Consider the following 57,153-nt stretch of genomic DNA (forward strand, 5'->3'; position numbering starts at 1 on the left):
CAGTACCCCATAACCTTCCGCGGGGTGGAGCAGCCCGGTAGCTCGTCAGGCTCATAACCTGAAGGCCGCAGGTTCAAATCCTGCCCCCGCAACCAAAACACACCACAGATTAAAACAAACATACCAATACCCCCGCGCCGTAAAGGCCGGGGGTTTTGGCGTTTCTGGGATGCGTGACGCGGGGGAGGGGATCGCGTGCCATCTGGCTCAGTGCAGCACCGAATGCTCGGCCGGTAGTGGCGCGTCCGATGGTGCTGGGTGCTGGGGGCGCGTCCGATGGTGCTGGGTGCTGAGCGATCCGAATTGTGGAGGACGTGATCGGCATCGCCGGGATCGATAAGGCGGGGGCGACGGTGGTCAAACCATCGTCGCCGGGAGACCTCGATCCTGATCGAGGTCGCGGGGGGCATCGGAATTTGCCATGATGGCGCTTTCGTCTTCATCCAGATCGTCGCGCTCCCGATGCCCTTCATTCCGCTGCCCTTCGTCGTTGCCCTCCTGCTTCTCGTGCTTCTCGTCACCGTGCTTCGACGGGACGAGGGGGTGTCGCGGCGTCTTGCGCTGATCATCTTGATCGTCATCAGCATCTGGCAATCGGTCCTCTCCGGGCTGCGCTGGGGCTATGACGTGCAGGCGATGATGTTTCTGGCGCCTGTCGGGCCGGCGCTCGTTCCGCCGCTTGCCTATGCCGGTGTTGAAAATCTCGTGCGGGGGAAGAGGCCGTGGGGGTGGTGGCGATATGGAGTTCATGGGCTTCCCACCCTGACGATCGTGCTGCTCCTCGTTCTCGAGCGGGAGGCGATCGATGTGGCTCTGATCGCGATCTTCGTCGGCTATGCCCTTGCCATCCTCCGTCTCATGCGGCCCGGCACGGATGCCTTGCGATTGGCGCCGTTCGAGGGGGCGGCGCCGGCCTATCGCGCCAGTCTGTTCACGGCACTTTGCCTTCTTCTCTCGGCAGCCGTCGATCTGTTCGTCGTTCTGGATCTCGCCTGGGCGCAAGGCGCCAATATCCGACCGGTGATCGCAATCGCCAATCTCTGCCTGCTCGTGATCCTGGCGATCGCAGCCGCATCGACCGGTGCGCCGCCGGAACGGGTCCCGGTCATGCCGTCCGCTCTGGACGTTCCGGCTCCCGATGTGTCGTCTTCGAACAGGCCGGCCCCCGAGGCGGCAACGGCCGAAGAGGCCGGGACGATGGACGCCATCGAACGCCTCATGCAGACAAAGCGCGTCTATCGTGACGTCGATCTCAACCTCGACCGCCTGGCCCGCAAGGCCGGAATACCCGCCCGCCAGATCTCCGCCGCCATCAACCGCGCAACCGGAAAGAATGTCTCGCAATATGTCAACGAGCAGCGCATCGCGGACGCCTGCCGGCTGCTGACGGACACCGGGCGTTCGGTCACCGAGATCATGTTCGATGTCGGCTTTCAGACGAAATCGAATTTCAACCGCGAGTTCAAGCGCGTAACCGAGATGACGCCGCTGCAGTGGCGGGAGAGAGCGTCCTCGAACGCGATCGAGCACGACCTCGATCCTGTTTCGGGTCTCGACTGAGACCGGCGATCGTCAGTCTGGGGGCATGAAACACCAGATCGACCATCCCACACCTCACGCCCTCTCCCTCGTCGAGACGCTTCAATCCTTCTCGTCCGAGGCAAGGCCAGCTTCCATCCCGACGCGTGATCCTCCGCGTCGGCCCATCATCGCCATCGGCGTCCTTGTTCTCATGGCTGGCGCCGGTGTGGCCTTGCTGTTTTCGCACGGTGCAGACGTCTTTTCGGGACCGACGGCATCGCCATCGCGGGACCAGATGGCCGCGCCCCAGTCATTGCCATCGTCTGCACCCGATGCGCTTGCCCCGTCGCCGGCCGTGCCCTTGGCCGTCCGCGAAATCACCGGCTCGGGCTTCGTCGTTGCGGAGCAGGGAACCCGCATTTTTTCGCGATATGAAGGCCGGGTCATCACGGTTGCCGTCGATGTTGGCGATCTCGTGCGGCGCGGGCAGGTGCTCGTCGTGCTGGAAGATCGCGATGCCAGGTTCGCGCTCGAGCAGGCACAAGCCGCACAGGCCGCCGCGCAGCTGCAAGAGGCCGCACGGCGCATCGACCTTTCGCAAGCCGAGGCCGAACGCGACCGGACGGAGCGGCTCTTTGCGAGCGACGCCGTGTCCAGACAGGCGCTCGATCAGGCCCGTCTTCGGCGGGATCAGGCCGAGAATGCCGCGGCGCAGGCGCGCCAGGCGGTCGAAAGTGCGGGAATTTCGCTTCGCATCGCGCAGGAGCGTCTCGAGGAGCAGACGATTTCCGCACCCTTCTCGGGAAGGGTGACCGGCCTCTCCGTGCATGTCGGCGATACGGTTCTGTCGCGCGCCGACAGCGTGCGCGAAGACCAGAGCCTGATGATGCTGACCGATATGAACCGCCTCGCGATCGATGCGGATGTGGCGGAGACCACGGTCGCGGCGCTGACGCCGGGGCTTGCCGGCGAGGCCGTGCTCGATGCGTTTCCGGACAAGCCGTTCCGGGTTGCAATCCGGCGTCTTGCGCCGGTCGCCTCGGCCGAGAAGGGAACGGTGGCGCTCCGCCTCGACCTCGTCGATCCGCCGCAAGGGCTGCGGCCCAACATGGCGGCGCGCATTCGCATTCCCATCCACCCGACAGGAGATATCGCGCCATGACGGACACGCCGGACATCTACATTCAACTTCAGAGCGTCAGCAAAGCCTATCATATTGCCGGGCAGGCGATCCCGATCTTTTCCGGCCTCGATCTGGCGATCCCCCGCGGCGACTTCGTGGCCGTCATGGGGCCTTCCGGCTCCGGAAAATCGACGCTTCTCAACATGCTGGCCGGGATCGACCGACCGGATGCCGGGCGCGTGCGCATCGGCACGCATCAGCTCGACCAGATGGGCGAGGCGGCCCGTGGCGCCTGGCGGGCGCATCACATGGGCATCGTCTTTCAGTTCTACAATCTTCTGCCCATGCTGACTGCCGCGGAGAATGTCGAGCTTCCGCTTCTTCTGAAGCCTCTTTCGGCGCGGGAGCGGCGTCTGCGGGTCGAGCGCGTGCTCGATCTCGTCGGGCTCTCCGGACGCGAGCGGCAATATCCCGGCATGATGTCCGGCGGTCAGCAACAGCGCGTCGGCATCGCCCGGGCCATCGTCGCCGATCCGGGCCTTCTGCTTTGCGACGAGCCGACCGGCGATCTCGATCGCACGTCCGCCGATGACATTCTGGAGATGTTGCAGACGCTCAATCAGGTGCTCGGCAAGACGATCCTCATGGCGACGCACGATCCGCAGGCGGCCCGGCTTGCGAAGCGGACGCTGCATCTCGACAAGGGCGTCTTCGTCGAAGAAGCGAGGGCGCCTCGATGAGCTTTTATTCTCTCGCGAAACGCAACGCGCTGCGAAAACCCCTGCGCGCCGTTCTCCTCATCATCTGTATCGCCATCGCGTTCCTGATCTATGGCCTGACGACGAGTTTCCTTAGGGGTGCCCAGAGCGCTTCGGCGGCGAGCGAGGATATCCTCGGTATCACCAGTGCCGGCGGGCGGGCACAGGCGTTGCCGATCCATTTTCTGTCCAGACTTGCCGACATTCCCGACGTCGCCGCCGTTGGCTATGTCGCGCGCCTGCGGGGCTATGCGGGTGTCGAGAAGAACAGGATTGCCGTCAGCGCGGCGGATATGCCGCGGTTGATGCAGGTCAACGGCAAGGGCCTGGGTCTGACGCCGGCGCTGCTCTCGGCCATGGACGGCGCGCGTGACCGCGTGCTCGTCGGCCGGGCGCTGGCCGAGGCACAGGGCTGGGTGGTCGGTCAGCGCGTGACGATCACGGCGTTCGATGTGTTCCCGCAGGCAGGCGGTCGCGACTGGCGGTTCGAGATTGCCGGCATTTTTGACGGCGAGACGGCCTCGACCGATACCTATTTCATGATTGCCCGCTTCGACTATGTGAACGCGGTCCGGGCGCGCGGACGGGATATGGTCGATGCCTTCGTCGTCCTGCCATCGCCGGCCGTGTCTCCAGCCGTTCTCGCCGCCCGGATCGATGCGCGGTTTTCCAGCTCCGCCACGCCCACGCAGACCCAGTCGGAGAAGCAGTTCCTGGAGGCGTTCCTCCGGCAATATGCCGATGTCGGGCTGATCGTGAACCTCGTCGTCGGCGCTGCTTTCGTCACGCTTCTGATGATCGTGATCAACACGATGATCTTCGCGATCCGGGAGCGGACCTTCGAGATCGGCGTCTTGAAGACGCTCGGCTTCTCGCGGGGCCATATCGTCGCGCTCGTTCTGGTGGAGACCGCCTTCGTCGTCCTGCTTGGCGGGAGCGTCGGGTTGTCTCTGGCATGGCTTGCCGCGCAGCTTGCCGGAGCCGAGCTCGGGCTCGTCTTTTCGGCTGCGGTGCTCGCCAAGGGTGTGGCGATCATGGTCGCGCTCAGTCTTGCGACCGGCGCGCTTCCGGCCATCGCGGCGCTTCGCATTCCCGTCATCAACGCCTTCAGAACACGGTGATCTCCATGTCCATGCTTCTCAGACAGACCGGCATCCTCATCCGTGTCAATCTTCTCAGCCTGCCGCGTCGTCTCGCAATCTCCCTGTCGATGGCCTTGTCCATCGCCCTCGTCGTTTGCGTGCTTGCCGGTTTTCTGGCTTTGGCCAAGGGTTTCGAGCGCGCGCTTGCCGGAGCGGGGTCGCCCCGGGTGGCCGTGGTCCTCGGCGGCGGCACGCAGCAGGAAAGCGGCTCGGATATTCCGGCCGAGGCCGTCCGCACCCTGCAGGCGACGACGGACGATATCGGCGTCGTCCGGGATGCGGCAGGACAACTGGTCGCCTCGCGGGAGATCGTGGTCGCGGTGGACGTCGAGACGGCGGGCGACGAGACGGTGGGCGACGAGGCGGCCCGCACCATTGCGGTCCGTGGCATGGATCGCGCGGGAGCCGCCATGCGCGATCAGGTTGCGCTATCGGCTGGGCGGCTCTTCGTGCCGGGTGCGCGGGAGATCGTCGTCGGCGACCAGCTTGCCGCCACGCTCGGCATGACGGTCGGCCGCAGCGTCCGGCTTGGCGCGGTGGACTGGATGGTGGTCGGGCAGTTTTCGGCCCATGGCAGCGCGTTCGAGTCCGAGATCTGGGCCGATCTCGATGCGGTGCGTGCGGCCTTCGATCGGGAAAATGCGGTGCAGAGCCTGCGCCTGCGATTGATGGACCCGGCCGGGCTCGGGCGTCTGCAGGCCCGATTGGCGACGGTCGGAACGGTGCCTTTGTCTGCGCTGTCGGAGGCGGATCTCTATGCGGCGCAATCGGGCCACACGACGCGGCTCATCCGCCTTTTCGCCTGGCCGCTGGCCTTGCTGATGGCGATCGGCGCGACGGCGGGGGCGCTGAACACGATGATGAGTTCGGTGTCCGACAGGACGGTCGAGATCGCCACGGTCCGGGCGCTCGGTTTCCGACGATCTGCTGCCTTCGTCGGAACCTGGGTGGAGGCGTTGTGCCTGGCCGCTGTCGGCGTGGCCCTTGGCCTCGTCGTGTCCTGGCTCGCCTTCAATGGCTGGCAAGCCAGCACCATCGGGGCCAACAATGCGCGGCTCGCCTTCCAGCTGTCGGTGACGCCGGATGTCGCTGTCGTCGCCGGGCTACTCGGCCTGGCGATCGGCGCGCTCGGCGGTCTCGTCCCGGCGTTCGCCGCCACGCGCCTGCCGCTGACGGCGGCTCTCCGGGCGCGAGGGTAGGTGACGTCTTCTAACCCTTGCGGCGGAAGGTGATGACCGTGAGTTCCGAAGGGCGGCCGAGGCGGAGCGCGAAGCCGGGCCAGAGGCCCGTGCCGTTGTTGACGTAAAGCTGCAGGCCGCCGACCGTGTAGAGGCCGGAGACGAAACCGTTGTTCGGGCCGGAAACGAGGCGGTCGAGGCCCATCACCATGCCGCCATGGGTGTGGCCCGAAAGCTGCAACGCGACCCCGGCTGCCGCGGCCGTCTGCGCCTCGCGCGGCTGGTGGTCGAGAAGGATGATCGGCGCGTCGGACCGCGCGCCCTTCAGGGCTTGCGCCAGATCGGGGCCGGGCAGGCCGTTGGCGCGCGCGGAAAGATCGGTCACGCCCGCAATGGTGATCGAGCCACCGTCCCGGGCGACCGACACATGCGCGTTTTCGAGCACCGTCATGCCGAGCGAGGCGAAATGGGCCATCCATCCGGTATAGCCGAAGAAATATTCGTGGTTGCCGGGAATGGCGATCACGCCGTCGCGGGCGCTGAGACCGGCGAGCGGCGCCACATCGTCGCGGCGGTTTTCCAGACTTCCGTCGATCAGGTCGCCGGTGATGACGATCACGTCCGGCGCGAGCGCGTTGGCCTTCTCGACGACCGCTTCGGCCCAGGCTCGTGGAAAGAGCCGGCTGATATGCATGTCGGTCAGCTGCAGCATCCGATAGCCGTCGAAGGACGGCGGCAGGTCGGGAATGGCGATCTCGATCGATTTCAGCGGGGGAACGCGGATGGCATTGGCAACGCCGATGCCTGCCGTGACCAGCGCCGTAACGCCCATGGCGTATCGGACCACAGGCGGCACGGCGATCCAGTGACCTTTCACGAGGGCGAGCCCGATCGACACCAGATCGAGTGCGATCTGGAGAACGGCCAGAAGAATGATGGCACCGAACAGCAGGTTGAAGCCGATCACCAGCCAGCGCGGAAACTCCGGCGAGAAGACGGAGCCCGAGGAGATGCGGCTGAACAGGTGATACTGGGAGGCCAGCAGAAGCAGGATGGCCAGCACCGCCTTTGCCGACCAGAGCCAGGGAAGAGGCTGGATGAAGCGGACGAGGACGACCAGCCAGGGGAGGCCGAAGATGAGATGAAACATGCGCCGCCGGCTGTGAGGATGAGGACAGGGTCTGGTGTAGCATACGACGGCGATGCGGGACTGGACTTTCTTGCGGGCAAAAAGACCTTGGGGCAGAGAGCCCGGCCCGCACACCGCGTTCCGGGCGACCGTGTCGTCGCCCGGCGCCTTTCAGCCCGTTGGTCCTGGGGGGCGGGGCGACCATTCCCGGACGGCCCGCAGGGCTGTCGGTCTCAGTCGATCGCGGGGCCGGCCGCGTATTGCGCGTCGGTCACCTTGTCGAGCCAGGTGACGACGCTGCCGTCAAGGGCTTCGGCCACCGCGAAGTGGACCATGGGCGTATCGGCGGCGGCGCCGTGCCAGTGCTTGACCAGCGGCGGAATCCACACGACGTCTCCGGGGCCGAAGGCCTCGCGCGGGCCGCCCTCCTTCTGCACCCAGCCCCGGCCGGAGACGATGTAGAGCGTCTGCCCGAGCGGATGCGTGTGCCAGGCGGTGCGCGCCCCCGCCGGAAAGGACACGGTCGCGCCGCTGATGCGGGCGGGGTCCGTGCCCTTGTAGGGCGCGGAAATCTGCACATCTCCGGTGAAGTAAGCGTCCGGACCCGGCTTGGCGTCAGCGCCGGCACGGGTCAGGGTGATGTCGGGGTTTGCGGTCTCGGACGGTTCGGACATGGCTTCGGCTTTCTTTTCCTGACGGGCGGCCCCTTCATCACGGGCAGCAAGGACCTTCTCCAGGACGGGAACCGCCGACATGGCCCGCGGCCAGCCGGCATAGAAGCCGAGATGGGTCACGACCTCTGCAGCTTCCGTCGCCGTCAACCCGTTGTCCATGGCCCGGTTCAAATGAAATGGCAACTGTTCGGGCTGGCCGATGGCAACGAGCGCGGCCATGGTGACAAGGCTGCGGTCCCGCGCGCTGAGATCCGGGCGCTGCCAGAGATCGCCGAAGAGAACCTCGTTCGTCAGCTCTGCAAGGGCCGGCGCGGTCGGCGCGACCGACGCATCGACCGTGCGGCGGCGTGCGGCTTCCGCTCCGGGCTCCAGCACGATCCGTCCCGCGTCGCTTTCGCCGACGGCTGCGATCTTGCGAGCCTCGAACACGGTCTTCGTCTCGGTCACGGCGGACATGGCATTCGGCCAGCCGGTATAGAAGGCGAGATGGGTGATGAGTTCGCCGATTTCCTGCGGCTTCACGCCATTGTCGAGCGCCCGCCCGACATGACCGCCGATTTGCGCCGTTCGGCCGGTGGCGACAAGGGCCGCGACGGTCACGAGGCTGCGATCACGGGCGGCAAGCTGCGGGCGGCGCCAGACGTCGCCGAAGAGGACGTCGTCGGTAAAATGGCCGAGCCCCGGCGCGACATCGTAGACGGCTGCGGGCGCGATGCGGGTTCGCCGGTTTTCCCCGGCTTCGGTGCCGGTGGTTTCGGCGGCAGCGCCTGTGGCGGCGAGTGCCGAAAGGGCAATGGTGGTGGCTATGGTCTTCATGAGGACCTCCGGTCGTTGGTCCGCACCCGGTGAATGGGAGGTGGCGTGCGGCACCATGCAGATAGGTGCTTTAAGCGCCTGGATTAGCCCTCGAAAACCGCATGGACCTATCGATTTTCGCCATGAATGACCGTCTGCGGACATGCTTGCCCTGCCGGCCCGTCGTCTTCGCGCCGCAAAGCGCGCCGATACCGGACAGCCGCATCACCGAGGATCTTGCGCAAGGGAGGCGATTGATTCTATCGCCTTCGTCCGCGGAACCGAACCGACCGATGCGGGGTTCGGCACCGTTACGAAAGCCGGATGCCCGCCTGCAACGACAGGACCGAAACGCAAGGGCATCGGATCGGCGCAAAGAGGAAACGACAGGATGACGAGGTACGGGTTGTGAGCGAGGAAGCGGAACTTTTCGACAAGGTCTTTCTCGTCGTCGAAGACGAATATCTGGTGGCGGCGGATATTATGGATGTGCTGGGCCGCGCCGGAGCCGACGTGATCGGACCCGTGTCGTCGCTGGAAGGCGCCTTGAAGCTGGTGGACGAGGCGGAACAGATCGATGCCGCGGTTCTCGACATTCATCTGCGCGGCGCGGAGGTCTATCCGGTGGCGGATGCGCTGTCCCTGCGCAAGGTGCCTTTCGCCTTCCTGACGGCCTATGACCGGCGCGATCTGCCCGAGCGGTTTCGCCAGTCGCCCTTTCTCCAGAAACCGGCCGATCCCGACGAACTTCTACAGCTCCTGAGCCGGTTATAATTCGGCCGACAGACAGAGGATCCGGGCCATGACCTTTCATGATGCGCCTCACCCTCCACTTCTCGCTCCGAAAAGCGATGATCTCCTGCGGGTCGTCTTCGAGAGCGCGATCGATTTTGCCATCTTCTCCCTCGACGCCGAGGGGCGCGTGACGAGCTGGAACGCTGGCGCCGAGCGCGTGCTGGGCTATACGGAAACCGATATTCTCGGGCAGTCCGGCGACGTGATCTTCACGCCGGAAGACAGGACGGCCGGCTTGCCGGCGCTGGAGCGGGGGGATGCCCGAACGCACGGGCGGGCGGAGGACGAGCGCTGGCAGATGCGCAAGGACGGCACCCGCTTCTGGGCATCGGGGCTGACCATGCCGCTCAGCGACGGATCCGGTTTCGTGAAAATCCTGCGCGACCGGACGGAATCGCACCTTGCGGGCCAGAGGCTGAGCGAGAACGAGGAGCGTTTTCGCCTGCTGGCCACCAACATTCCCCAGCTCGTGTTCCGCTGCGTGGCGGATGGGTCCCGCACCTGGGGCAGTCCGCAATGGGTCGAATATTCCGGCCTCGACCAGCCGCAGAGCCTTGGGCTCGGCTGGCTGAACGCGGTCCACCCGGAGGATCGCGCGCTGACACTGGCGGCCTGGCAGGCGGCAGCCAGTACCGGCGAATGCTATGTCGAGCATCGCGTTTGCCGTGCGGCCGACGGCGCCTATCGCTGGCACCAGACGCGGGCGCTGCCGGTCATGAGCGCGTATGGCGAAGAGACCGGCGACTGGATCGGCACCATGACTGATATTCACGAGCTTCGGGAGTTGAAAGACCGCCAGGACGTGCTGGTCGCCGAACTTCAGCACCGGACGCGCAATCTCCTGGCCGTCGTCCAGTCGGTCGCCACCCAGACGCTGCGCAGCAGTTCGTCGCTGGAAAGTTTCGGGCCCGAATTTTCGAGCCGCCTGCGCGCGCTGAGCCGGGTTCAGGGGCTCGTGGCGCGGGCGGCGGAATCCATCGCGCTGCGTGACCTGATCGAGGGCGAACTCAGCGCGCACGGGGCCGCCTCGCGCATGGAGGCCGTGCAGGCCGAAGGGCCGCCGGTGACGGTTCCCACGCTCGGCGCGCAGGCGCTCGGCCTTGCGCTGCACGAGCTTGCGACGAATGCGATCAAATATGGTGCGCTGAGCCAGGAGAGCGGCGTGCTGCGCGTTTCCTGGACGGTCGAGGAGGCCGACGGAGAAAGAGCCGTGCGGCTCGAATGGCGGGAGACGGGCGTCCGCATGCCGCAAGGTGAGACGCCGCGCCGCAAGGGCTATGGCCGCGAGCTGATCGAGCGCGCGCTGCCTTACCAGCTGAATGCGAAGACCGAGTTGCAGTTTCTGGATAACGGCATCCGTTGCCTGATCCGGGTTCCGCTTCTCTGATCAAGACCTCACGGTCGTCAACGGCCGTGTGCCTCATGGCCGGGCCTCCGATCGCGCTGAGCGCCGCCGCCGGGCTTTGCGGGCCCAGGCACCGGCGTCTGTCCGAGCGTCGCCTGTCCACCGGCGGGGGCCATCGGCCTGGAAGCCGAGGGAAGGCATCGCTGACGTCGCGGTTTTTTTCCGTTCGTATGCAACCGGGCCATGGCCGTATGATCGCCGCATCGCGCAGGCGCCTGACGTTCTTGCGGACGTGGGAATGCGAGCTTTTCTGGAACCTTTCGGGAGAGGACCGGTTCCGAAAGTCCGGTCCGGTTGGCGAACACGTGTTCTGTCGGCCCTGTTTTGCGTCCAGCCGGAGTACCCTTTGAACAACGGAGGCCTTTATGCGCGCGCTCGTCTGGCATGGCAAAGAAGATATCCGGTGCGACACCGTCACCGATCCCGAAATCGAGGATCCCCGCGATGCGATCATCAAGGTGACCAGCTGCGCGATCTGCGGATCGGACCTGCATCTGTTTCACAATTTCATACCGGCGATGATGCCGGGCGACATCATGGGCCACGAGATGATGGGCGAGGTCGTGGAGACCGGGTCCGGAATGAACGGCAAACTGAAGAAGGGCGACCGGATCGTCGTGCCCTTCACCATTCAATGCGGCGAATGCGACCAGTGCCGGCGCGGCAATTTTTCGGTCTGTGAACGCTCCAACCGCAACAAGGCTCTGGCCGACAAGGCCTTCGGCCATGCGACGGCGGGCCTGTTCGGCTATACCCACCTGACCGGCGGGTATCCCGGCGGCCAGGCCGAATATCTGCGCGTTCCCTTTGCGGACTCGACCCATATCAAGGTGCCGGACAGCCTGACCGACGAGCAGGTTCTGTTCCTCGGCGATATCTTTCCGACCGGCTGGCAGGCCGCCGTGCATTGCGACATCGAGCCCACGGATACGGTGGTCGTTTGGGGTTGCGGGCCTGTCGGCCAGATGGCCATCCGCAGCGCGGTGCTGCTCGGCGCCAAGCTCGTCGTGGCGATCGACTGCATTCCCGAGCGCCTGGGCATGGCCCAAGCCGGCGGCGCCTTGACCATCGACTTCAGCGCGGAAAGCGTCGTGGAGCGGCTGAACGAGCTGACCGACGGCAAGGGGCCGGAGAAGTGTATCGACGCGGTGGGGCTGGAGAGCCACGTCTCCATGAACCAGCCGGATACGCTGCTCGATCGCGCCAAGCAGATGATGCTGCTGGAGAACGACCGGCCGCATGTGCTGCGGGAGATGATCTATGTCTGCCGTCCCGGCGGCATCATCTCCATTCCCGGCGTCTATTCGGGCCTTGTCGACAAGATTCCGTTGGGGCAGGCGATGAACAAGGGGCTGACGTTCCGCATGGGACAGACGCATGTCAACCGCTGGACGCCGGATCTGGTGCGCCGGATCGAGGAGGGGCAGATCGATCCCTCCTTCGTCATCACACACACCGCGACGCTCGAGGAAGGCCCCGAGATGTACAAGGTTTTCCGCAACAAGCAGGACAGCTGCATCAAGGTCGTCCTCAAACCCTGACAGGAGGCAATCATGTCCCTTCTCTCCAGACTGACGCGCAACGAGAGCGATCCGAAAATCCTGTCGTCCGGCCCGCGCCTGCACGATGCGACCGACGGGCTGACGCGCGGGCTCGGATGGTTCAGCCTCGGCCTCGGCTTGTTCCAGATGGTCGCGCCGCAGCGCATCACCCGGGCTTTTGGGCTGCGCGGCGGCGAGCATGTGGTGCGGGCCTATGGGGCCCGGGAAATCGCAAGCGGCATGCTCACGCTCTCGACCGACAAGCGGGCAGGGCTTGCGAGCCGCGTCGCGGGCGATGGCCTCGACATCGTGACGCTGCTGGCGCTGCTCTCGACCGGCAATCCGCGACGCCAGACGGTGAAGACGGCGCTTTTCATGGCCGTCGGGATCGCGGCGATCGATCTTCTGGCGGCAAGTGCGGTGACCGCGAAGCAAGCACGGCCGAAAACCGTCAAGGACTACAGTGATCGATCCGGTTTCCCGCGCGGCGTCGTGGGTGCCCGCGGCATTGCCCGGCAGGCGCGGCCCCACGAGCAGAAGGCCGGCTCGGAAACGACGCACTGACGGCCGATGTCCGGCATGACAGAGGGGGCAGGCGGCGGAGGCCAGGCGAGACCGATGAGGCCCGCACGGTTCCGCCGCCAGATCTTCGACGGCGGGCGCCCGTCAGACGATCAGGATGTCGCCATGATGAAGATCCGACACCTTCGTATCCGCGAGAACCACGCTGCCACCGACCCAGGACAGAACGGCATCCGCGCCGATCTGGACGAAATGCGAGAGTGCCGCATCCGCCGTTTTGAAGAGCGAGGCGCCGAAGAGGAGCATATCGTGGCCCTCCACGCCGTCGTTGAAGTCGGTTATGACATCGCGGCCGGAAGCGACCTTCGAGAAGTCGAAGACATCGTTGCCGATGCCGCCGGACAGTCGGTCGTTGCCGGGCCCCCCTGTCAGTACGTCATTGCCGATCCCGCCATGGAGATCGTCATCGCCCGTATCGCCAAAAAGTTGATCATTGCCGGTGCCGCCGTGCAGGAGGTCGTTGCCCGCACCGCCGCGAAGGACATCTTTGCCGGCGAGACCGAAGATGCGGTCGACGCCTGCCGTGCCGCCGAGACTGTTGTCCCCCGCCGTGCCTTCGACATGGGCGACATAGGTCTTGTCTGCGAACAGCAAGGTGTCGAGCTTGGTGGTCGTCACGGTGTAGCTCGTCGGAAGGAGCGTGCCGAACTCGATCCGCTCGACCGAGGTCATTTCCTTCAGCCCGTATTGTCCTGACAGATCACGCATCACGAGCGTTCCGTCCGAGAGGCGGATGGCCTCGTAGCTGCCGATCGCGCCAGGCATCTGGACCGTATCCGTGCCGTCGCCACCCGCGATCGTATCATTGCCTTTGGAAACGCTGAACCGATCGTTTCCGCCAAAACCTTCCAGGAAGTCGCTTGCCTTGCCGTCCCGCAGCCGGTCGGCCTGATCGGAGCCGAGGATGAAGGCGGGCTGGCCGAAATGGCTGGACGTACTGCGCGCGACATCCTCCACCCAGACGACCGGACGCAGGAGATCGCTCATTTGCGAGACGATGATCGCGCTGTCCTTCTCCATGATCGACGCGAAGCTCGAGCGGACGATCGTTGCGAAGGCGTCGTTGAACAGATTGCCGATATGCGAACTCCAGCCGCCCGGGATGTTGAAGACGGTTGTCGGCCCGAAGGGCGACAGCGGATTGGCGTAGAGGTCATTGAAGAGGACGATATTGTCGGCGGAGCTGCCGAAGTTGCGGTCCTTGTGCAGAAACGCTTCGGTCAATCCCTCTGGAATGCTGTCCGTCGATGTGCCGAGCGAGCGGTAGACGAGGTCGTTCTCGCCGCCGAGGTTCAAGATCTTCTCGCTGTTGTCGTAAATGTTGGGCGAGTCGAACCCGAAATAGTTCGCCGTGTCGTAGAAGCCGTCGGCGACGACGTCGGAGCGCTCCGCCAGGATATTGGCGGCGCCGCCGCCGAGGCTGTAGCCCGTGACGACGACATCCTCGCCCGTCAGACCGTTTGCCTTCGCGAAGCGCGCGGCGGCTTCGAGAACATAGACGAACTGATCGAGATATTCCCCCTTCGCCAGGGCGAAGTAAGCGGGGAGGTCGCCGATATCGCTGGTTCCGGCAAAGCTGACGCCGATCCGCTCGATCGCTCCGCCGGCGCCGGTATAGGCGAGGATCTTGACCTGCGCGCTGGCGGACGTCGCGCCGTGGAAGAAGCCGAAGCTGTCGACGGTGTTTGCGGGAAGACCGACGTCGCTGGCTGTCAGATCATGCCAGCCTGACGGAGGCGAAAAGTTGCCCGTGGTCCCCGTCAGCGTCGTTCCGAGCTCTCCCAGGGCTCCGAACGCACGTAGTTGTCCATAGCGTGCGAGGTTGAATGCCTCCGATACCTCTGCGCCTGCGTCTCTTCCCTTGTAATCAAAGAGTGCCATCGGTTCCTCCCGTTGACGTGTACGTTAACGGAATCTGATTTACGCCTAATTCACGCCTTGCGAAAGTAAAAATGACCGGAATGCCAGGAGACGTGCAGGTCGAGCGCGCGACGGTGCGCCCTCCGCTCGCGAAATGGAGGAGTGTCGTTCGGGCAACCTCAAGGCTGGCAATACCAAAAAAAACCAATTTGCCGGGCATGCGGAGAGCAGAACCAGGAAGGCATTGCATTATAATATCATTGACTACAGTGACTTATGCCGTTCGTTAAAATTCCCTTCCTAAAGGGCTGGACGATTGGCCTGTTTTTGGTATGGTCATTGACGAATGAAGGCGCTCGCCGTTCCGTGTGCTGTCCGCATAACCGGGGCGAAGAAAGCTCCGGGGCTCGGCGGATAGGGTCAGTGCGGTCGATAGGCGAGATCGGGACTCCGTGGATTTTCACTTTGTGAAAATGAATTTCATGGCTGTTCGTGGAAACGGTTTTTATGTTGACGAGATCGCTGATCTGACACAGGCTGCGAAAATTAATTACGAAAAGACGGGGAGCAGGCCGATATGAAGGTCGCCATGATCGGGCTTGGGTTTCGGCTGGGGTATCTCGGCCGTATTTTCAGGGACATGGATCCGACGTTCGAGATCGTCGGTCATGTCGATCCCGCGCCGGCAGGCCTGCCGGGCCTTGCCGAAGCCGGGATTTCCGCCGGAAAGGCCTATGCGACGCCGCAGGAGATGATCGCCTCGGAGACGTTCGATCTCCTGATGGTCGGTTCTCCCAACCACATGCATCTCGATCATATCCGCATCGGGCTCGAGGCCGGGCTGACCGTCTTCACCGAGAAGCCGATCGTCGTGACCATCGAGGAAAGCCTCGAACTGGCGCGTCTGCTCAACCGTCATGGCCATGACAGGCTGCTGGTCGGCCTCGTGCTGCGCTACTCGCCGCTCTATCGCGACCTGCGTCAGGCGCAGGCGGAGGGTCGGCTCGGCGAGATCGTCTCGATCGAGGCGTCCGAGCATATCGAGCCCTATCACGGCGCCTTCTTCATGCGCGACTGGCGCCGCTATGGCCGCTATGCCGGCGGCTTCATGCTGGAAAAGTGCTGCCACGACCTCGACCTTTACAATGGCGTGGTCGGCGCGCGTCCGCGCTACGTGTCGTCCTTCGGCGGCCGCAAGAGCTTCGTTCCCGCCAACGATCCGCGCACTGACGGCGCGAACGACATGGAACTCTATCACCGCAAACCGAGCGGCTGGGAGGGCTCCGACAAGGTGTTCGACAGCGATGGCGACCTGATCGACTACCAGACGGCGATTGTCGAATATGAGAACGGCGCCGCGATGACGTTCCATACCAATCTGAACGTTCCCGACCAGTTCCGCCGCTTCTGCGTGATCGGCTCCAAGGGCATGGCGGAAGGCGACTTCGTGCGCGGCTATCTCGACGTGCACAATGCGCGCAACAATGAAAAGGTCGTCGCCAAGACGTACCAGGCGCCGTCCGAGACCTCCCACCATTATGGTGCCGACGAGCAGATGGCCGAGGACGTCTTCAAGTTCATCACCGAGGGGCAGGCGCTGCCGGTGTCGGCGCTGAACGCCATCGAGGCCGGTATCCTGGCGCTGGCGATGGACGAGGCCCGGTTTGCCCGCAAGGTCGTCGATCTCGCGCCCGTCTGGGCCGAGTACGATGCCTGCCTGCACGGCACGACAGCCGCGTCATCCGCACCGCAGACCAAGTCTGCTTGAGAGGGCCCGTCATGGAAGCCAAACGAAGCACCGTCCTCTTCGCCTGGCTCCTCATGGCGCCGGCCATTCTCTACGTCACCGTCATCGTCGCCTATCCCCTTGTCGATACGTTCATCCTGTCGTTTACGGATGCCTCCCTGAAAAAGACGACGAACTGGGTCGGCTGGGCGAACTACAGCAAGATCTTCAACGCCACCTTCGCCGAAGTCATCATCCGGACCTTCATCTGGACGTTCTTCTCGGTGTCGCTGAAAATGATCATCGGCACGTTCGGCGCGTCCATGCTGAACGCGGCGGTGCCCGGCCGGGCGCTGTTCCGCGTGCTGACCATGCCGCCCTGGATCGTGCCCATGGCGATCGGCATCTTCATGTGGGGCTGGATGTATAACGGCCAGTTCGGCATGATTTCGGGCCTGCTCCAGCGCTTCGGCTTCGTCGACAGCCCGATCGCCTTCCTGGCACAGGGGTCGACCGCCTTCTGGGCGACGGTCATTACCGATGTGTGGATCGGCGTTCCCATGGTCACGCTCTACATGCTGGCCGCGATGCAATCGATCCCGCAGGACCTCTACGAGGCCGCCTGGACGGATGGCGCCGGCCGGCTCTACCGTTTCCGCCGCATCACGCTGCCGCTGCTCGTGCCGTCGATGATCACGATGTCGATGATCTCGCTGATCTCCACCTTCAACTCCTTCGACATCATCTGGATTCTGACGCGCGGCGGGCCGACCGGCGAGACGACGACCATGATCATCGACACCTACAAGACGGCGATCGGCTCCAACAAGTACGGGGAGGGCGCGGCGCGGGCGGTTCTGATCTGCATCTTCCTGTCGATCTTCTGCGTCTTCTATTTCCGCATGACCAGCCGCCTTTCTGCCGGAGACAAGCGATGAAAGAACCGTCCATCCTCATCAACCGCTATGCCTGGTACGAGATCGTCGGCATCTATGCGGGCATCTTCGTCTTTCTCACCTTCCTTCTGGCGCCTTTCGTGGAAGGTTTCCTGGTCTCGCTGAAGCCACTCAGCCAGCTGTTCTCGTCGCCCTATCGCTTCATTCCGAAGAACGGATCGTTCGAGGCCTACCGGACCATGTGGGTCAGCGTGCCCGGCTTTGCGCGCTACATCTTCAATTCGCTGTTCATCTCCAGCGTCGTCACCATCGCGGTGCTGATCCTCGTCGTGCCCGCGGCCTACGCCTTTGCCCGGTTCGAGTTCAAGGGCTCGGGCCAGCTGCTCGGCGCCTTTCTCGCGGTCAACATGTTCTCGGGCGCCGTGCTGCTCATCCCGCTCTTCCGGCTGATGCGCTCGCTCGGCGTGCTGAACACCTATTTTGCGATGATCGTGCCGGGCGTCGCGTTCCTGATCCCTACGGCCATCTGGCTCCTGCGCACCTATATGATGCGGATCCCACGAGAGCTGGACGAAGCCGCCTTCATGGACGGCGCCAGCCACTTCTACACGTTGCGCCGCGTCATCCTGCCGATCGCCATGCCCGGTATCGTGGTGGTCGCCATCACGACCTTCATCGGGTCCTATGCGCAGCAGTTCATCTATGCGCTCACCTTCAATTCAAAGTCCGAATATGCGCCGCTCCCGGTCGGGTTGTTCGCCTATTTCGGACGTCAGGAAGTCGTCTGGAACGAACTCATGGCGGCGAGCTTCGTCGGCATCGCCCCGGCCATGATCGTGATCTTCTTCCTGCAACGCTATCTCGTCAGCGGCCTGACCGCCGGCGCGGTGAAACAATAAGACCAACCACCAGAGAACAACGGGAGCTTAAACGTGACAATCCAATTCAAGACCGGCCTCATGGCCCTTGCATTGCTCGGCTCGACCGCACTCGGCACGATGACTGCCACAGTCGCACAGGCCGCAGACCAGGAAATCAGCTGGATCTATTGCGGCGACAAGATCGACCCGATCCATGAAAAGTACATCAAGGAGTGGGAAGGCAAGAACGCCGGCTGGACCGTGAAGCCCGAGCTCGTCGGCTGGGAACAGTGCCAGGACAAGGCGACGACGCTGGCCGCTGCCGGCAACCCGGTTGGCATGGCCTATGTCGGCTCGCGCACGCTGAAGGAATTCGCCGAGAACGACCTGATCGTTCCCGTGCCGATGACCGACGCGGAAAAGAAGACCTACTACCCCAACATCGTCGACACCGTCACCTTCGACGACAACCAGTGGGGCGTGCCGATCGCCTTCTCGACCAAGGCGCTCTACTGGAACAAGGACCTCTTCGCGAAGGCCGGGCTCGATCCCGAAACGCCGCCGAAGACCTGGGCCGAAGAGATCGCCTTCGCCAAGCAGATCAAGGAAAAGACCGGCATTGCCGGCTACGGCCTTCCGGCCAAGACCTTCGACAACACCATGCACCAGTTCATGCATTGGGTTTACACCAATAATGGCAAGGTCATCGATGGCGACAAGATCGTCATGGATAGCCCAGAAGTGCTGGCAGCCCTGCAGGCCGTCAAGGACATCACGCCCTATTCCGTCGAAGGTGCGACCGCCTACGAACAGAACGAAATCCGCGCCATCTTCCTCGATGGCAAGGCCGGCATGATCCAGTCCGCATCGGGCGCCGCAGCGCTGCTGAAGAAGACCGACATGAAGTGGGGCGTTGCGCCGCTGCCGCTCGGTCCCTCGGCCAAGGGTGAGGGCACGCTGCTCATCACCGACAGCCTGGCGATCTTCAAGGGCACGGGCGTCGAGGACAAGGCGATCGAATTCGCCAAGTTCATCACCTCGCCGGGCCCGCAGGGCGAATACGAACTGCAGGGCGGCGCTGGCCTGACCCCGCTGCGCCCTTCGGCCAAGGTTGACGAATTCGTCAAGGCCGATCCGTCGTGGAAGCCGTTTATCGACGGTATCGCCTTCGGTGGTCCGGAGCCCCTGTTCAAGGATTACAAGGGCTTCCAGAATGCTGTCATCGAAATGGTCCAGTCGGTCGTCACCGGCAAGGCCGAGCCGGCAGATGCTCTGAAGAAGGCTTCGGCCGCGATCGAAGAGTACAAATAAGCTTGTCCAGCCTGCTGTCGCGGCGGCCCTTGCCGTCGCGACAGTCCCTTCCCGGGGCGTAGGACCGGCCTGCCTGCCGACCCGTTTCCCTTTTTCGTCCAGACCAACGCCGCCCGCTTCGGCGACCGGAGACCGATCGTGATACAGCTCTTCCTCAACAAGGTGCAGAAGTCCTACGGCGACTTCGAAGTGCTCAAGGGCGTCCAGCTCGAGGTGACGACCGGCGAGTTCGTCGTCTTCGTCGGCCCGTCCGGCTGCGGCAAGTCCACGCTCTTGCGCATGATCGCGGGTCTCGACTCCACCACGAGCGGCGACATCGTCATCGACGGCGTTCGCGTCAACGATCTGCCGCCGGTCAAGCGCGGCATCGCCATGGTCTTCCAGTCCTATGCGCTCTATCCGCATATGACGGTGTTCGAGAACATCGCCTTTCCCCTGCGCGTGGAAAAGATGGAGGAGAGCAAGCTCAAGGCCAAGGTCGAGAACGCCGCGCGCATCCTGCATCTCGATCAGCGCCTGCAGCAGAAGCCAGGCATGCTGTCCGGCGGCCAGCGCCAGCGCGTCGCCATCGGCCGCGCCATCGTGCGCGAGCCGAAGATCTTCCTGTTCGACGAGCCGCTGTCCAACCTCGATGCGGCGCTGCGGGCCGACATGCGCATCGAGCTTGCGAAGCTCCATCGCGAACTCAAGGCGACGATGATCTACGTGACGCATGACCAGGTGGAAGCCATGACCATGGCCGACCGCATCGTCGTGCTGAATGCCGGCGATATCTCGCAGGTCGGCGCGCCGCTGGAGCTGTACCACAAGCCGAAAAACCTGTTCGTCGCCGGTTTCATCGGCAATCCGAAAATGAACTTCGTGCCGGTCACCTGCACCGCCGTCGGCCCCGCCGGCGTCACCGTCGACTATCAGGGCCAGACGGTCACGATCCCGGTCGCAAGTCGCGCAGATCTCGTCGGGCAGGTTTTGACGCTCGGCATTCGTCCCGAACATACGATGCTGACGCCCGGCGACCTCAACATTCCGATCATCCCCTCGGTGATCGAGCGTCTGGGCATCAATACCGTCGCCTATTCCAGCCTGTCGGACGGCACGCCCTATTGCGTGCTGCTGCCCGGTTCCGCGCCGCTTGCCGTCGAACAGCCTGTTTCCACCGGCATCATGGCGGCCGATTGCCATCTGTTCGAGGCCGATGGCGTAGCGCTGGAGCGCACCGTGGACTGGCAGACGCTCGAGATACCCGCAGCTATGACGGCGGCTTAAGGGCCTAAACGAAGGGTGGAAGGGCCGGGCGCCCTTCCGCAGTCTCGCAGTCTCTCACCACACAAGGCCGCGCGCGGCGACGTCCTCGATGCGCGTCACCACGCCGTTTCGATGAAACGTCATGATGTCGAACAGGTTCGACACCACGCAGGTGTGGTTCGGCACGATCAGCACCTTGTCGCCGATCTCGGGCCGCGCGCCGGAGACCCACGACAGGTCCACCACGCCGTGCTCCTCGGACAGGCCCGAGATGACGGCGTCGGGATAATCGACGAGCATGCCATAATCCGAAAATCCGAGAAGGTCCGATGTCAGCGCCTTGGAACCGGCGTCGAGCACGGCGCGGTCGGGCGTGGGGCGCGCGACGACGGTTGCCAGCACCTGCATGGCGCAGTCCTCCAGCGAGCAATGGCCGGAGCGGGCCATGGCACGGTCGTTGTAAACATAGGTGCCGGCACGGTGCTCGGTGGCGGACGGAACCCGATGGGCCGAGAACAGGCTCGGTGTGCCGCCGTTGCTGACGATCGGGCAGGGGATGCCGAGAGCGGCAAGGCTGGCGATCGCGCTTGCGAAGAACGCCTCCACCGCCGCTTCGTCATGGGCCTTCGGATAGGTCATCAAGCCGCCGAAGACGAGGCCATCGGCCGCCGCGATCCTCTGGCCGAGAGCCACGGCCGCCGCCGGATCCTGCACGCCGCAGCGTCCAGCGCCGGTGTCGCATTCGACCAGCACCGTCAGCGGCCTGGCGCCGGCGAAACGCGCTGCGAGGCCTTTGACCGTCACCCCGCTGTCGGCGACGACTTTCAGGCCTGCGATGCGTTCGTTCAGCGCCCTCAGCCGGTCGAGCTTTTCGGGCCCGAGAATATTGAAGGTGATGAGGATGTCCTCAAAACCGGCGTCCGCGAAAACCTCGGCTTCCGTGATCTTCTGGCAATTGATGCCGCGCGCGCCGGCCGCTTCCTGCGCCTTGGCGATGGCCGGGATCTTGTGGGTCTTGATATGCGGGCGAAAGGCGAGGCCATGGCCGTCGAGATAGGTCTGCACGCGGGCGATGTTCGCGGCCAGCCTGTCCTCGTCGATGAGGGGCAGGGGCGTCGACAGCGACAGGATGGGCTGGCCGACCTGCGGCCGCAGCGGGGTTGTCATCGGCGTCTCTCCCGTTGGTTTCGTCGTCTTCACAGTGGTTCCTCGTCTGCGGCTTGCGCGAGCTTTGCACAGGCGCAGGCGCCATTCCTATCCCGCATCCCGTGTCATCGTGGCAAGTCCATGCGGATCCTCGACAATGGGCCAGATGTTTCGGGAGGCGCGGCGATAGGCTGTCTTGGCCGGGTTGTTCGGATAGGGCGAGCCGGCCGCGCAATAGAGGATCTCGGAGGCGATCTTGGAAAAGGCGGCATAGAAGTGGTTGGTGGACTTGATCACCAGCAGATGCTTTGTCATCGGGTCGATGCCGAGCGCGGTGAAGAGCGAGGGATCGTAGCTCTGGACCCGCACCGAACTGAGGATGATGTCGATGCCGTTAAGATGGATATGCGCGGCATCGCCGAAGGGCGCGACGCTTTCGCCGAAGCGCATTTCGGCGTTGCGGACGACGCGTCGGATCGTAACCTGCCCGTCGATCGGGTTGCCGGTACCGGGCGCGGATTTCGCGCCGAAGCGGAGGGGGATTTCCGCGCCTTCGCCGGCCGCCATGCAGATCTGCACGGCGATCGGGTCCCAGATCATGCCGACAGCCACATTTGTCACGCCGCGGGCAAGGAGGGCCGCAAGGATGACCGTCGCATCGCCCGCCGTGCCGCCACCGGGATTGTCCCACATATCGGCGATGACGACAGGCCCGAGCGGGTTCGCCAGCGCCCGGTCGATCGCTTCCGCCTCATCGATCTGCGGCATCATGAAGGTTCCGCGCCGGGAAAACAGCTCCAGACCGAGGTCGCGCGCCAGCCGCTCGCCTTTCTCTTTCTGTCCGTCGGTGATCGCGATCGTCTTCGTGCCCATCTCCGGCACGTCGCCGGCCATAAAGCCGTGGATGACGGAGAGGGAGAGGATCTCTGGATCGTCGGCCTCCATCCGCATCAGCCGATCGACAAAGGAGCGCATCGGATCGCGCGAGGTCGGGAAGACGTCGATCATCCGGCAGTCGAACACGGACATGACAGGCTTCACGCGCCCCTCCAGCGCATCCACCGCGATCCGCCAGAGGTCCTCGGCGCGCGCGACGAAGTCGGTATGGGGGAACTCCTTGAACGCGACGAAGAAATCGACGGCCGCAACGCGCTTGGCGGTGAGGTGGCTGTGCGGATCGATTTCGGCGCAGACGAGCCTATCAGGCCCGACGATCTCGCGGATGCGGGCGAGCAGATCGCCTTCCGGATCGAGATAGCCATCGGCCACCATCGCGCCGTGCAGGCCCATGACCACGCCATCGACGGGCATCGCGGCCTTCAACTGGTCGAGGATCTCGTCGCGCAGGCTCTCATAGGCCTGCCGGTTGATCAGGCCCGCCGGGTCCGCCCAGGCGGCCGTGCCCTCGATCAGCGCCCAGCCTTTTTCCGCACAGACCTTTCGCCCCACCGTGATCGGTGCGGTGCAGAGCGTCGGCGTTTCCGGATGCTCGCCCGGAGGCGCGTAGAGGGACTCCTCGAAGGCGCGGCGGTCGATGCAGATCGGCGCGAAGGTATTGGTTTCCGTGGCAAGGGCGGCGGTAAAGAGACGCACGGTGTTCGGCCTTCCACAGGTTGGCGGGGTCAGGAGTGGGCATGGCAGGCGCCGATCGCGCGCCGTCCGTCATCGCTACCGGGCGGGGTTCGGCAGGTAGCCGGTGAAGCCGCAGATCTTCCAGCGCCCCTCGTGCAGACGGCAGGTGTAGAGCGTCTGCCACTGCATCACGTCGAGGCTGCCATCGGTCTTGCGGATGCCGCCCTGGAATTTCTTGCGGGCAAGCGCCGTCTCGCCCATCACCTCGATCGCCTCCAGCGTCGTCGTGGCAAAGATCGCCTGGCGCGGGTCCTCGCCATAGGTCTGGCCCTGAAAATCGCGGGCCTGCTTCAGCCACTCGTCGCGATAGGCGGCGAGGGAGGGAAAGGCGAGGGTCCAGTCGTCCGGGTCCGGCTTGTGATTGCCGCTGATGGCCAGAAAGCCGTCCTCGACGAAGTCGCCCGCGACCATCGACCAGTCCGCCGCCAGAAAGGCATCGATATCGCGGGGAACCAGCATGTCCCAGATAGCGTGGCGCGCCACGTCGCTTGCCGGAAAGGGATTGGCATGGGGATCACGCATGGGACGACCTCGGGTCTAAATTATTTTCATGGAGGCTCGAAAACTCTGGTCAAGTTCGGTTTTCTATGGTCCATTGTCAACAATTGACGAAAATAATTTGCAAGAGGGCCGGGATGACCATCACGCGATATGGCACGGAGAAAGCCGGTGCCGGTGGCCAGAGACTGCCTTTCGCCCGCGCCGTGGAGGCTGCCGGCTGGCTGCACGTGTCCGGCCAGGTGGCCATGGAAGACGGCGAGATCATTTCGGGCGGCATCGTCGAGCAGACGCACAAGACCATCGCCAATCTCCTCGCTATTCTGGACGAGGCCGGCTACGGCGTCGAGCATGTCGTGCGCTGCGGCGTCTGGCTGGACGATCCGCGCGACTTCTGGACTTTCAACAAGATCTACCAGACCTATTTCGGCGAGCACCCGCCGGCGCGCGCCTGCGTTCAGGCGTCCATGATGGTGGATTGCAAGGTCGAGATCGACTGCGTCGCCTACAAGGCGCCGGTCTGACGGCTTCAGGCGCCGGGCGGGCAAGCTTCGGGGAGGCGGAATGGATATCTTCACGACGATCCAGGAAGGCCGGGCGCAGTTTTCGCCGTCCGAGCAGCGGATCGCCGATATTCTCCTCGGCGACTTCGAATTCGCGGTCAATGCCTCCATCATCGAGCTTGCCGAACGGGCGGAGGTCTCGCCGCCGACGGTCACGCGCTTCTGCCGCAATGTCGGCTGCCAGAGCTTTTCCGACTTCAAGGTCAATCTCGCCAAGACCGCCTTCATCGGCGTGCGCTATCTCAACCCCGAGGCGAAAAGCACCGAGCCGGCCGATGTGGCGGAAGACGTGATCACCAAAGCGCAGAACGCGCTGTTCATGATGCATCGCGCGCTCGATCCCGTGCTTCTCGACAAGGTGGCCGACCGGCTGTCGCGCGCCGAAATGGTCTATACGTTCGGCTCGGGCGGCAACTCCTCGATGATCGCGACCGAGCTGCAGAACCGGCTGTTTCGCCTCGGCTCCCGCGTCACCGCCAGCAACGATCACAATATGCAGCTGATGCTGACGGCTGCCGCGCGCACCAACGACGTGATCGTCGGCTCTTCCTTTTCGGGCCGCAACCAGGAACTCGCCCGCTGCTTCGCGCTCGCCCGCGAAAGCGGCATCACCACCATCGCGCTCACGCAATCGGACAGTCCGGTGGCGCAGGCGGCGGAACTCGTCATCGGCATCGATCTGCCGGAGGGGGTGAACATTTTCCGGCCGACCTCCACCCGCTTCGCCTTCCTCGCGGTGGTGGATGTGATCGCGAGCCTCGTTGCCTATCGCAACCGCAAGCTCTCGACCGTGACGCTGCGCCACATCAAGCAACAGCTGGTCGAACACCGCGACGGTGACGACCGCCAGATTCTCGGAGACTGACCATGCCGTGCACCTCTGCCTACGGGCGTGCGAAATGCCGATGACCCGTTCGATTGCCGTCGTCACGGGTGCGGCCGGCGATATCGGCCGCGCGATTGCAGCCCGCTTGTCGGACAGCCACGATATCGTCGCGCTGGTCGATATCGATGCCGCGGCGCTGGAGCTTGCCGCCCGTGAACTCGGTTCTTCCGAGCGTTTCATCTCCGTCGTCTGCGACATCACGGACGAGGCGAGCATAAGTGCGATGGCGGAGGTCGCGGCCGGGCTCGGCCGCGTGCGCACGCTGGTCAACAATGCCGGTGCCGCGCGCGCCGTGAGCCTGCACGATACGGACGGTGCGATCTGGCGGGCCGATGCCGCGCTCAATCTGGAAGCGCCGTTTCTGGTGTTCCGCGCGCTGGAAACCGCGCTGAAAGAAGCGCAGGGCGCGGTCGTCAACATCGCTTCCGTCAACGGCCTCGCCGTGTTCGGCCACCCGGCCTACAGCGCGGCCAAGGCCGGGCTCATTCATCTGACGCAGTCGATCGCGGTCGAATACGGCAAGTTCGGCATCCGCGCCAATGCGGTCGCGCCGGGCACGGTGCGCACGCAGGCCTGGGAAGCGCGCGCCAGCGCCAATCCGCAGGTGTTCGAGGATGTGAAGCGCTGGTACGCGCTGCGCCGGATCGCAACCGCCGAAGACGTTGCCAATGCCGTGTTCTTCCTCGCCAGCGAGCAGGCCCGCGCCATCACCGGCGTCTGCCTTGCGGTGGATTGCGGGCTGACCGCGGGCCAGGCCGAGCTGGCGCGGACCTTTTCGCAATCCGACCATTACTGACATCACGACCGTCCAGAAGGGAAACCACCATGGCAAACGCACAGGATTTCCGGCTCGAGAACAGCTGGCACCCGATCGATGGAGACGCGTGCGGCGGCTTCGTCTTCACGCTGTTCAACCTGTCGGACGCGCCGATTTCCGGCTTCAAGCTGGCCTATACGTCGCTGACGCGCGTGATGGACGATCCGGCCTGCGACAATGCCACCTTCCTCCTGCGCAATGCCAATTTCCACCAGTTCGCCCCGCCTGAGGGCCTGGTGCTCGCGCCGGGCGGCAGCTGGCGTTTCACCGTGTCGGGTCTCTGGCGTCCGGCCAAACACCGGACGGACGGCGCGAAATCGGCCTATCTGACGCTTCCTGACGGCCGCCATGTCCCGGTCGATGTGGACGACCTGCTTCTCGACGGGCGCCCGGCGGAGCCTGCCCCGGACCTGCTGCCGAAGGGCCGGGTGACGGAACCCTTCTATCTGCTGCCCTGGCCGAAGGCCGCCAGCCTGACGGCCGGGGATGCCGTGCCCGTGGCGCTCTATCCCGCCGAGGGCACGGGCGGCGAGGACCTGAAGGCGGTGAGCACCGTCATCGCGCTTTACCGGCGGCTTTTCAGCGTCGGGCATGTGCCATTGTCGCTTGCGCCGGTGCATGAAGGGCGCGCGCTCGACTTTCGACAGGCGGACGACCTCGGTGCCGAAGCCTATCGGCTGGATTTCGCCGATCGGGTCATGCTCGCTTACGGCGGCGCGGCCGGGCGGCAATATGGTCTGACCGCGCTCGCGCAGATGCTGCATGGCGCCCGTACGGAAAAGGCCGTGTTCCGGTTTCCCGCCTCCGGCGAGATCGCGGACGCGCCGCGCTATGTCTGGCGCGGTTGTCATCTCGATGTGTCGCGTCAGTTCTATCCGGTTGCCGATGTCATCCGGTTGATCGATATCCTCGCCTGGTACCGCATGAACGTGTTCCACTGGCACCTCTCCGACGACGAGGCTTGGCGGCTGGAGATCAAGGCCTATCCGACGCTGACGACGCTGGGCGTGCTGCGCGGACCGGACGAGCCGATGCTGCCGCAGCTCGGCAACGGGGCGGAGCCGGTCGGCGGCTTCTATTCCCAGGACGATGTGAAGGCGATCGTCGCGCATGCGCTGGCGCTGCAGGTCGAGGTCGTGCCGGAGATCGATATTCCCGGCCACAGCACGGCGACGCTGGTCGCCCTGCCGGAGCTTGCCGACGGGCAGGAAGCGCCCGACAGCTATCGCTCGGTCCAGGGTTTTCCCAACAATGCGCTGAACCCTGCGGTCGAGGAGACCTACGTGTTTCTCGGCAAGGTGTTCGACGAGATGGTGACGCTGTTCCCCTCGAAGCTTCTCCATATCGGCGGCGACGAAGTCGCGTCGAACACCTGGATGGCGTCGCCGCTGGCGCGCAAGCTGATGGCGGACGAGGGCGTCGAGGGCACGTTCGGGCTGCAGAGCTATTTCATGAAGCGCATCCAGCAGATGCTGTCCGAGCGCGGCCGCAGGCTCGCCGGCTGGGACGAGGTGTCCCATGGCGGCGGTGTCGATCCCGCGGGGACGCTGCTGATGGCGTGGCAGAAGCCCGAGGTCGGCGTGGAGCTGGCACGTCAAGGCTATGATGTCGTGATGACGCCAGGGCAGGCCTACTATCTCGATATGGTGCAGGACGAGGCCTTTCAGGAGCCGGGCGCGAGCTGGGCCGGCACCGTGCCGCCGCAGCATACCTATACGTACGAGGCGGTCGGCGATTTCCCCGAAGCGCTGCAGGCCCGCATGCGCGGCGTGCAGGCGTGCATCTGGTCGGAGCATTTCCTCAACCGCGACTATTTCAACCACCTCGTCTTCCCGAGGCTCGCCGCGATCGCCGAGGCGGCGTGGACACCGCGGGAGCGCAAGGACTGGCAGCGGTTTGCCGCGCTGGCGCCGTTGAGCCCGAAACTCTAGGGGCAGGGCGGAAGGGGGCCTCGTCCTCTTTCGTCTTTCTCTCCCGCTCAACCCGAAACCCGATCAAGGGCCAGACATCATGACCTTCCGTATCGCCGTCGGCGGCATCCATACCGAATGCAGCACCTCGTCCCCGGTCCTGATGCGGCCGGAGGATTTCCGCGTGCTGCGCGGTTCCGACCTGCTGTCGGCCGATTCCTTCTCGTTTCTGGACGATGCCGATATTCAGCCGCTGCTTCACGCCCGTGCCGTGCCCGGCGGGCCGCTCGCGCGGGCGACCTATGAGGGCTTCAAGGCCGAATTTCTCGATCTCCTGAAAGCGGCGCTGCCGCTCGACGGCCTCTACCTCGCCATGCATGGCGCGATGAACGTCGAAGGCATGGACGATGCGGAGGGCGACTGGATCTCGGCGGCGCGCAGCGTGGTCGGTCCCGACATCCCCGTTGCCGCCAGCTACGACCTGCACGGCAACGTGACGCAGCGCATCATCGACCAGCTCGATATCTTCGCTGCCTATCGCACCGCGCCGCATATCGACGTGCGCGACACCATGGTGCGGGCCTGGTCCATGCTGGTGCAGACGCTGCAGACGAGCGCCAAACCCGGCGTCGCCTGGGCGCCGGTGCCGGTGCTGCTGCCGGGCGAACGCACCTCCACCGAGGACGAGCCGGCAAGGAGCCTCTACGACGCGCTGTCACGCCACGATGCGGTTCCCGGGATCTGGGACGCCAACCTCCTGGTCGGCTATGTCTGGGCGGACGAGCCGCGCGGCACCGCCTGCGCCGTCGTCACGGGAACGGACAAGGCAGCGGCAGAGGCTGCCGCGGCGGAGATCGCGATGTCCTACTGGAACGCCCGCGAGGCCTTCCGTTTCGGCCCCGTCACCGGAGCGCTCGCAGACATGCTTGATATTGCCGAGCGGACGGAAACGCGGCCGGTCATTCTTGCCGATTCCGGCGACAATCCGACGGGCGGGGGCGTCGGCGACCGGGCCGACGTGCTCAACGCTCTCGTCGCGCGCGATTTTCAGGGTGCCGTCATCGGGGGCATCACCGATCCGCCGGCCGTGGAGGCCTGCTTTGCGGCCGGCGAGGGCGCGACCCTGTCGCTGACGATCGGCGGGGCGCTCGATCCCGCAAGCCCCTCGGCGGACGTCTCCGCGATCGTGGTCCGTCTCGATGATCCCGCCGGTCCGCAGGAGCGGCAGGCGGTGGTCACCGTCGGTGGCATCACGGTCATTCTCGCGGCGCGCCGGCGGCCCTACCACAACATCGCCGACTTCACGCGCCATGGCATCGATCCCGACGGCGTGCGGCTGCTCGTCGTCAAGTCCGGATACCTCTCGCCCGGGCTTGCGCCGATCGCACGGCCGAACCTCATGGCGCTGACGGACGGCGTCATCAACCAGGATATCGAGCGCCTGACCAATGCCCGGCGCCAGCGCCCGTCATTTCCCTTCGACCGGGATTTCGACTATGTGCCGGAGCCGCAATCCTCTGCCCGCTGGATATAAGCGTATCTTGCACGACGTCATGGCTGAAAAACAGGCAGCGGCGCGCTTCGCACCGTTGCACTCGGGGTGTCGGCGTCTACATCATTCCCAGCCGAAGCGGGGTCGCTTCGGCGTCGGACAAAGCGGTAAAAACTCTCGTGTCGGCCGTATCCTCACATCCGGCGATCCGCCGTCTCTCCAACTGGGCCGATCCGCGCCCTGGTGTCTCCATGAGCCTATCGATCGCGACCGCCCTGCGGGATCCATCGCTGCGCGTCAGCGCGCTTGCCATCTTCTTCTTCGGTTTCTCGGGTGCTGCGACGCAGCCCTATCAGTCGATCATCGGCATCCGCGAACTGGGCCTGAGCGATAGCGGCTATGCCAGCCTGATGTTTGCGGCCGCCGCCGTCAGCGTCACCGCGAGCGTGCTGATGGGCATCTTCGCCGATCGGCTCGGCGATTACAGGACCTCCATCCTCTATGTCGCGCTGTTCGGCATTACCGGGTTCGGGCTGGTCTATCTCTCCGCGACGATCACCGCCTTCGTCATCGCTAAGCTCGTTCTGCTGCCCGTCTTCGGAGCGCTGAACTCGCTCATCTTCGCCAATGTGCGCGCGGCGTCCGGCGGGCTGGCGCAATCGCAGCTCGTTGCGGTCAACGCGACGATGCGGGCCACGATCTCGCTGTCCTGGGTGCTGGTGCCCGGCCTCGTCGGCATCGCGCTGGCGGGCTCGCAATCCATGCTGCCGGCCTATCTGATCGCGGCGCTCGCCGCCGGCGTCTGCTTCATCCTCGCGGCCTTCTATCTCCCGCGGCCGCTTCCCCTCGACAACCGCGACGATGCCGCGCGCTACCGCATCCTCTCGTCGCTCGCCGAAGTCGCATCGCCGCGCGTCGCGCTGCGGATACTTGCGATCGCGCTCATCTGCTCCATGCTGTTCGTCAACGATGCGGTGCGCTCGCTGATCATCATCGGCAAGGTCGGCGGCACGGTCCGCGATATCGGCATCGTCGTCGGCGTGGTCGCGCTGCTCGAAATCGTCTTCATCCTGTTCTGGAGCGCGGCCGAGCGGCGGATCACATCGCTGCGCTCGCTGGTCATCGGCGGCACGCTCTATGCCGTCTATCTCGCGCTGCAGGGCATGGCGACGCAGACCTGGCACATCTACGCACAGACGCTCCTCAGCGGCATAGCCGCCGCCGCCATCATCAGCCTGCCGATCACGTACCTCCAGGACCTGATTGCCGACCGCCCCGGCCTCGGAAGCTCGCTGATCGCGGTCAACATGTTCCTGAGTGCCGGCATCAGTGCCGTGGTCTTTGCAGCGGGAACGCGGATCGGCGATTACGGCTTCACGTCGATCCTCGGCGGCTTGGTCGGCCTGGCGGGCGTGGTTCTGCTGGTGGTGCTGGACGGGCGCCGGGGACGGGCGAAAGCCTGAGCCGATCCGGCGCAGTCCCGTACCCGCAACGAAAAACACCGGAGCGCGGAAGCGCCCCGGTGTCGTGTCGTCATAGGATGGGACGGTCTCGGCTCAGGACGCCTTGGCGCCGGCCAGTACTTCCTCGCACCAGCTCGGGCCACCCGGCTGGCGGCGGTCGCCGACGAGGCGCACGGAGCGGATGACGTAGTCCGAGGATACGGTGAGCTGCACCGAGCAGCTGAGATAGTCGGTGCGGGCGGGAGATGTCTGCTTGCCGCGCGAGCCGTCCGGCTTCTTGGCATAGGTCGCGGGAACCTTGCGGTTGCGGTAGCCGCCCTTCCAGGAATAGAGCGTGTTGCCGCCGCTCTGCACGTCGGCGGTCGGCGGGCCGAACTGCGCGAAGAAGACGCCGGCCGGCTGTCCGGCCCAGCGGGCCTCGACCGCATTCTGCTGCTGTGGCGCAATGGTGGTGCATCCGGCAAGCGCCAGCGCAAGGCCGGCAGCGGCGAAAACCCGCAAGGTCATATATCGTCCCCTTCGAAAGATCCTGAAACCGGACGCTCTGCCGCCTGCCGCCAGCCCCATGCCGGCATCGAGGCGTCCCGCCCGTTCTCCCACGCCTCTAGCGCCAATCGCCTCGAATGAAAATCGGTCGCAACCTGCCGATACGCAATAAATTCCAAGCGTTGCCGAAAATCTCTACCTGCCGCCATCCCATTCCGCACGGCGCCATCTTCCTGTCAAAAACTCTGCCGAACCTGTGATTTGCCGCTTGTGGAATGAACCCCCCTGTTCTATAGAAGCGCCGCTGGTAACGGAGTGTAGCGCAGCCTGGTAGCGCACCACGTTCGGGACGTGGGGGTCGCAGGTTCAAATCCTGCCACTCCGACCAGCTTAGTCTTTGGCTTTCCCGAAGCCGACCTTCAATCTCTACAGGATCCGCACGGTCGTGCGCCGTTTCATTCGGTGTTCGTGGTTCTGTCGAATGTGCCGCCGCGATCAGGCGGCCCTCTGCCGCCCGACGGCTGCGCCCGGCTGGCGGACGGATTTTCGACGGTTCAGTTTGAAGCCGCCGACGAGGTCGGTGAGCACCGAGGCGTCTTCGGACAGGTTGGCGCTTATCGCCGTCGTTTCCTCCACCATCGCCGCGTTCGCCTGCGTCATCTGGTCGATCGCATTGACCGCGGTGCTGATTTCCTGGAGGCCGACGGATTGTTCGCGCGAGGCCGTGGTCATGGCATCGACCTTGTCGTCGATATCGGCGACATAGAGCGTGATCTGATCCAAGGCTTTTCCGGTCTGATCCACGAGGCGAACGCCGTCGGAGACGTCGGCGCTCGATGTCTTGACGAGCGCGGTGATGTCCTTGGCGGCCTTGGCGGAGCGTTGGGCAAGTTCCCGCACCTCCTGCGCCACGACCGCAAAGCCCTTGCCGGCCTCTCCCGCGCGGGCCGCTTCCACGCCGGCATTCAGGGCCAGGAGGTTGGTCTGGAAGGCGATCTCGTCGATGACATGGATGATCTGCCCGATCTGGGTCGAGGACGCCTCGATGCGGCGCATGGCGTTGACGGCGTCGCCGACGACCGTTCCCGAGAGGGTGGCACAGTCGTTTGCCGCGCGCACGAGGTCGCGCGTCTCGGTCGCCCGTTCGGCCGAGGACCTGACCGTCGCGGCGACCTGTTCCAGCGCGGTGGAGGTCTGTTCGAGAGCGGCCGCCTGCTGCTCGGTGCGCTTGCAGAGCTGGTCGGCGGCTTCATGCATCTCGGCGGCGCTGCCGGACAGTTCGTTGGTCTTTCCGAGCACCTGCTCCAGCGTTTCCTGGAAGGTGGCGATCGAGTTGTTGAAATCGCAGCGCAGGCTGTCGAACCGATCTGCGAAGGGCTCGTCGAGCGTTTCGCGAATATTGCAATCGGCGAGGCGGGCCAGTCCCGCACCCAGCGCCTCGACGACGACCTTGAGCTCTTCCGCTTCGCGTTCGCGGCGGCGTTGCTGGTCGGCGCGTTCCGCATCCGACAGGGACCGCTCCTGCTCGGCCGCAAGGCGCATCTGCTGGCGTTCGATCGCCGCGTTGCGGAAGATTGAGACGCTCTCGATCATCGAACCGATTTCGTCATGTCGTGCGGCCAGCGGCACGTCCTGCGAATAGTCGCCGCGTGCGAGAACGTTCATGTAGCGCCCGATCTTCACGAGGGGCACGATGGCGCGATGACGCAGGAGCCACAGGCCCCCGAGGAAGAGAACGACCGAAAGCAGGCTGCCACCGGCTGCGATCACCGTGTATTTCCGGCTTTCCCCGTTCGCCTTGGCGACGGAGCTTTCGAGGGTCGATGTCGCGAGCGCCGCAAGGGCCCGGACGCTGGCGTCGTGCACATAGAAGGCCTGTTGAACGCGATCGAGCGCTGCCGCATCGCTCGCGCCGGCCTGAACCTGATAGTCGGAGACGGCGGTCCAGAACGCGTCTCCGGACGCGATCACCTCGGTTGCGAGCTTGCCGCGCAAGCCCTCGTCGAGCTGCGCCGTCTTCCAGAAGACGCGCCGCTCCTCGAACGAGGCGCGAAGCGCCTTCATCTTCTCGTCGTTTTCCCGCAGGCGCCCGGGATGCACGACCGCCTCGTTGACCAGCATATAGGCTTCGATGACGTAGAGGGGCGGCGGCAGGATATCCGCGATCAGATCCTTGCCATTGGCGATCTCGTCATAGACCGGCCCTCCCACCTTCAAGGTGCCGAGGGCCTGCGTCTGGATGCCGATCGACATGACCAGGCCCAGGGTGACGACGAGCCCGAACAGAACGAGCAGCCGGGAAATCGTAAGGTTTTTCACGCGATGCCTCTCCGCTGATCGGAGGAGGTCCTCCAATCTCATCGGAGCGAAGTCTAAAACCAGGATCGCTAAAATATCGTGAAGGCCGTAAAGGTCGATGCATTGTTCCGGGACAGGTCTCGATATCGGAACCCTGTCTTGCCGCACGGAACCGCATGGGTCTGTCCAACATTGTAACGTCGGACAGGACCGCAACCACCCGTGCGCGTTCGTCGCCAGGCTTCAACCTTGGACAGCCGTTCGACAGAGTTTGCTTTTTAAGGACAGCGCGGGGCAGCGACACCACAACGTGCGCAATGTATTCCTGAAAACCGAAGGAGTTCGGCGTGAGTTTGAGGCGGCCCTTCAGGGCGGAAATCATCGGCGGATCGAAGATCTGGATCATCGACGCGGAGGGCGCCTTCGTGACGAGTTTCCCAAGGCGAAGCGACGATATCACGGCCGACCTCGCACGCGCACAGGCCGTTGCGTCCGCAGACGTGGAGGAGACGTCGTTCGCAAACGGTGCCGGTATCCACAGTCTCTCCTGAGACGTCATCGAATGGGGGATTGCCCGTTGCGCTCCCGGCTGGCCTCCCGCCCGTTCGTCCCTAAGCAGGCGGATCGTCAGACGAGCAGGAGCACCGGAAAGGAGACCGTGAGAAGGGCTGCACCGGTGACGATGACGATCTTGAGGAGGCTGGCGTCGAAGGACGTTTTCTGCTGCTCGTTCATGCCTTGCTTCCTGCACGCGCCTTGTGGATGTCTGCCCTGTTAACGCGCAGGCGGGGGTTAAGGTTTCCGGGCCGTCGCAGGTTGCACCGCTCGAGAGGGCGGATGTAGAGGCCCGCCGCCTGGCGCGCACTTTTGTTTGGCCCAGTGGCTGGCCAAGTGGCTGGCCCAGTGCCTGGCCTAGAGATCAACCTTTGCGGGAGGACCTCGGAAGGCGTCGAGGCCTTGGACGGGGTCGAGACGGACGGGTGCGCCGGTTGCGGCCGAGCGGTAGATCGCCTCCATCAGCACGTGATCCTGCACGCCTTCCTCGCCCGGCGTGCGTGGTTTTCTGTCATGCAGGATGCAGTCGGCGAGATGGTCGATCTCGGCGGCGAACTGGTTGTTGGCCGAAAGGTCGATCGTCTTCTGCACGGTCTGGTCGCCCTCGCGTTCGATCACCGTCAGGCTCTGACCCTTATACTTGTAGGCATTGGGCATATCGACGCTGGCCCGCTCGAAGTTCAGGCGCTGATGCTTGTCGTCGCGGGCACCGTAGCTCGTCAAGCAATTGACGATGGTGTGGGACGGGAAGCGCAGCGTGAAGGACACGGTTTCCTCGACCTCGGCAAAGCGGGGATCGCCGGCCGGGCTGTACTGGGTCGCCATGATCTCCACCGGTTCCTCGCCGGTCAGGAAGCGCGCGGTGTTGAGGCAATAGAGCCCGATATCCGGCAGCGCCCCGCCGCCGGCGAGCGCCTTCTTGTGGCGCCATTGCTCGGCGCCGTTTTCCGCGACGGTCTGGACATTGATGGCCGACATGCCGACCAGCCGTCCATAGGCTTTCGTGCGCACCTTCTCGGCGAGATGCAGGTTGAAGGCCTCGTACTGGATGCGATAGGCGATCATCAGCTTGACGCCGGCGACGTTGCAGGCGTCGAGCATGGCCCGGGCTTCGGTCGAATTCACCGACATCGGCTTTTCGCAGAGAACATGCTTTCCAGCCTTTGCCGCCCGCTCAACGAAGTCGCGATGCAGCCCGTTCGGGGTCACGACATAGACGGCCTTGATCGCCGGATTGTCCTTGATCGCGTCGAACCCTTCATAATCGTAGCAGGCCTCCGGCTTGATGCCGTATCGCGCTGCAACCGTCTTCATCTTTTCGGGCGAGCCGGAAACGAGGGCGACCAGCCTTGCATTTTTCGTTTCACCGAAGGCCGGCAGGATCTCCTCGAGGCTGAGCCGCCCGAGCGCCACGACGGCGAAGCCGACCCGGTCTTCCGGCGGCAGAGGCGCCTTCGGGTTGCCGCTCGGTGCCTCCGATGGGCCGCGCCATTCCTGAAAGGTGACCTTGCCGTCCTTGACGGCGCCCGTGTCGACCGGCGACGGCGGCGGCAAAGGACCCCCTTGCGCCTCTGCCTGTACGGAGGGTGACAGCAGCATGCCGGTTACGCCGACACCGCCGAGTTTCAGCAGGCCGCGCCGGTTGAAGGCGGGGATATCGTTCATGGGGATGGCCTTTTCTTGAACGTCCAGTGGTCACGATGCGAACTCAGCCGGGCGCGGTTTGTTCATCGCCGTCTCGCTCTTCTCTGTCGTTGAGCCACGCCCGATGCGGACTGAAAATTTGCCGCTGTGGTTTCCGTGCCTATCTCAGACGTGAGATGCCTGAAGACGAAGACAGCAAGGAAGACGGTATGACAGACCTCCAGAACACGCGGATCACGCTTGCCCGCCGGCCGCAGGGCGCGCCGGTCGTCGAGGATTTTCACATCGAGCCGGTGCCGGTTCCCGAGCCAGCTCAAGGCGAGGTGCTCCTGAAGATCCTCTATCTCTCGCTCGACCCCTATATGCGCGGCCGGATGAGCACGGCAAAGTCCTATGCCAAGCCGGTCGAGATCGGCGATGTGATGGAGGGCGGCACGGTGGCGGAGGTGGTCACCTCGCACCATCCCGATTTCAAGCCCGGCGACATCGTGCTCTCGCATTCCGGCTGGCAGGCCTATGCGATCTCCGATGGCCGGGGCCTGCGAAAGCTCGATCCGAAGGCTGCGCCTGTCTCCACGGCGCTCGGCGTTCTCGGCATGCCGGGCTTTACCGCCTATGCCGGATTGCTGACGATCGGCCAGCCGAAGCCGGGCGAGACGGTGGTCGTGGCGGCGGCCAGCGGCGCGGTCGGCTCCGTCGTCGGGCAGATCGCCCGGATCAAGGGCGCGCGCGCCGTCGGCATTGCCGGTGGGCCTGAAAAATGTGCCTTCCTGCGCGACGAGCTCGGCTTCGACGTGGCGCTCGATCACCGGGCACCCGATTTCGCCGAGCAGTTGAAGGCCGCATGCCCCGACGGCATCGACGTCTATTTCGAAAATGTCGGCGGTCATGTCTTCGAGGCCGTGTTTCCGCTGCTGAACACCTATGCGCGGGTGCCGGTTTGCGGCCTGATCGCCCACTACAACCAGGAGGGTGAGGCCAATGCGGGCCCGGACCGGCTGCCGGGCTTCATGCGGCAGGTGCTGACCCGCAGCCTGCAGATCCGCGGCTTCATCCAGCTCGAGTTCAGCGACCAGCGAGACGCCTTCCTGAAAGAGGCCGCCGGCTGGATCGCGGACGGACGGCTGCGCTACCGGGAGGACGTCGTGGAGGGGCTGGAAGCAGCACCCGAAGCTTTCAGAGGCCTGCTGGAAGGCCGGAACTTCGGCAAGCTGGTCGTGAAAGTCGCCTGAGAGCCAGCGGGCCTGGCCCGCAGGCGGCTGGTGTTCGACGCCGGTTGTGCGATAACATCCCGCGCCCAACGAGGATATCCGCCATGTATACGCCGCCCGCATTCCGCATCGAGGATCGTACCGCCCTGCTGGCGACGGTGCGGGCGGCGCGATTGGCGACGGTCGTCACGGCCACGGCAGACGGGCCGTTCGCGACGCCGCTGCCGCTCTTTCTGGACGAGGCCGAGGGCGAGCACGGTGTTCTCTACGGGCATTTTGCCCGGGCCAATCCGCAATGGCGGACCCCGCCGCTCGGCGATGGTCTGGCGCTCTTCATGGGGGCGGATGCCTATGTGACGCCGGCCTGGTACGCGACGAAGCGGGAGACGGGAAAGGTCGTTCCGACCTGGAACTATGTGACGGTGCAGGCGCGCGGTCCCGTGGAATTCTTCGAGGATCCGGAGCGCCTGCTGGAGGTGGTCACGCGGCTGACGGATCTGCATGAAGCGCCGAGGGCGTTGCCCTGGGCCGTCGGGGATGCGCCGGCGGAATTCATTGCCTCGCAGCTACGTGGGATAGTCGGACTGCGCATGCCGATCACGCATCTCGAAGGCAAGCGCAAGATGAGCCAGAACCGCAATGAAGCCGATCGCCTCGGTGTCGCGCAAGGGCTTTCGGAAAGCGAGCGATCCTCGGACCGGGATGTGGCCGACCAGATCTCCGTCTGATCGATCACCCGGAACGCCCGCTGGCCGAGCGCTAGAGATCCGGCTTGTGGAAGAAGGCTTCCAGCCGGTAGCCGTCGGGATCGATGATAAAGGCGGCATAGTAGAAGGTGGCATATTCCGGTCGCAGGCCGGGGGCGCCATTGTCTTCTCCGCCATGGGCGACCGCGGCGGCGTGGAACGCATCGACCGCCTCCTCGCTGAAGGCCTTGAAGCAGAAGTGAAGCCCGGAGCGCAGATCCGGGCGAACCGGATGCTCGGCCTGCGTCACCCAGAGACCGACCTGTTCGTCGCCATAGCCGAGCATCTTCGCGCCGCTGGTGAGCCGTCCATAGCCGAGCGGGGTGAGGGCGGCATCGTAAAAGATGCGGGACCGATCGATATCCCGGACGCCGATGGAAACGTGGTCGAACATGCGCACTCCCTTCTGTCTTGGCTTGTCATGTCCGCTCCCGCTTCCCTCTGAGGCAAGCGGCGCGGTTTTCGGTGATGTTGTCGCCCGCCCGATCGCGTTTCGCAAGCGGAAGCAGGCGACGACATTCCGGGACCAACCCGTTTGCCCGCATCGGCATGCAACAGGCGGGGTGCCGCCCTATATGTGCCGTGCCGCGCGGCCGTTCCCGGGCCGCGCTGAGGCATTCAGGAGATCGACATGACGTCCCCCAAACTCTTCTCGCCCATCGAGGTCGGCGGCCTGACGTTGCAGAACCGCATCGTCATCGCGCCGATGTGCCAGTATTCCGCCGAGAATGGCGAGATGTCCGACTGGCACCTGACGCATCTCGGCATGCTTGCCCAGTCGGGTGCAGGGCTCCTGACCATCGAGGCGACGGCGGTCACGCCCGAGGGCCGGATCAGCTTCGGCGATGTCGGGCTTTGGAACGATGCCTGCGAAGCCGCCATGGACCGCGTGCTCAAGGGCATCCGCCGCTGGTCGGACATGCCGATCGCCATCCAGCTCGGTCATGCCGGGCGCAAGGCCTCCACCGATCTGCCCTGGTTGGGCGGCGCGCAACTCGCCCCCCATCATGCACAGGGCTGGAAGACCGTGGCGCCGTCCGCGACCCCTTTCAAGCCGTCCTATGACGCGCCGGAAGCCCTGGATGCCGAAGGCCTTGAGCGCATCAGAAACGCCTTCGCGGACGCCGCCCGCAGGGCCGCGCGTCTCGGCATCGATGCGGTGCAGATCCATGGAGCCCACGGCTATCTCCTGCACCAGTTTCTCTCGCCGCTCTCCAATACGCGCACCGACGCCTATGGCGGATCGCTCGAAAACCGCATGCGCTTTCCGCTCGAGGTGTTCGAGGCGGTGCGGGAGGCGTTTCCCGCTGAGCGACCGGTGACCATGCGCGTTTCGGGGACGGACTGGGTCGAGGGTGGCTGGGACAGCGCCCAGACAGTCGCTTTCGCGCAGGCGCTCGAAAAGCGCGGTTGCGCTGCGATCCACGTGTCGAGCGGCGGCCTCAGCGATGCGCAGGCCATCCCCGTCGGCCCTAGCTATCAGGTGCCGCTTGCCCGCGACGTGAAGCAGGCCGTCTCGATCCCGGTCGTCGCCGTGGGGCTGATCACCGAGTTCGAACAGGCCGAATCCATCATCGGAACCGGCGATGCCGACATGATCGCGCTTGCCCGCACCATTCTCTACGACCCCCGCTGGCCCTGGCACGCCGCCGCCCATCTCGGCGCGACCGTCAAAGCGGCGCCGCAATATCTCCGTTGCCAGCCACGACAGTACAAGACCCTGTTCGACAGCTGATGCCGGCTCTGTTCTCACCCTCTGTTTCTGAGGGATCATCAGCCGGCGCCATTCCGCTTCGGCTGGCGATACGCGCCTCGTGCCTCAAGCGCCTGATCCTCGCGCTTTCGTCGGCGGCAACATTCCGATGGGCGTCATCAAGACGCGTGTCATGTCCCAGCAGGGAGGCGCGCTCGATCTGCCGTTCGCATTCGGCCGTCTCGCCTATGCGTTGGGCGGCTTCGGCAATGGTCAGGTGCAGTCTCACTTGAAATATGAGGAACGGGCGGTCGGCTTCGGTGCTGCTCCGCCACTGTCGCTCCACGCGCTGGAGGCGATCCAGGATCGCCTTCAGGGCTTCCATGTTTAAAGGCATGTCACGGACGATGACGGCGGCCAACCGCATTTGTGCATCGACATCGGTTGGGAACCGATCGGATGCCTCGATGTAAAATCGTGTTGCATGGTCGTCCGGGTCCGGACCATCGACAATCGTCTGCAGCTTCAGGATGTTGAACTCCGCGTCCCCCAGAGCGGATGGAAGTTCCGTCTCCGCCTGTTTGACCAGCGAGGACGCCGTTGCGACATCGCCCGTTATCGTCGCCTCCAGAATATCCCGTCTGTATTGTAGCAGGCGGACGCTGTCGTCGCTGACCTTTGCTTGCCATTCGGTGCGCGCGGCATCAATGTTCCACTCACCCCGCAAGATGCGCTTTAGGATCGGCTCGATATGGGTTGCAGGTCCCATCCAGGCAATCCGGTTCGTCCGATCGACGATGAAACCGGCCGGCACGCCGTCCTGTCCGCTCGCCTCAAGCCAATGGCGCGTTACCCAGCCCCGAGACAGGACAGAGGCTTCCGGTGTCGGCTCCTCAAGAGCGAGCACCGCCTTGGACGGGATGGATTTGGCTTTCACCGCCGTCCTGTCCACGTGGATCACCATGACGGCCACCCCATAGCACGGAACGCCATGGCTGGCGCTGATCTCCGCAAGATCGCGAATAAAAGGAAGGCAGCCGGGGCAACCGCCGTTCCAGAGAACGACCAGCCTCAGCTGGTCGGAGACGACCGGCTGGAGCACATCCTCGACAAGCCCACGGGATAGTCTCAGCTCTGGAGCTGGATCTCCGGGCAACAATCGCGATAGCTTTGACATGAGCCTCAATCTTTCAAAGATCGGATCGATACGTCCCTCTACGGGTGCCTTCTCTTCAAGACGATGTCATAAATTTAGATTTTGTAAATATATGCTTCGACGGCCCGCATCGGGGAGGATCGCGCCGTTGCCGACGTTGGAAATGCTGCTGCACATGACGAAACGAGGGACTGTCGAGCTGAAAGCCGGATCGCATCGACGTTGCACGATGCGACTGAAACAAGTCGCTGGGACTCTCCGATAAACACAGAAAACCCCGGCGCGACGGTGACCGTCGTTCCGGGGTGTTTTCGAAGACCAGCCGCGCCGTGTCGGATACCGTCCGACGGGCGCCCGTCAGATCTTAGCGGGTCGCAACTTTTTTCTTCGGGCCGGGCAGGAGGCCTTCGCGCTGCATCTGCTTGCGGGCGTTCTTGCGCTGGCGGGAAACAGCTTCAGCCTTCTGGCGAGCACGCTTCACGGACGGCTTTTCATAGGCTTCGCGCATGCGCATTTCGCGGAAGACGCCTTCGCGCTGAAGCTTCTTCTTGAGCACGCGCAGTGCCTGCTCAACATTGTTGTCTCGAACCAGAACCTGCATCTCGAACCTTGATCTCTGTCGCCCGCTGGGGCGGTGGTATGGTGACTTCGGCGCTCCTTATCTCACCACACGTCCGTCATGAAAAGGGGTTGGCTCGAAAAAAGAGCGAAGAAAAGTGCCAAATCTCATTCTCTCCGGCAACTGACGGCGCCCGCAAGGGTGCCGGCCGGCAATGAGATGTGCACATCGGGAGCGTAACGCTCGGCTTTACCATCGCATTCGTCTTGCCGCTTGACAAGATCTTCCCGCAACCCCGATTGTCGCGGTGGCCATTGCGATGGCCATGCCCCGTTCTGGCCGATTCTTGCCTCCGTCGCGTCGCTTCTTCCAGCCGGCTCGTCTCTCCCGGAGCAAACGGCTCCAAAAGAAGACTGCCCGAGAAAGAGATCATGGCCCGCGTCCTTATTCTGTTTGCCCATCCCGGCCAGCGGCATTCGCGCCTCAATGTGCGCATGGCGCGAGAGGCAGCGCAGCTCGACGGGGTGACCTTTGTCGATCTTTATGCCGAATATCCCCGCTTCAACATCGATATCGATGCGGAGCAGGCACGGCTGGTCGCCCACGACGTCATCCTCTTCCAGTTTCCCATCTACTGGTATTCCGTGCCGGCCCTTCTCAAGGAGTGGCAGGATCTCGTGCTGGAATACGGCTTTGCCTACGGGCAGAGCGGCTCCAAGCTTGCGGGCAAGCTGTTCCTGCCGGTCGTCACCACCGGCGGTGCGCGGGATGCCTATCGCGAGGAAGGCTCCAATCATTTCCGGCTGCGCACGCTGCTGTCGCCGCTGGAACAGACCGCCTTGCTCTGCGGCATGCGCTTTCTTCCGCCGGCGGTGCTGTTTTCCGCGCATGATTCGGCCGCCGACGGGCGGGCGGAGACCCATATCGCCGCCTATCTCCGGCTGCTGGCCGCGCTGCGCGACGAGACGCTGGATCTGGAGGCGGTCTCGAAGGTCGAGCTCCTCGACGACGACGCCCTGTCGCTGATCGTGGCACCGGGAGAGCCGAGGCCCACCAGACCTGTGCCGCCTGTCGGCCCCAGCAGCGCGAGGATATCCGGATGAGCGGCTTCATGTTCCAGGCCTTCGTCTACCTCGCGGCCGCGATCACCTCCGTCATCATCGCCGCCCGCCTCGGTCTCGGTTCGGTGCTCGGCTATCTCATCGCCGGCATCGTCATCGGCCCGGTCTTTCATCTGGTCGGCAACGAAACGCAGGATCTCCAGCATTTCGCCGAGTTCGGCGTCGTGATGATGCTGTTCCTGGTCGGGCTGGAGCTTCAGCCGCAGGCGCTCTGGGACATGCGGGCCCGGCTGCTCGGTCTCGGCGGCCTGCAGGTCGTGGGCTCGGCCGCGGTGGTCGCGGGCATCGGTCTTGCCGCCGGCTTGCCGTGGCAGACCGCGGTCGCGATCGGGCTCATCCTGTCGCTTTCCTCCACCGCCATCGTGCTGCAGACGCTAAGCGAAAAGGGTCTCTTGAAGTCGCAAGGCGGGCGATCGAGCTTTTCCGTGCTGCTCTTCCAGGATATCGCGGTCATTCCCATGCTGGCCGTCCTGCCGCTTCTCGCCCTTCCGGCGCTGCAGGGTGGGGATCACGCCGCTCATGGCGCGAGCACAGCGGCGACGCTCGTCTCGGACCTTCCGGGCTGGCAGGTGGCGCTGGTGACCCTTCTTGCCGTCGCCTTCGTCGTGGTGGCCGGGCATTTTCTCTCGCGCCCCGTTTTCCGGCTGATCGCGGCGTCCCGGCTGCGCGAGATGTTTACGGCCGCCGCCCTGCTGCTCGTCGTTTCCACCGCCTTGCTGATGAGCATGGTCGGCCTGTCCCCGGCGCTCGGTACGTTTCTGGCCGGCGTGGTTCTGGCCAACAGCGAATTCCGCCACGAGCTCGAAAGCGATATCGAACCGTTCAAGGGCCTCCTGCTCGGCCTGTTCTTCATCACGGTCGGCGCCGGCATCGATTTCTCGCTGCTCACGGCCAATCTCGGCCTCGTTCTCCTGCTCACGGTCGGCGTCATCACCGTCAAGGCCGCGGTGCTGTGGCTGATCGGGCATCTCTACAAATTGCGCGGCTCCGACCGTTGGCTTTTGGCGCTGGGACTGGCGCAGGCCGGCGAGTTCGGCTTCGTTCTCGTCTCTTTCACGGTGCAGAATGCCGTTCTGCCGTCCGAGCTTGCCGCCATCATCATGCTCGTGATCGCCTTTTCCATGCTCCTGACGCCGGCGCTCTTCATCCTGTTCGACAAGGTGATCGTGCCGCGCCTCGACCGGGGGCAGGTGGACGAGGCCGACGAGATCGGGGAGGAGGCCTCCGTCATCATCGCCGGTCTCGGCCGCTTCGGGCAGATCATCAACCGCATGCTGCTCGCCAACGGCTACAAGACGATCGTGCTCGACAGCCGCTCGGATGTCATCGACGGGCTGCGCAAATTCGGCGTGCGCTCCTTCTTCGGCGATGCCGGTCGTCCGGATCTGCTGCACTCCGCCGGATTGCGCAAGGCGCGCCTGCTGGTCGTCGCCATCGATGATATCGAACGGGCCACGAGCATCGTCCGCCATGCCCGGCATGAAAACCCGGCGATCCACATCATCGCGCGCGCCTATGATCGCAACCATGTCTACCAGCTTTACGAGGCGGGCGCCGACGACATCGTGCGCGAGGTTTTCGACAGCTCCGTCCGGGCTGCGGGATATGCGCTGCAGAGCCTCGGCATGCATCCTTTCGACGTGGAAAAGAGCAAGGCCGTGTTCGTCCGGCAGGACAATTGGGGTCTGCGCCAGCTCGCGCCGCTCTGGAAGCACGATGTGCCCGTGTTCGAAAACAAGGCGTATATCGCCCGCGCCCGCGAGATCTCGGAGATCCTGGAACAGGCCATGATGGGCGACCGCAGCGCGCTGCACGACCGGACCGAGCGCGGCTGGACCCCGCCGGATATCGCGGCGCGCAACCATGACTCTGATAGCCATGATCAGGGCGGGCACGATCTCGGCAAACGGGATATTGCCGAACGGGATATTGCCGAACGGGATTTGGATGGACAGGGCGAGGGGTAAGGCGCTCGCAATTTCGAGGCGGTTCGCCGCTGACGCATACCGACCCTGCGGGAGACGACTGCATGCCATCGACCCCATTTTCGCGTGCCGCCCGCTTCATGCCCTGGCCGGCGTCGCCCGTCAGCCCGAAGGAGCGGCTTCGCTCGGCAGCGGGCGCGCTGTTCGGCCTGCTGGTCACCGGCCTCCTCGGTGCCGTCCTGATCGCGACCTTCCCCCTCTCGCCGGCACTGGTCGCGCCGATGGGGGCTTCGGCCGTCCTTCTGTTCGCCGTTCCGTCCAGCCCGCTTGCCCAGCCCTGGTCGTTGATCGGCGGCAATCTGGTGGCGGCCTTCGTCGGGGTCACGGTGGTGACGTTCGTGCCCGATCCGATGCTCGGCGCCGCCCTGGCGGGCGCGATCGCCATCGGCGCGATGATGAGCCTGCGCTGCCTGCATCCGCCGAGCGGGGCGATCGCGCTGACCGCCGTTCTCGGAGGCCCGTCGATCCATGCGCTCGGCTATGGTTTTCTGCTGTGGCCGGTGCTCGGAAACTCGCTGTTGCTCCTGGCCGCGGCGCTGCTCTTCAACAACCTGACCGGCCGCCGCTATCCGCATATCGCAGCTCCCGCGCTCGGTTCGCACCAGACGAAGGACCCGTCGCCGGCGACCCGCATCGGCTTTGCCGCCGAGGATCTCGATGCCGTTCTGAAGGATTACGACCGGGTTCTCGACATCCAGCGCGACGAGCTTGCGACCATCCTCAAGCGCACGGAGCTGCGCGCGCTCCAGCGCCAGTCCGGGCAGACGCCGTGCGGGCAGATCATGTCGCGCGACGTGATCGCCATCGCGCCGGATGCCTCGCTGTCGGAGGCGCATGCGCTCCTGCGGGCCCACCATATCAAGGCCCTGCCGGTGACCGACGACAATGCCCGCGTCATCGGCATCCTGACCCAGACCGATATTCTCGATCGCGCCGACTGGACACGCGGCCGCCCGACCATCGGCTTCCGCCGCCGCTACCAATTGGCCGTCTCCGGCTCGACGGCGCCGAACGGCACCGTGAAGGACATCATGACCAGCCCCGTGCGAACGGTATCGCCCGACGATTCCCTCTCCGAAGCCATCCTCCTCTTTGCCGAAGGCGGCCTCCACCATCTCCCCGTCACCGACCCCCAGAACCGCCTCGTCGGCATCGTCTCGCAATCGGACGTGCTCGTGGCGATGCTGGCGGAGCGGTGAGGAGAGGGGCTGGCAGAGAACGCCTGCCAACGCCCGCCGCCCGCTGACTGCAACCGTCGCTTTTCTGCGTCTCGTTTCTAGTTCTACCGCCAGCCGAGCGCCGGTGCGATCTGGGTCAGGATGGTTTCGATGACGTGGGTGTTGTAGTCGACGCCGAGCTGGTTGGGGACCGTGAGGAGGAGCGTGTCGGCTTCGGCGATGGCTTCGTCGGTGCGCAGCTGATCGATCAGGACGTCGGGCTCGGCGGCGTAGCCGCGACCGAAGATGGCGCGGGTGTCGGCGTCGATGAAGCCGATCTTGTCGCGGGCCTCGCCCGAGCGGCCGAAATAGGCGCGATCGAGATCGTTGGTGAGGGCGAAGATGCTGCGGCTGACGGAGACGCGCGGCGTGCGGGCGTGGCCCGCAGCCTTGAAGGCGGCGCGGTAGGCGCGGATCTGGTCGGCCTGCTGCACATGGAAGGGCTCGCCGGTCTCGTCGTCCTTCAGCGTCGAGCTCTGCAGGTTCATGCCCAGTTTCGCGGCCCAAATCGCCGTTGCGTTGGAGCTTGCGCCCCACCAGATCCGGTCGCGAAGGCCCGGCGCGTGTGGTTCCAGGCGCAGGAGGCCGGGCGGGTTCGGAAACATCGGGTTCGGGTTCGGCTCGGCAAAGCCTTCGCCGCGCAGCACGTCATAGAAGACCTCGGCGTGGCGCCGGGCCATGTCGCCGCTCGTTTCGCCGTCTGCCGGCGCGTAGCCGAAGTGCCGCCATCCGTCGATCACCTGTTCCGGCGAACCGCGGCTGATGCCGAGCTGCAGGCGGCCGCCGGAGATGATGTCGGCAGCACCCGCATCCTCGGCCATGTAGAGCGGATTTTCGTAGCGCATGTCGATGACCGCCGTGCCGATCTCGATCCGGCTGGTGCGCGCACCGACGGCGGCCAGGAGGGGAAAGGGCGATGCCAGCTGGCGGGCGAAATGGTGCACGCGGAAATAGGCGCCGTCGGCGCCCAGCGCTTCCGCCGCGACGGCAAGGTCGATCGACTGCAGCAGCGTATCGGCGGCACTTCGCGTCTGCGATTGCGTCGAGGGCGTCCAGTGGCCGAAGGAGAGGAAGCCGATCTTTTTCATGATATTGTCCTGTCCGTCTCGATGTGGTGCCGGCGTTTTCGCACAGTCCCTGGCATGGAGACAATCTTGCATTCGCAGCACGGTGCGTTCGCATTCGAGGAGCAATGACACTTGGGCGATGTCGCCGCCTGCTGGGTCGTGTCGCGCCCTGCGGCCGTTGCGCGCCTTGCGAGACGGGCGCCGCCGCGCCGCTTCGCCGCAGGGCATGGGCCAATGCCCGGCTTTCCTCGCGAGAGCGCGCGCGCTAGATCTGCGCCTATCCGACGTCACTGTCTCGGGCGTGAGCATGGCCTGGTCCTGCGGTGCGAGAGACGCAAAAGAGGCAGAGCATGCGCCATTCCGTTCCTTTCTTCCGCGCCGCGCGCGCCCGCCGGGTGCTTTTCTCCGGCTTTGCCATCTTCCTTTCCCTCGTCTCGGGGCCGGCCGGTGCGCATGTCACCATTGCCGCGAAGGCGGTCGAGGCCGGGAAGACGAGCACGTTCGTGCTCAAGATACCGCATGGTTGCGGCGGTGCCGCGACGACCGGGCTGCGGGTCGCGGTGCCCGCCGTGCTGTCCGATATCGAGCCACAGGAGAAAGCCGGCTGGACCGCCGTGGTGACGCCGGCCACAGTTGCTGCCGGCGGCTCAAAGGCCAAACAGGCGCAGATCGGCTGGACGGGCGGCACGATTGCGGCGTCCGACCATGCGGAATTCGCGTTCAAGGCGAAAGTCGCGGCCGATGCCAAGGGCCGGATCTACGTGCCGATCGTTCAGCAATGCGGCGACGCCGCGGAACGCTGGATCAAGATCCCCTCGGGTGCGGATGCGGGCGAGCCGGACAAGCCGGCGCCTGCCTTCGACGTGACGCCCTGACCGCGCCGTGCTGCTTGGCATCATCAGTGTGAAGGCGGTCGGGCGAGGTCTTGGCGGGTGCCGGTACTCGCACTGGCGCCGGTACTCGCACTGGCGCCGGTACTCGCACTGGCATCGACATTGGCTTTGGCAAAAAAGCCTGTGCGTGCTGTCGATCCTGCCGCTGCTCCTGCTGGCGAGCGCCGGCGTGGCCTTTGCCCATGCGCAGCTCGTTTCGTCCGATCCTGCCGATGGGGCGGTGCTTGCCGCGCCGCCGCGGGAGATCGTGCTCCTGTTTTCCGAGCCGGTCGTCCCGCTGGTCTTCCGGCTGAGCGATCCGGCCGGGGGGATAGAGGCGCTGCCGGCGGCCGGGGCAGGGATAGGAACGGCCGTGACGCGGCTCGTCGTGACACTGCCGCCAGCGCTCGCTTCGGGGACGCACAGCCTGTCGTGGCGGGTGACCTCGGCGGATGGACATCCGATCGGCGGCGGGCTTTTCTTCTCCATCGGCAAAGCGACCGCGTCCCTCGGCGATGGCGGCGCGACCTCGGGCGATAGCGTGACCGCGGTCGGCCTGTTCGTCTCGCGCCTGTTGGTGATGGCCGGCCTTGTCCTCGGGGTCGGCGGCGCGGGGTGGGTGGCGCTATTTTCCCGGCTGCAGCCTGCGCCGGATTCGTCTTCCGCGACTCTGCCGTTCCCGGCTCCGGCCCTTGTGGCGGCTTCGCTTTGGCTCGGTCTTGCCGCCACGCCGGTGTGGATCGCCTTTCAGGGCTTCGATGCGCTGGGGGAGGCGGCCCGGGGATGGGCGTCGTCCGCGGTCTGGTCCGCCGGCCTTCAGGGCACGTCCTATGGTCGCGCCGCGCTCCTCTGCGCCGGGGCCATCGTCGCGGCGATCGTGTCGCTGCGCGCGCGCCGCATATCCCTCCGGCTCTCGCTTGCTGCGCTGGCCTTCGGGCTGGCGGGCGTTTCCGCAGGCGTTGCGGGACATGCGGCCACCGCGCCGCCGCGGATCGTCAGCGTTCCCGCGATCATGCTGCACATGCTCGGCGCGATGGCCTGGATCGGCGGTCTTCTGCCCCTTCGGGCAGCGCTCGGCGCAGCGCGGGGCGCGTCTTTCCGGGCTGATCCCGATGGCGCGGCGCTTCGGCTGTTCTCGCGCCTTATCCCCTTCGTGCTGGCTGCGCTCGTCGCCTCGGGCCTGCTGCTGGCGATCGTTCAGGTGCAGGCGGTGTCGAACCTGTGGACCACGGCCTATGGGCGGGTGCTGCTCGCCAAGCTCGCACTCGTCCTGCTTCTGGTCGTGCTGGCCGCGGCCAATCGGTTTCTTTGGACCCGCCCTGCCGCAGAGGGGTTGCTTGGGGCCTTGCGTCTTTTGAGGCGCAGCATCGTGGCGGAGGTCGTGATCGGCACGATGGTGCTGGCCGTCCTCGGCCTCTGGCGCTTCACCCCGCCGCCCCGGGCCCTGGCCATGTCGGTGCCGACCGTTCAGGATCACGTGCTTGAGGAACAGGGGTTGATGGCGACGCTCTCGCTCACGCCGGCGCGGCCGGGTCCGGTTCGCGTGTCTGTCGCAGGGTTGATGCTCGACGGGCAGCCGGTCGATCCCCTCTCGGTCACGGTCGAACTCGCGCAGTCCGGCAGCGACATCGGGCCCTTCGTGCGCGAAGCCCGGCTGGGCGAGGACGGGCGCTTTCAGGCAGATGGGTTCGTGCTGTCCGTCGGCGGCGCCTGGACCGTGCGCGTCACGGTGCTGGTGGATGATTTCACCTCGGTGACGATGACGGACCGCTTCGACATCGCGCCGTTCTGATCGCCGAGCGCCCGAACGGATTGCGAAGAGGACCGACCGCCCGATATCGCGGGTTCGACGGATGAAGCGTCCAGAACGAGCCGGGGCTCCAGAATGAGATTGCGTGACCTGCCGCGGATTTGGACCGAATTTCTACGGCAACGCGGATCGGCAGGCCATCCTTCGTTGCTTCATAAGGTGCCATTTGCCATTTTTCAGGGCATCGAACAGACGTTCTCCTCCCGAGACCGAATCCAGACCGAAAGCAGACCCGTCATGACGAAAACCTTGAGCCGCCTTATCGAGAAGACCGCCTTTACCCGTCGCGCCGGCCTTGCGCTTGCCGCGTCTGCAGCCGTCGCCGCTTTCGTCTCCATCGGGCCGGCACCGGCTCTGGCACAGGACAAGACATCCGTGAAGGTCGGGATCATGAGCGGCGAGGACGAGGACGTCTGGCGCGTCGTCGTGGCGGAAGCCGGCAAGAAGGGGCTTTCGGTCGAGACGGTCGTCTTCAACGACTATACCCAGCCGAACGAGGCGCTGGAGCGCGGCGAGATCGACGCCAATGCCTTCCAGCATCTTCCCTATCTCGAAAACCAGATCAAGCAGCACGGCTACAAGATCGTGCCTGCGGGCTATACCGGCGTCTGGCCGATCGGGGTCTATTCCCGCAAGACGTCCAAGATTGCGGATCTGCCGGAAGGCGCCGTCGTCGGCGTGCCGAACGATCCGTCGAACGAGGGGCGTGCCCTGCGCGTGCTGCAGAACGAGGGTCTGATCAAGCTCAAGGAGGGCACGGGCATCCTCGCGACGATCACCGATATCGAGGAAAACCCCAAGAAGCTCGAGATCAAGGAGCTGGACGCCGGCATCGTCGGCCGCTCCATCGACGATCTCGACGCGGCCGTCGTCAACACGGACTGGGCGCTGAAGAGCGGCCTGACGCCGGACAACCGGATCGCGCAGGAGCCGGTGGACGGCAATCCGTACCGGAATTTCATCGCGGTCAAGGAAGACCAGAAGGATGCGCCCTGGGTCAAGACGCTCGTCTCGTCCTACCAGAACGAGGCGGTGAAGGCCGAGTTCGATCGGGTGTACAAGGGCACGGGCATCAGCGCCTACTGATCCGACAGGCGTCGAAGATAGAAAACGGCTCGCGGCATGGTTGCCGCGAGCCGTTCGCCGTTGCGGCGAGGAAGGACGAGAGAATGACGATGACTGCGAGCGCGGAAACGAGAGGCGCCCCGACCGACGCGGATACCCGGCCGGTTTCCGGTGTGGCGCAAGCTGCCGAGACGCCCGTCGTGCGGCTCGACGGCGTCTTCCGGCATTTCGGCGAGACCGCCGCGCTGGACGGAATTTCCCTTTCGGTGCGCAAGGGCGAGGTGCTCGGCATCATCGGTCGCAGCGGCGCCGGCAAATCGACACTGATCCGTTGCCTGAACGGTCTGGAGCGCCCGGACCGCGGCACAATCGAGATCGAGGGCCGTGATATCACCGGGCTTTCCGAAGCCGAACTCCAGCCCCTGCGCCGCCGCATCGGAATGATCTTCCAGCACTTCAATCTTCTCTCGGCAAAGACCGTGGCGGAAAACGTCATGCTGCCGCTCAAGATCGAGGGCATGCCGCGGGCGCAGCGGCGCGTCCGGGCGGCCGAACTGCTCGATCTGGTCGGCCTGTCCTCCAAGGCCGATGCCTACCCCTCGGCGCTCTCCGGCGGGCAGAAACAGCGGGTGGGGATCGCCCGGGCGCTGGCCGCGCGGCCGGCGCTGCTGCTTTCCGACGAAGCGACCTCCGCGCTCGATCCGGAAACGACGGCGTCGATCCTGTCTCTTCTGAAAGATATCAACACGCGCCTCGGCCTGACCATTCTCCTCATCACCCATGAGATGGAGGTCGTGCGCGGCGTGGCCGATCGGGTCGCGGTGATCGATGCCGGGAGGATCGTCGAGGACGGCCCGGTCTGGTCGGTGTTCTCCGATCCGAAGGCGGCGACCACGAAGAGCCTCCTCGGCGCGATCCGCCCCGGCCTGCCGCCGGCCATCGCCGCAGACCTTGCGGCGCGCGGCGAACAGGTGCTCAGCGTCGATCTGGTCGGCCCGGAGGCCTCGACGCTTCTTCCCGCGCTGTCCATCGCGCTCGGCGCGCCGGTGCGCCTCGTGCATGGCGGCATCGATCATATCCAGGGGCAGTCGGTCGGCCGCTTCTTCATCACGCTTGCCCCCGGCGCCTCGCTGCCGCAGGCGATCGCCTTCCTGACGCGCCACGGCGCCCATGTGGAGACCACCGGTCATGTCGCCGATCCTGTTTGATCTTCTGCTGCGGTCTCTCTGGGAGACCGTCCTGATGACGCTCGCCTCCGGCATCATCTCGCTGGTCGCCGGCCTGCCGCTCGGCCTTGCCCTGGTGATGACCGGCAAGGGCGGCATTTCGGAGAACCTCTGGGTCAACCGCGTGCTCGGCGCTGTCGTCAACGGGTTCCGTTCGGTGCCGTTCATCATTCTCCTCGTGGCGCTCATTCCCGTCACGCGCGTCATCGTCGGCAGTTCGATCGGAACATGGGCGGCGATCGTGCCGCTCTCCATCGCCGCCACGCCCTATTACGCGCGCATCGCGGAGGTGTCGCTGCGCGAGGTGGATCGCGGGCTGATCGAGGCGGTGCGCTCCATGGGCGGCAATCGCTGGACGATCGTGCGGGAGGTGCTGCTGCCCGAGGCGCTGCCGGGGATCGTCGCCGGCTTCACCGTCACGCTCGTCACGCTGATCGGTGCCTCGGCCATGGCCGGCGCCATCGGCGCGGGCGGGCTCGGCGATCTCGCCATCCGCTATGGCTATCAGCGCTTCGAGACATCGGTCATGATCGCGGTCGTCGTCGTGCTCATCGTGCTGGTCTGTGCCATCCAGTGGATCGGCGACCGTCTGGTCGATCGCCTCGACCATCGGTGATCGCCGCGCCGTTTCCGCATCAGGCCCGGCCTGTCGTGCCGGGGAACCCAAGGAAGTGCCCATGTCCAAGCAGATGCATCTCGGTGCCTTCATGCGGCCTGTCAGCCTGCACACCGGCGCTTGGCGCTATCCCGGCGCGGCACCGGACGCGAACTTCAGCTTCCCGCATCTGAAGCGCTTCGCGCAGACGCTGGAGGCCGCCAAGTTCGATGCCTTCTTCATGGCCGATCACCTGGCCGTGCTCAATATGCCGGTGGAGGCCCTGAAGCGCAGCCATACGGTGACCTCGTTCGAGCCCTTCACGCTGCTCTCGGCGCTCGCGGCCGTCACCGAGCGGATCGGCCTCGTCGCCACGGCCTCCACCACGTTCGATGCGCCCTATCACATCGCGAGGCGCTTCGCCTCGCTCGATCACATCAGCGAGGGCCGGGCCGGGTGGAACATCGTCACCACCTCGAACCCGGATGCCGCGCTCAATTTCGGCCTCGACGAGCATGTGGAGCATGGCGAGCGCTATCGTCGGGCGCGCGAGTTCTTCGATGTCGTCACAGGCCTCTGGGACAGTTTTGCCGACGATGCCTTCCTGCGCGACCAGCAGAGCGGGTTGTTCTTCGACCCCGAGCGCATGCATGTGCTCGACCATCAGGGCCCGAGCCTTACCGTGCGCGGGCCGCTGAACATCGCCCGCCCGCCGCAGGGCTGGCCCGTCATCGTGCAGGCTGGGCAATCCGAGCCCGGCCGTCAGCTGGCCGCGGAAACGGCCGAAGTGATCTTCGCCGCCCCGCGCGATCTGGCCGGCGGGCAGGAGCTTTATGCCGACATCAAGGGGCGGCTCGGCGCGCTCGGTCGGTCGCGCGATCATCTGAAGATCCTGCCGGCCGCCTTCATCGTCATCGGCGATACGATCGAGGAGGCGCGGGAGAAGCGCGCGCTGCTCGACAGTCTGGTGCATTTCGAAAGCGGAATCGCATCGCTGTCGATCGCGCTCGGCCTCGACGCCTCGCATTTTCCGCTCGATGCGCCGCTGCCGCGCGATCTTGCCGACACGAATGCCAGCAAGACGGGCCGGCAGCAGGTGTTGCGGCTGGCCGAGACCGAGAAGCTGACGGTGCGGCAGCTGGCGCAGCGCTATGGCGGCTATTCGGGCCTTGCCTTCGTCGGCACGCCGGAAAGCGTGGCCGACGAGATGGAAACCTGGATCGATTCGGAGGGATCGGACGGCTTCAACGTGGTCTTCCCCTATCTGCCGCAAGGTCTCGACGATGTGGCGCAGCGGCTCGTGCCCGCGTTGCAGCGACGCGGTCGCTTCCGGAGGGAATACGAAGGAACGACGCTACGCGATCATCTCGGCCTGCCGCGGCCGGACAACAGGTTCTTTCCCGAGGCGTAGGGTGGGGTCGAGAGGCTAGGTCTCCTCGATGCGCCGCTCGTCGTCGGGGAGGACGGCCAGTTCGCGCCAGTCGATCTCTTCGAGAAGCTGGTTGTATTCGTCGACATTCAGCCGGTTGCCGGTTCGCAGCCGCTCCAGGGTCTTGCGCTGGGCGTCGATCGCCTCCAGCGCGAGGGCGCGGTAGGTCTGGAGCGCATCGGCGCCCGCCGTATCCGCCAATGCGGCACGCTCGATGGCGAACTTGCTGCGCACCTGCTCTGCCTCGGGTCCCGCGCGATCGCCGATCCGTTCGAGCCCGGCGGAGGCGATCTCGAGCCGGAAATCGGTCATGTCGCGGGCGCCCTGTTCGCGCTGGTCGAGGCCGAGCAGCCGGATGAGCGGCGCGAGCGTCAGCCCCTGCAGGACGAGCGTGGCGAGAACCACGGCGAAGGCCGCAAGCAGAACGAGATCGCGCTGCGGGAAATCGGCGGGCAGCGCGAAGGCGGTGGCCAGGGTGACGAGGCCGCGCATGCCGCACCAGGCCGCGAGAACCGACTGGCGCATATTCGTCTGTTCTTCGCTGCTCAGCAAAGCGTTGCGCAGGCGGTTGAAGCCGATGAAGACGACGAAGCGGACGATGACGACGGTCGCGACCACGGCGGCAATGAAGCCGGATGCATGGATCAGCCGCTGGGTCGTCATGCCGCCGATGATGTCGCGCACCTGCATGCCCATCAGCAGGAAGGCCATGACGTTGAGCACGAAGACGACGGCGCTCCACACCGCATAGGACTGGACGCGCATGCGGGCAGAGGAGCGGCTCGTGCTGCTGGCGGCGATGGTCATGGCGAAGGCGACGATGGCGAGCACCGCGGACAGGCCGAGATGTTCGGCGATGATCCACAGCAGGAACGTCTGGACGAATTGCAGCAGGTTGCCGCCGAGCGTGCCGGCGACATAACCGGTGACGCGCGACGTGGCCCAGGCCGCGGCCATGCCGAGGAGGATGCCGCCCGGCGCGGCGACGGCGAAGTGCAGCGCGACCGCCGGCCCGAGCCCGCCCGAGGTCTGCACCGACAGCGCCGCGCCGAAGATCAGGAGCGCGGCGGCATCGTTGAACAGGCTTTCGCCGCGCAGGATCGCATCCGTGCTGCGGGGAATGGACATGCCGGACAGGACGGCGGTCGCGGCCGCAGCATCCGGCGGCGCGACGATCGCGCCGAGAACGAGCGCCGCTGCGATCGGCAGACCGGCATAGGAGGCGCCGATGAAGGCGACGGCGAGGGCGGTGGCGACCACGCCGCCGATGGCAAAGACGATCAGCGCTGCCCAGTAGCGCCGCGCCGTGTTGACCGGGAAGTCGAAGGCGGCATCCATGAGGGCCGGGGCGATGAAGAGCGCGAGCGCCGTTTCCGGTTCCAGCGCGATATAGGGCACGCCCGGCACGAGCGCTGCGGCAACGCCGGCCATGGCCAGCATGGAGGGATAGGGCACCGACAGGCGCCGCGACACCTGAAGAAGGGCGATGGCCACGAGAAGAAGAACGAGGAGGCTCTCAAAGAAGTTCATCGATCGCGCTTCATTCCCTCAAGGCCGATGGCGGCTTCGTCGTCCCACGACTGTGCCTCAGCCGTGGACGTCGGTCCAGAGCGGGAGCGGCCGAAAAGGGCTTTCGGACCCTGCGCCGAAGCGCCTGGCCTTATTTCATCAGGCCGGCGGCGCGCAGGGCCGCTTCGATGACGTCCTTGACGCCTTCCGGCTTGGCCTTGCCCGGCCAGGCGGCAGAGAAGATCGAGGCGGCTGCAGCGCCAGTGCCAGCGCCAGTGCCAGCGCTGTTGCCAGCGCTGTTGCCGGCTGCCTCGGCACGGGCCGATGCCGGCTGCGGGCGGTGCGCCCTCTTCTCGAACGAGGCCGTGAGGCCCCAGCTGCGGGCGATGTGGAGGGTGGAGGAGATCCCGACATCCAGCATGTAGGGTGCCGCCTCGCCATAGCCGCTCGCCGTATCGAGCGGCGTCCCATGGCCCATGCCGCGCACCAGAAAGAGGTCGAGAACCTCGCGCCCGGCACTGTCCACCCAGATATGCCGTTCCTGACCGTCCACCGTCTCGACGCGTTCGGGACGGGCCGCGACGCCGAGCGCGTCACGCCACTGGTCGATCAGCGCGCCGGCATTCTTGTCGGCGACGGTGCTGTCGGCCGTGCCTTGCCAGATGGAGATGGTCGGCCAGGGGCCCTTGTGCGGCGAGGCGGCGGACAGCAGCGCCTGCAGCCTGTCTGCGTCGGGCAGGCCGTGGCCGCGCATGCGGTCGAAGGCTTCCGGCACGGTTCTGGCCGCGCCATGCGGCAGGCCGGCGATGATGGCGCCGCCGGCGAAGATTTCGGGGTAGGTGGCCAGCAGCGAATTCGCCATCGCCCCGCCGGCCGACAGGCCGGTCACGTAGACGCGGCGCCGATCGATCCCGTGATCGGCGATCATCGTCGCGATCATCTCCCGGATCGAAAGCACCTCGCCGGAACCGCGGGTGACGTCGGGCTTTGAAAACCAGTTGAAACAGAGATTGCCGTTGTTGCTGCGGCTCTGCTCCGGGTAGAGCACGGCAAAGCCGTATTCCTCCGCCAGAGCCGACCAGCCGGAGCCGCGATCGTAGCCGGCCGCGTTCTGCGTACAGCCGTGGAGCACGACGACCAGCGGCGGCGCGCCTTTCGGCTTCTCAGGCATGCTGTACCAGCCGGTGAGCTCGCCGGGGTTGCTGCCGGTGATGTCGAGGGCGCGCAAGGCCGACGTTGCGGGCTGGAGACCGTCCGGCCGGGTGCGCAGGCGTGCCAGACGTTCGATCGTGTCGGATAGTTTTCTCATGGCCGTCTCCGGGCTCTGGGCCGGACCCCTGGGAATATCGGGTGGCGCATGGTGCAGTGCACAACAGATGGGGTGCCATCATGGCGAGACAAGGGCAAGGCAGGCTCCGGGGCTGTCATTGCTGCAATTCTAGAATATTCGCGACGACCCGCAGAAAAACGCGTGACCCGCGCTCGATCAGCGCATCCGGAAAATCATAGTCGGGATTGTGGAGCGCGGGATGCGCTTCGCCGCTGCCCAGAAACAGCATGGCCGAGGGGCCGCAGGCGCCGAACCGTCCGAAATCCTCCGACCCCCGCATCGGCAGTCCCGCCGCGTCATGGTCGATGCCCTCTTGGTCGAGCGCCTGCCGGAGATGCGCGACCGCTTCCGGCGCGTTCTCGCAATGCTGAAAGATATCCTCGTAAGAGTGGGAAAGGCGCAATCGCTCTTCCCCGGCCGTCTGCGCGATCAGCGCTTCGGCGCGGGCGCAGAGATCGGCCATGCCGGCATCGGTCAACGTGCGCAGCGTCGCCCAGATTTCCGCCCGGCCGGGGGCAATGCCGAAGGCGGGCTCGCCCAGAACGGCATGGGTCAGCGTGACCATGGCGAAATCCGCAGCCGGGAAGCTGCCGGTCGTCAGGGCGGTCAGTTGCGGCATCAGGCGGGAGAC

At 65.2% G+C, this 57,153-nt stretch carries 48 protein-coding genes, 2 tRNA genes and 1 pseudogene (1 of these 51 only partly in view); 35 read left to right on the forward strand and 16 right to left on the reverse strand.

The annotated features are described in order from the left end of the window. Nucleotides 1-18: 18 nt before the first annotated feature. From C8J36_RS00005 to C8J36_RS00030, 6 genes and pseudogenes are all read left to right on the forward strand, one after another. Nucleotides 19-95, forward strand: a tRNA-Met gene (locus C8J36_RS00005). A 326-nt stretch (nt 96-421) separates the two neighbouring features. Next, nucleotides 422-1,560: pseudogene (locus tag C8J36_RS00010) on the forward strand (helix-turn-helix domain-containing protein). A gap of 25 nt (nt 1,561-1,585) precedes the next feature. Continuing rightward, nucleotides 1,586-2,683 (forward strand): efflux RND transporter periplasmic adaptor subunit, encoded by a 1,098-nt coding sequence (locus tag C8J36_RS00015; RefSeq protein ID WP_132531185.1) that lies wholly within the window; start codon nt 1,586-1,588, stop codon nt 2,681-2,683. Continuing rightward, nucleotides 2,680-3,384: an ABC transporter ATP-binding protein gene (locus C8J36_RS00020; protein WP_132531188.1), complete on the forward strand. Its 705-nt coding sequence runs from the start codon at nt 2,680-2,682 to the stop codon at nt 3,382-3,384. The genes C8J36_RS00015 and C8J36_RS00020 overlap by 4 nt, the downstream gene beginning before the upstream one ends. Beyond that, nucleotides 3,381-4,523: an ABC transporter permease gene (locus C8J36_RS00025; RefSeq protein WP_132531191.1), complete on the forward strand. Its 1,143-nt coding sequence runs from the start codon at nt 3,381-3,383 to the stop codon at nt 4,521-4,523. Before C8J36_RS00020 ends, C8J36_RS00025 begins: the two co-directional genes overlap by 4 nt. Before the next feature lie 5 nt (nt 4,524-4,528). After that, nucleotides 4,529-5,743 carry an ABC transporter permease gene (locus C8J36_RS00030; protein ID WP_132531194.1) on the forward strand — a complete coding sequence of 405 codons (1,215 nt, stop codon included), beginning with the start codon at nt 4,529-4,531 and terminating at the stop codon, nt 5,741-5,743. 10 nt (nt 5,744-5,753) lie between these two features. Here C8J36_RS00030 and C8J36_RS00035 read toward each other — a convergent pair whose 3' ends face one another. Then, nucleotides 5,754-6,872: a metallophosphoesterase gene (locus tag C8J36_RS00035; RefSeq protein ID WP_132531197.1), complete on the reverse strand. Its 1,119-nt coding sequence runs from the start codon at nt 6,870-6,872 to the stop codon at nt 5,754-5,756. A gap of 212 nt (nt 6,873-7,084) precedes the next feature. Continuing rightward, nucleotides 7,085-8,341 (reverse strand): carboxymuconolactone decarboxylase family protein, encoded by a 1,257-nt coding sequence (locus tag C8J36_RS00040; RefSeq protein WP_132531200.1) that lies wholly within the window; start codon nt 8,339-8,341, stop codon nt 7,085-7,087. Between the two features lie 387 nt (nt 8,342-8,728). Between C8J36_RS00040 and C8J36_RS00045 the strand changes: the two genes are divergently transcribed. The 4 genes from C8J36_RS00045 (at nt 8,729) to C8J36_RS00060 (ending at nt 12,625) form a co-directional block, all read left to right on the forward strand. After that, on the forward strand, nt 8,729-9,094 hold the full coding sequence (locus C8J36_RS00045; RefSeq protein ID WP_062593244.1) for a response regulator: 366 nt from the start codon (nt 8,729-8,731) through the stop codon (nt 9,092-9,094). Nucleotides 9,095-9,122: 28 nt separating this feature from the next. Continuing rightward, entirely contained in the window at nt 9,123-10,502 is a 1,380-nt protein-coding gene (locus C8J36_RS00050; RefSeq protein ID WP_132531203.1) for a PAS domain S-box protein, read from the forward strand. A gap of 383 nt (nt 10,503-10,885) precedes the next feature. After that, complete coding sequence (locus C8J36_RS00055; protein ID WP_132531206.1) at nt 10,886-12,061, forward strand: zinc-dependent alcohol dehydrogenase; 1,176 nt, start codon at nt 10,886-10,888, stop codon at nt 12,059-12,061. A gap of 12 nt (nt 12,062-12,073) precedes the next feature. Further along, nucleotides 12,074-12,625 (forward strand): hypothetical protein, encoded by a 552-nt coding sequence (locus C8J36_RS00060; protein ID WP_132531209.1) that lies wholly within the window; start codon nt 12,074-12,076, stop codon nt 12,623-12,625. 102 nt (nt 12,626-12,727) lie between these two features. Here the strand turns inward: C8J36_RS00060 and C8J36_RS00065 are convergent, their stop codons facing one another. Further along, nucleotides 12,728-14,524, reverse strand: a complete 1,797-nt coding sequence (locus C8J36_RS00065; protein WP_132531212.1) for a calcium-binding protein — start codon at nt 14,522-14,524, stop codon at nt 12,728-12,730. A gap of 556 nt (nt 14,525-15,080) precedes the next feature. Between C8J36_RS00065 and C8J36_RS00070 the strand changes: the two genes are divergently transcribed. From C8J36_RS00070 to ugpC, 5 genes are all read left to right on the forward strand, one after another. Continuing rightward, nucleotides 15,081-16,271: a Gfo/Idh/MocA family oxidoreductase gene (locus tag C8J36_RS00070; RefSeq protein ID WP_132531215.1), complete on the forward strand. Its 1,191-nt coding sequence runs from the start codon at nt 15,081-15,083 to the stop codon at nt 16,269-16,271. A gap of 11 nt (nt 16,272-16,282) precedes the next feature. Continuing rightward, nucleotides 16,283-17,167, forward strand: coding sequence for a sugar ABC transporter permease (locus C8J36_RS00075; RefSeq protein WP_132531218.1), 885 nt, complete (start codon nt 16,283-16,285; stop codon nt 17,165-17,167). Then, nucleotides 17,164-18,024, forward strand: coding sequence for a carbohydrate ABC transporter permease (locus C8J36_RS00080; RefSeq protein WP_132531221.1), 861 nt, complete (start codon nt 17,164-17,166; stop codon nt 18,022-18,024). The genes C8J36_RS00075 and C8J36_RS00080 overlap by 4 nt, the downstream gene beginning before the upstream one ends. 33 nt (nt 18,025-18,057) lie before the next feature. Continuing rightward, nucleotides 18,058-19,296 (forward strand): extracellular solute-binding protein, encoded by a 1,239-nt coding sequence (locus C8J36_RS00085; RefSeq protein ID WP_132531224.1) that lies wholly within the window; start codon nt 18,058-18,060, stop codon nt 19,294-19,296. A gap of 138 nt (nt 19,297-19,434) precedes the next feature. Then, nucleotides 19,435-20,562, forward strand: a complete 1,128-nt coding sequence (ugpC, locus tag C8J36_RS00090) for a sn-glycerol-3-phosphate ABC transporter ATP-binding protein UgpC (protein ID WP_165914902.1) — start codon at nt 19,435-19,437, stop codon at nt 20,560-20,562. Nucleotides 20,563-20,616: 54 nt separating this feature from the next. Here the strand turns inward: ugpC and C8J36_RS00095 are convergent, their stop codons facing one another. From C8J36_RS00095 to C8J36_RS00105, 3 genes are all read right to left on the reverse strand, one after another. Continuing rightward, nucleotides 20,617-21,708, reverse strand: coding sequence for a D-TA family PLP-dependent enzyme (locus C8J36_RS00095; protein ID WP_132531230.1), 1,092 nt, complete (start codon nt 21,706-21,708; stop codon nt 20,617-20,619). Between the two features lie 87 nt (nt 21,709-21,795). Further along, nucleotides 21,796-23,280, reverse strand: coding sequence for a M81 family metallopeptidase (locus C8J36_RS00100; RefSeq protein WP_132531233.1), 1,485 nt, complete (start codon nt 23,278-23,280; stop codon nt 21,796-21,798). A gap of 75 nt (nt 23,281-23,355) precedes the next feature. Beyond that, complete coding sequence (locus C8J36_RS00105) at nt 23,356-23,841, reverse strand: hypothetical protein (RefSeq protein ID WP_132531236.1); 486 nt, start codon at nt 23,839-23,841, stop codon at nt 23,356-23,358. Between the two features lie 113 nt (nt 23,842-23,954). Between C8J36_RS00105 and C8J36_RS00110 the strand changes: the two genes are divergently transcribed. The 6 genes from C8J36_RS00110 (at nt 23,955) to C8J36_RS00135 (ending at nt 30,948) form a co-directional block, all read left to right on the forward strand. Next, the gene (locus C8J36_RS00110; protein WP_062591685.1) at nt 23,955-24,341 is read left to right on the forward strand and encodes a RidA family protein; all 387 of its coding nucleotides are present in this window, start codon (nt 23,955-23,957) and stop codon (nt 24,339-24,341) included. Between the two features lie 40 nt (nt 24,342-24,381). Next, nucleotides 24,382-25,245: a MurR/RpiR family transcriptional regulator gene (locus C8J36_RS00115; RefSeq protein WP_132531239.1), complete on the forward strand. Its 864-nt coding sequence runs from the start codon at nt 24,382-24,384 to the stop codon at nt 25,243-25,245. Nucleotides 25,246-25,285: 40 nt separating this feature from the next. Continuing rightward, entirely contained in the window at nt 25,286-26,062 is a 777-nt protein-coding gene (locus C8J36_RS00120; protein WP_132531242.1) for an SDR family oxidoreductase, read from the forward strand. 29 nt (nt 26,063-26,091) lie between these two features. After that, nucleotides 26,092-28,014, forward strand: a complete 1,923-nt coding sequence (locus tag C8J36_RS00125; RefSeq protein WP_132531245.1) for a family 20 glycosylhydrolase — start codon at nt 26,092-26,094, stop codon at nt 28,012-28,014. 79 nt (nt 28,015-28,093) lie between these two features. Continuing rightward, on the forward strand, nt 28,094-29,527 hold the full coding sequence (locus tag C8J36_RS00130; RefSeq protein ID WP_132531248.1) for a M81 family metallopeptidase: 1,434 nt from the start codon (nt 28,094-28,096) through the stop codon (nt 29,525-29,527). Between the two features lie 209 nt (nt 29,528-29,736). Continuing rightward, nucleotides 29,737-30,948, forward strand: coding sequence for an MFS transporter (locus C8J36_RS00135; RefSeq protein WP_132531251.1), 1,212 nt, complete (start codon nt 29,737-29,739; stop codon nt 30,946-30,948). A gap of 93 nt (nt 30,949-31,041) precedes the next feature. Here C8J36_RS00135 and C8J36_RS00140 read toward each other — a convergent pair whose 3' ends face one another. After that, nucleotides 31,042-31,455, reverse strand: coding sequence for a hypothetical protein (locus C8J36_RS00140; RefSeq protein WP_132531254.1), 414 nt, complete (start codon nt 31,453-31,455; stop codon nt 31,042-31,044). Nucleotides 31,456-31,745: 290 nt separating this feature from the next. Here C8J36_RS00140 and C8J36_RS00145 point away from each other — a divergent pair. Then, nucleotides 31,746-31,822, forward strand: a tRNA-Pro gene (locus C8J36_RS00145). A gap of 107 nt (nt 31,823-31,929) precedes the next feature. On the opposite strand, the gene C8J36_RS00150 is transcribed toward C8J36_RS00145, so the two are convergent. Next, entirely contained in the window at nt 31,930-33,753 is a 1,824-nt protein-coding gene (locus C8J36_RS00150) for a methyl-accepting chemotaxis protein (protein WP_245506409.1), read from the reverse strand. Between the two features lie 326 nt (nt 33,754-34,079). On the opposite strand from C8J36_RS00150, the gene C8J36_RS00155 reads away from it, so the two are divergent. Beyond that, nucleotides 34,080-34,283, forward strand: a complete 204-nt coding sequence (locus C8J36_RS00155; RefSeq protein ID WP_132531260.1) for a hypothetical protein — start codon at nt 34,080-34,082, stop codon at nt 34,281-34,283. A 361-nt stretch (nt 34,284-34,644) separates the two neighbouring features. On the opposite strand, the gene C8J36_RS00160 is transcribed toward C8J36_RS00155, so the two are convergent. Further along, entirely contained in the window at nt 34,645-35,952 is a 1,308-nt protein-coding gene (locus C8J36_RS00160; RefSeq protein WP_132531263.1) for a Gfo/Idh/MocA family oxidoreductase, read from the reverse strand. Nucleotides 35,953-36,140: 188 nt separating this feature from the next. Here C8J36_RS00160 and C8J36_RS00165 point away from each other — a divergent pair, with 188 nt between their 5' ends. Together C8J36_RS00165 and C8J36_RS00170 are read left to right on the forward strand one after the other, a co-directional pair. Next, nucleotides 36,141-37,163, forward strand: coding sequence for an NADP-dependent oxidoreductase (locus C8J36_RS00165; protein ID WP_132531266.1), 1,023 nt, complete (start codon nt 36,141-36,143; stop codon nt 37,161-37,163). Nucleotides 37,164-37,246: 83 nt separating this feature from the next. Continuing rightward, on the forward strand, nt 37,247-37,870 hold the full coding sequence (locus tag C8J36_RS00170; RefSeq protein ID WP_132531269.1) for an FMN-binding negative transcriptional regulator: 624 nt from the start codon (nt 37,247-37,249) through the stop codon (nt 37,868-37,870). A 31-nt stretch (nt 37,871-37,901) separates the two neighbouring features. On the opposite strand, the gene C8J36_RS00175 is transcribed toward C8J36_RS00170, so the two are convergent. Next, on the reverse strand, nt 37,902-38,282 hold the full coding sequence (locus C8J36_RS00175; RefSeq protein ID WP_132531272.1) for a VOC family protein: 381 nt from the start codon (nt 38,280-38,282) through the stop codon (nt 37,902-37,904). A 237-nt stretch (nt 38,283-38,519) separates the two neighbouring features. Between C8J36_RS00175 and C8J36_RS00180 the strand changes: the two genes are divergently transcribed. Then, complete coding sequence (locus tag C8J36_RS00180) at nt 38,520-39,623, forward strand: NADH:flavin oxidoreductase/NADH oxidase (protein ID WP_132531275.1); 1,104 nt, start codon at nt 38,520-38,522, stop codon at nt 39,621-39,623. Here the strand turns inward: C8J36_RS00180 and C8J36_RS00185 are convergent. Both C8J36_RS00185 and rpsU read right to left on the reverse strand, forming a co-directional pair. Next, complete coding sequence (locus tag C8J36_RS00185; protein ID WP_132531278.1) at nt 39,559-40,758, reverse strand: hypothetical protein; 1,200 nt, start codon at nt 40,756-40,758, stop codon at nt 39,559-39,561. The genes C8J36_RS00180 and C8J36_RS00185 overlap by 65 nt on opposite strands. Nucleotides 40,759-41,101: 343 nt before the next feature. Continuing rightward, on the reverse strand, nt 41,102-41,338 hold the full coding sequence (gene rpsU / locus C8J36_RS00190) for a 30S ribosomal protein S21 (RefSeq protein ID WP_062476898.1): 237 nt from the start codon (nt 41,336-41,338) through the stop codon (nt 41,102-41,104). A gap of 389 nt (nt 41,339-41,727) precedes the next feature. Between rpsU and C8J36_RS00195 the strand changes: the two genes are divergently transcribed. The 3 genes from C8J36_RS00195 (at nt 41,728) to C8J36_RS00205 (ending at nt 45,601) form a co-directional block, all read left to right on the forward strand. Further along, nucleotides 41,728-42,399 carry an NAD(P)H-dependent oxidoreductase gene (locus C8J36_RS00195; protein WP_132531281.1) on the forward strand — a complete coding sequence of 224 codons (672 nt, stop codon included), beginning with the start codon at nt 41,728-41,730 and terminating at the stop codon, nt 42,397-42,399. Beyond that, nucleotides 42,396-44,384, forward strand: coding sequence for a monovalent cation:proton antiporter-2 (CPA2) family protein (locus C8J36_RS00200; RefSeq protein ID WP_132531284.1), 1,989 nt, complete (start codon nt 42,396-42,398; stop codon nt 44,382-44,384). The genes C8J36_RS00195 and C8J36_RS00200 overlap by 4 nt, the downstream gene beginning before the upstream one ends. A gap of 62 nt (nt 44,385-44,446) precedes the next feature. Further along, nucleotides 44,447-45,601 carry an HPP family protein gene (locus tag C8J36_RS00205; RefSeq protein ID WP_132531287.1) on the forward strand — a complete coding sequence of 385 codons (1,155 nt, stop codon included), beginning with the start codon at nt 44,447-44,449 and terminating at the stop codon, nt 45,599-45,601. A gap of 83 nt (nt 45,602-45,684) precedes the next feature. Here C8J36_RS00205 and C8J36_RS00210 read toward each other — a convergent pair whose 3' ends face one another. Continuing rightward, on the reverse strand, nt 45,685-46,707 hold the full coding sequence (locus tag C8J36_RS00210) for an LLM class flavin-dependent oxidoreductase (protein WP_132531290.1): 1,023 nt from the start codon (nt 46,705-46,707) through the stop codon (nt 45,685-45,687). A 329-nt stretch (nt 46,708-47,036) separates the two neighbouring features. Here C8J36_RS00210 and C8J36_RS00215 point away from each other — a divergent pair, with 329 nt between their 5' ends. The 6 genes from C8J36_RS00215 (at nt 47,037) to C8J36_RS00240 (ending at nt 53,665) form a co-directional block, all read left to right on the forward strand. Then, complete coding sequence (locus C8J36_RS00215; RefSeq protein ID WP_132531293.1) at nt 47,037-47,561, forward strand: YcnI family protein; 525 nt, start codon at nt 47,037-47,039, stop codon at nt 47,559-47,561. A gap of 145 nt (nt 47,562-47,706) precedes the next feature. Continuing rightward, nucleotides 47,707-49,350: a copper resistance protein CopC gene (locus tag C8J36_RS00220; protein ID WP_165914903.1), complete on the forward strand. Its 1,644-nt coding sequence runs from the start codon at nt 47,707-47,709 to the stop codon at nt 49,348-49,350. A 255-nt stretch (nt 49,351-49,605) separates the two neighbouring features. Next, a complete protein-coding gene (locus C8J36_RS00225; protein WP_062591721.1) occupies nt 49,606-50,454 on the forward strand; it encodes a MetQ/NlpA family lipoprotein in 849 nt (282 codons plus the stop codon). An 83-nt stretch (nt 50,455-50,537) separates the two neighbouring features. Next, complete coding sequence (locus C8J36_RS00230; protein WP_132531299.1) at nt 50,538-51,641, forward strand: methionine ABC transporter ATP-binding protein; 1,104 nt, start codon at nt 50,538-50,540, stop codon at nt 51,639-51,641. After that, nucleotides 51,622-52,275, forward strand: coding sequence for a methionine ABC transporter permease (locus C8J36_RS00235; protein ID WP_132531303.1), 654 nt, complete (start codon nt 51,622-51,624; stop codon nt 52,273-52,275). The genes C8J36_RS00230 and C8J36_RS00235 overlap by 20 nt, the downstream gene beginning before the upstream one ends. A gap of 55 nt (nt 52,276-52,330) precedes the next feature. Further along, nucleotides 52,331-53,665: an LLM class flavin-dependent oxidoreductase gene (locus tag C8J36_RS00240; protein WP_132531306.1), complete on the forward strand. Its 1,335-nt coding sequence runs from the start codon at nt 52,331-52,333 to the stop codon at nt 53,663-53,665. Nucleotides 53,666-53,680: 15 nt separating this feature from the next. On the opposite strand, the gene C8J36_RS00245 is transcribed toward C8J36_RS00240, so the two are convergent. From C8J36_RS00245 to C8J36_RS00255, 3 genes are all read right to left on the reverse strand, one after another. After that, nucleotides 53,681-55,213: a cation:proton antiporter gene (locus C8J36_RS00245; protein WP_132531309.1), complete on the reverse strand. Its 1,533-nt coding sequence runs from the start codon at nt 55,211-55,213 to the stop codon at nt 53,681-53,683. A gap of 130 nt (nt 55,214-55,343) precedes the next feature. Then, nucleotides 55,344-56,501 carry a PHB depolymerase family esterase gene (locus C8J36_RS00250; RefSeq protein WP_132531312.1) on the reverse strand — a complete coding sequence of 386 codons (1,158 nt, stop codon included), beginning with the start codon at nt 56,499-56,501 and terminating at the stop codon, nt 55,344-55,346. Between the two features lie 115 nt (nt 56,502-56,616). Beyond that, nucleotides 56,617-57,153, reverse strand: the end of a protein-coding gene (locus C8J36_RS00255) for an amidohydrolase (RefSeq protein ID WP_132531315.1). 621 nt of this gene lie beyond the right edge of the window; only the last 537 of its 1,158 coding nucleotides appear in the window; its start codon lies beyond the right edge, outside the window; its stop codon occupies nt 56,617-56,619.

The sequence above is a fragment of the Rhizobium sp. PP-F2F-G48 genome, from assembly GCF_004342335.1.
GTDB lineage: Bacteria > Pseudomonadota > Alphaproteobacteria > Rhizobiales > Rhizobiaceae > Ferranicluibacter.

What these genes read in the sequence shown, in the direction of transcription:
- C8J36_RS00170 (WP_132531269.1), top strand. Translation starts at nt 37,247, where the DNA reads ATGTATACGCCGCCCGCATTCCGCATCGAGGATCGTACCGCCCTGCTG.
- C8J36_RS00210 (WP_132531290.1), bottom strand. Translation starts at nt 46,707, where the DNA reads ATGAAAAAGATCGGCTTCCTCTCCTTCGGCCACTGGACGCCCTCGACG.
- C8J36_RS00050 (WP_132531203.1), top strand. Translation starts at nt 9,123, where the DNA reads ATGACCTTTCATGATGCGCCTCACCCTCCACTTCTCGCTCCGAAAAGC.
- C8J36_RS00230 (WP_132531299.1), top strand. Translation starts at nt 50,538, where the DNA reads ATGACGATGACTGCGAGCGCGGAAACGAGAGGCGCCCCGACCGACGCG.
- C8J36_RS00205 (WP_132531287.1), top strand. Translation starts at nt 44,447, where the DNA reads ATGCCATCGACCCCATTTTCGCGTGCCGCCCGCTTCATGCCCTGGCCG.
- C8J36_RS00180 (WP_132531275.1), top strand. Translation starts at nt 38,520, where the DNA reads ATGACGTCCCCCAAACTCTTCTCGCCCATCGAGGTCGGCGGCCTGACG.
- C8J36_RS00135 (WP_132531251.1), top strand. Translation starts at nt 29,737, where the DNA reads ATGAGCCTATCGATCGCGACCGCCCTGCGGGATCCATCGCTGCGCGTC.
- C8J36_RS00095 (WP_132531230.1), bottom strand. Translation starts at nt 21,708, where the DNA reads ATGACAACCCCGCTGCGGCCGCAGGTCGGCCAGCCCATCCTGTCGCTG.
- C8J36_RS00200 (WP_132531284.1), top strand. Translation starts at nt 42,396, where the DNA reads ATGAGCGGCTTCATGTTCCAGGCCTTCGTCTACCTCGCGGCCGCGATC.
- C8J36_RS00080 (WP_132531221.1), top strand. Translation starts at nt 17,164, where the DNA reads ATGAAAGAACCGTCCATCCTCATCAACCGCTATGCCTGGTACGAGATC.
- C8J36_RS00070 (WP_132531215.1), top strand. Translation starts at nt 15,081, where the DNA reads ATGAAGGTCGCCATGATCGGGCTTGGGTTTCGGCTGGGGTATCTCGGC.
- rpsU (WP_062476898.1), bottom strand. Translation starts at nt 41,338, where the DNA reads ATGCAGGTTCTGGTTCGAGACAACAATGTTGAGCAGGCACTGCGCGTG.
- C8J36_RS00065 (WP_132531212.1), bottom strand. Translation starts at nt 14,524, where the DNA reads ATGGCACTCTTTGATTACAAGGGAAGAGACGCAGGCGCAGAGGTATCG.
- C8J36_RS00245 (WP_132531309.1), bottom strand. Translation starts at nt 55,213, where the DNA reads ATGAACTTCTTTGAGAGCCTCCTCGTTCTTCTTCTCGTGGCCATCGCC.
- C8J36_RS00030 (WP_132531194.1), top strand. Translation starts at nt 4,529, where the DNA reads ATGTCCATGCTTCTCAGACAGACCGGCATCCTCATCCGTGTCAATCTT.
- C8J36_RS00040 (WP_132531200.1), bottom strand. Translation starts at nt 8,341, where the DNA reads ATGAAGACCATAGCCACCACCATTGCCCTTTCGGCACTCGCCGCCACA.
- C8J36_RS00130 (WP_132531248.1), top strand. Translation starts at nt 28,094, where the DNA reads ATGACCTTCCGTATCGCCGTCGGCGGCATCCATACCGAATGCAGCACC.
- C8J36_RS00115 (WP_132531239.1), top strand. Translation starts at nt 24,382, where the DNA reads ATGGATATCTTCACGACGATCCAGGAAGGCCGGGCGCAGTTTTCGCCG.
- C8J36_RS00165 (WP_132531266.1), top strand. Translation starts at nt 36,141, where the DNA reads ATGACAGACCTCCAGAACACGCGGATCACGCTTGCCCGCCGGCCGCAG.
- C8J36_RS00105 (WP_132531236.1), bottom strand. Translation starts at nt 23,841, where the DNA reads ATGCGTGATCCCCATGCCAATCCCTTTCCGGCAAGCGACGTGGCGCGC.
- C8J36_RS00025 (WP_132531191.1), top strand. Translation starts at nt 3,381, where the DNA reads ATGAGCTTTTATTCTCTCGCGAAACGCAACGCGCTGCGAAAACCCCTG.
- C8J36_RS00215 (WP_132531293.1), top strand. Translation starts at nt 47,037, where the DNA reads ATGCGCCATTCCGTTCCTTTCTTCCGCGCCGCGCGCGCCCGCCGGGTG.
- C8J36_RS00055 (WP_132531206.1), top strand. Translation starts at nt 10,886, where the DNA reads ATGCGCGCGCTCGTCTGGCATGGCAAAGAAGATATCCGGTGCGACACC.
- C8J36_RS00250 (WP_132531312.1), bottom strand. Translation starts at nt 56,501, where the DNA reads ATGAGAAAACTATCCGACACGATCGAACGTCTGGCACGCCTGCGCACC.
- C8J36_RS00020 (WP_132531188.1), top strand. Translation starts at nt 2,680, where the DNA reads ATGACGGACACGCCGGACATCTACATTCAACTTCAGAGCGTCAGCAAA.
- C8J36_RS00015 (WP_132531185.1), top strand. Translation starts at nt 1,586, where the DNA reads ATGAAACACCAGATCGACCATCCCACACCTCACGCCCTCTCCCTCGTC.
- C8J36_RS00060 (WP_132531209.1), top strand. Translation starts at nt 12,074, where the DNA reads ATGTCCCTTCTCTCCAGACTGACGCGCAACGAGAGCGATCCGAAAATC.
- C8J36_RS00175 (WP_132531272.1), bottom strand. Translation starts at nt 38,282, where the DNA reads ATGTTCGACCACGTTTCCATCGGCGTCCGGGATATCGATCGGTCCCGC.
- C8J36_RS00035 (WP_132531197.1), bottom strand. Translation starts at nt 6,872, where the DNA reads ATGTTTCATCTCATCTTCGGCCTCCCCTGGCTGGTCGTCCTCGTCCGC.
- C8J36_RS00120 (WP_132531242.1), top strand. Translation starts at nt 25,286, where the DNA reads ATGACCCGTTCGATTGCCGTCGTCACGGGTGCGGCCGGCGATATCGGC.
- C8J36_RS00125 (WP_132531245.1), top strand. Translation starts at nt 26,092, where the DNA reads ATGGCAAACGCACAGGATTTCCGGCTCGAGAACAGCTGGCACCCGATC.
- C8J36_RS00075 (WP_132531218.1), top strand. Translation starts at nt 16,283, where the DNA reads ATGGAAGCCAAACGAAGCACCGTCCTCTTCGCCTGGCTCCTCATGGCG.
- C8J36_RS00225 (WP_062591721.1), top strand. Translation starts at nt 49,606, where the DNA reads ATGACGAAAACCTTGAGCCGCCTTATCGAGAAGACCGCCTTTACCCGT.
- C8J36_RS00140 (WP_132531254.1), bottom strand. Translation starts at nt 31,455, where the DNA reads ATGACCTTGCGGGTTTTCGCCGCTGCCGGCCTTGCGCTGGCGCTTGCC.
- C8J36_RS00195 (WP_132531281.1), top strand. Translation starts at nt 41,728, where the DNA reads ATGGCCCGCGTCCTTATTCTGTTTGCCCATCCCGGCCAGCGGCATTCG.
- C8J36_RS00235 (WP_132531303.1), top strand. Translation starts at nt 51,622, where the DNA reads ATGTCGCCGATCCTGTTTGATCTTCTGCTGCGGTCTCTCTGGGAGACC.
- C8J36_RS00110 (WP_062591685.1), top strand. Translation starts at nt 23,955, where the DNA reads ATGACCATCACGCGATATGGCACGGAGAAAGCCGGTGCCGGTGGCCAG.
- C8J36_RS00185 (WP_132531278.1), bottom strand. Translation starts at nt 40,758, where the DNA reads ATGTCAAAGCTATCGCGATTGTTGCCCGGAGATCCAGCTCCAGAGCTG.
- C8J36_RS00160 (WP_132531263.1), bottom strand. Translation starts at nt 35,952, where the DNA reads ATGAACGATATCCCCGCCTTCAACCGGCGCGGCCTGCTGAAACTCGGC.